Origin of the sequence: Methylomonas koyamae (assembly GCF_006483455.1) — a bacterium.
Classification (GTDB): domain Bacteria; phylum Pseudomonadota; class Gammaproteobacteria; order Methylococcales; family Methylomonadaceae; genus Methylomonas; species Methylomonas koyamae_B.
In genome coordinates this window covers 1-50,497 of record NZ_PPPU01000058.1, presented here as the reverse complement: position 1 = coordinate 50,497, position 50,497 = coordinate 1, and the positions used below count along the sequence as shown (strand labels likewise).

The 50,497-nt window shown below is 54.0% G+C and carries 35 protein-coding genes; 14 read left to right on the top strand and 21 right to left on the bottom strand.

What is annotated here, in order from left to right:
- Nucleotides 1-66: 66 nt before the first annotated feature.
- The 15 genes from cas2e to cas3 form a co-directional block, all read right to left on the bottom strand.
- Complete coding sequence (gene cas2e / locus C2U68_RS20195) at nt 67-366, bottom strand: type I-E CRISPR-associated endoribonuclease Cas2e (protein ID WP_140914273.1); 300 nt, start codon at nt 364-366, stop codon at nt 67-69.
- Nucleotides 347-1,258: a type I-E CRISPR-associated endonuclease Cas1e gene (gene cas1e / locus C2U68_RS20190; RefSeq protein ID WP_140914272.1), complete on the bottom strand. Its 912-nt coding sequence runs from the start codon at nt 1,256-1,258 to the stop codon at nt 347-349. The genes cas2e and cas1e overlap by 20 nt, the downstream gene beginning before the upstream one ends.
- Nucleotides 1,259-1,268: 10 nt before the next feature.
- On the bottom strand, nt 1,269-1,565 hold the full coding sequence (locus C2U68_RS20185; RefSeq protein WP_140914271.1) for a type II toxin-antitoxin system RelE/ParE family toxin: 297 nt from the start codon (nt 1,563-1,565) through the stop codon (nt 1,269-1,271).
- On the bottom strand, nt 1,566-1,835 hold the full coding sequence (locus C2U68_RS20180) for a type II toxin-antitoxin system Phd/YefM family antitoxin (protein WP_140914270.1): 270 nt from the start codon (nt 1,833-1,835) through the stop codon (nt 1,566-1,568).
- A 219-nt stretch (nt 1,836-2,054) separates the two neighbouring features.
- Entirely contained in the window at nt 2,055-2,330 is a 276-nt protein-coding gene (locus tag C2U68_RS20175; protein ID WP_140914269.1) for a type II toxin-antitoxin system Phd/YefM family antitoxin, read from the bottom strand.
- A 468-nt stretch (nt 2,331-2,798) separates the two neighbouring features.
- The gene (gene cas6e, locus C2U68_RS20170; protein ID WP_186289690.1) at nt 2,799-3,527 is read right to left on the bottom strand and encodes a type I-E CRISPR-associated protein Cas6/Cse3/CasE; all 729 of its coding nucleotides are present in this window, start codon (nt 3,525-3,527) and stop codon (nt 2,799-2,801) included.
- A gap of 1 nt (nt 3,528) precedes the next feature.
- Nucleotides 3,529-4,203 (bottom strand): type I-E CRISPR-associated protein Cas5/CasD, encoded by a 675-nt coding sequence (cas5e, locus tag C2U68_RS20165; protein ID WP_140914267.1) that lies wholly within the window; start codon nt 4,201-4,203, stop codon nt 3,529-3,531.
- A 2-nt stretch (nt 4,204-4,205) separates the two neighbouring features.
- A complete protein-coding gene (cas7e, locus tag C2U68_RS20160; RefSeq protein WP_140914266.1) occupies nt 4,206-5,468 on the bottom strand; it encodes a type I-E CRISPR-associated protein Cas7/Cse4/CasC in 1,263 nt (420 codons plus the stop codon).
- Between the two features lie 11 nt (nt 5,469-5,479).
- Complete coding sequence (locus C2U68_RS20155) at nt 5,480-5,722, bottom strand: DUF2442 domain-containing protein (protein ID WP_064020977.1); 243 nt, start codon at nt 5,720-5,722, stop codon at nt 5,480-5,482.
- A gap of 3 nt (nt 5,723-5,725) precedes the next feature.
- Nucleotides 5,726-5,983 carry a DUF4160 domain-containing protein gene (locus C2U68_RS20150; protein WP_064020976.1) on the bottom strand — a complete coding sequence of 86 codons (258 nt, stop codon included), beginning with the start codon at nt 5,981-5,983 and terminating at the stop codon, nt 5,726-5,728.
- Complete coding sequence (gene casB / locus C2U68_RS20145; RefSeq protein ID WP_140914265.1) at nt 5,970-6,512, bottom strand: type I-E CRISPR-associated protein Cse2/CasB; 543 nt, start codon at nt 6,510-6,512, stop codon at nt 5,970-5,972. The genes C2U68_RS20150 and casB overlap by 14 nt, the downstream gene beginning before the upstream one ends.
- A complete protein-coding gene (casA, locus tag C2U68_RS20140; protein WP_140914264.1) occupies nt 6,509-8,059 on the bottom strand; it encodes a type I-E CRISPR-associated protein Cse1/CasA in 1,551 nt (516 codons plus the stop codon). Before casA ends, casB begins: the two co-directional genes overlap by 4 nt.
- Before the next feature lie 10 nt (nt 8,060-8,069).
- Nucleotides 8,070-8,351, bottom strand: coding sequence for a type II toxin-antitoxin system RelE family toxin (locus C2U68_RS20135; RefSeq protein ID WP_140914263.1), 282 nt, complete (start codon nt 8,349-8,351; stop codon nt 8,070-8,072).
- Complete coding sequence (locus tag C2U68_RS20130; RefSeq protein WP_186289689.1) at nt 8,351-8,590, bottom strand: type II toxin-antitoxin system Phd/YefM family antitoxin; 240 nt, start codon at nt 8,588-8,590, stop codon at nt 8,351-8,353. Before C2U68_RS20130 ends, C2U68_RS20135 begins: the two co-directional genes overlap by 1 nt.
- Before the next feature lie 41 nt (nt 8,591-8,631).
- Nucleotides 8,632-11,196: a CRISPR-associated helicase/endonuclease Cas3 gene (gene cas3, locus C2U68_RS20125; RefSeq protein ID WP_140914261.1), complete on the bottom strand. Its 2,565-nt coding sequence runs from the start codon at nt 11,194-11,196 to the stop codon at nt 8,632-8,634.
- 138 nt (nt 11,197-11,334) lie between these two features.
- On the opposite strand from cas3, the gene C2U68_RS20120 reads away from it, so the two are divergent.
- Complete coding sequence (locus tag C2U68_RS20120; protein ID WP_140914260.1) at nt 11,335-12,207, top strand: WYL domain-containing protein; 873 nt, start codon at nt 11,335-11,337, stop codon at nt 12,205-12,207.
- Nucleotides 12,208-12,330: 123 nt separating this feature from the next.
- Here C2U68_RS20120 and C2U68_RS20115 read toward each other — a convergent pair whose 3' ends face one another.
- From C2U68_RS20115 to C2U68_RS20105, 3 genes are all read right to left on the bottom strand, one after another.
- Nucleotides 12,331-13,749: an esterase-like activity of phytase family protein gene (locus tag C2U68_RS20115; protein WP_140914259.1), complete on the bottom strand. Its 1,419-nt coding sequence runs from the start codon at nt 13,747-13,749 to the stop codon at nt 12,331-12,333.
- Nucleotides 13,750-14,207: 458 nt separating this feature from the next.
- Nucleotides 14,208-16,901, bottom strand: a complete 2,694-nt coding sequence (locus tag C2U68_RS20110) for a diguanylate cyclase (protein ID WP_186289688.1) — start codon at nt 16,899-16,901, stop codon at nt 14,208-14,210.
- A 339-nt stretch (nt 16,902-17,240) separates the two neighbouring features.
- Nucleotides 17,241-27,524: a cadherin-like domain-containing protein gene (locus tag C2U68_RS20105; protein WP_186289687.1), complete on the bottom strand. Its 10,284-nt coding sequence runs from the start codon at nt 27,522-27,524 to the stop codon at nt 17,241-17,243.
- A gap of 281 nt (nt 27,525-27,805) precedes the next feature.
- Here C2U68_RS20105 and C2U68_RS20100 point away from each other — a divergent pair, with 281 nt between their 5' ends.
- From C2U68_RS20100 to C2U68_RS20075, 6 genes are all read left to right on the top strand, one after another.
- A complete protein-coding gene (locus C2U68_RS20100) occupies nt 27,806-28,678 on the top strand; it encodes an HDOD domain-containing protein (protein ID WP_140914256.1) in 873 nt (290 codons plus the stop codon).
- Nucleotides 28,679-28,733: 55 nt separating this feature from the next.
- The gene (locus C2U68_RS20095; protein ID WP_186289686.1) at nt 28,734-29,558 is read left to right on the top strand and encodes an HDOD domain-containing protein; all 825 of its coding nucleotides are present in this window, start codon (nt 28,734-28,736) and stop codon (nt 29,556-29,558) included.
- Nucleotides 29,555-31,303, top strand: a complete 1,749-nt coding sequence (locus tag C2U68_RS20090) for an HlyD family efflux transporter periplasmic adaptor subunit (protein WP_140914254.1) — start codon at nt 29,555-29,557, stop codon at nt 31,301-31,303. Before C2U68_RS20095 ends, C2U68_RS20090 begins: the two co-directional genes overlap by 4 nt.
- 21 nt (nt 31,304-31,324) lie before the next feature.
- Nucleotides 31,325-33,469: a biotin/lipoyl-binding protein gene (locus tag C2U68_RS20085; protein ID WP_140914253.1), complete on the top strand. Its 2,145-nt coding sequence runs from the start codon at nt 31,325-31,327 to the stop codon at nt 33,467-33,469.
- Nucleotides 33,470-33,476: 7 nt separating this feature from the next.
- The gene (locus C2U68_RS20080; RefSeq protein WP_140914252.1) at nt 33,477-35,459 is read left to right on the top strand and encodes a DEAD/DEAH box helicase; all 1,983 of its coding nucleotides are present in this window, start codon (nt 33,477-33,479) and stop codon (nt 35,457-35,459) included.
- 173 nt (nt 35,460-35,632) lie between these two features.
- Complete coding sequence (locus C2U68_RS20075; protein ID WP_186289685.1) at nt 35,633-36,424, top strand: efflux RND transporter periplasmic adaptor subunit; 792 nt, start codon at nt 35,633-35,635, stop codon at nt 36,422-36,424.
- A gap of 196 nt (nt 36,425-36,620) precedes the next feature.
- On the opposite strand, the gene C2U68_RS20070 is transcribed toward C2U68_RS20075, so the two are convergent.
- Nucleotides 36,621-38,228, bottom strand: a complete 1,608-nt coding sequence (locus C2U68_RS20070; protein ID WP_140914250.1) for a methyl-accepting chemotaxis protein — start codon at nt 38,226-38,228, stop codon at nt 36,621-36,623.
- A 230-nt stretch (nt 38,229-38,458) separates the two neighbouring features.
- Here C2U68_RS20070 and C2U68_RS20065 point away from each other — a divergent pair, with 230 nt between their 5' ends.
- From C2U68_RS20065 to C2U68_RS20035, 7 genes are all read left to right on the top strand, one after another.
- Nucleotides 38,459-40,972 carry a DUF2339 domain-containing protein gene (locus C2U68_RS20065; protein WP_140914249.1) on the top strand — a complete coding sequence of 838 codons (2,514 nt, stop codon included), beginning with the start codon at nt 38,459-38,461 and terminating at the stop codon, nt 40,970-40,972.
- Complete coding sequence (locus C2U68_RS20060) at nt 40,969-42,327, top strand: DUF3999 domain-containing protein (protein WP_260839425.1); 1,359 nt, start codon at nt 40,969-40,971, stop codon at nt 42,325-42,327. Before C2U68_RS20065 ends, C2U68_RS20060 begins: the two co-directional genes overlap by 4 nt.
- Nucleotides 42,328-42,362: 35 nt before the next feature.
- A complete protein-coding gene (locus C2U68_RS20055; protein WP_140914248.1) occupies nt 42,363-43,706 on the top strand; it encodes a peptide MFS transporter in 1,344 nt (447 codons plus the stop codon).
- A gap of 500 nt (nt 43,707-44,206) precedes the next feature.
- On the top strand, nt 44,207-45,433 hold the full coding sequence (locus C2U68_RS20050; protein WP_140914247.1) for a PepSY-associated TM helix domain-containing protein: 1,227 nt from the start codon (nt 44,207-44,209) through the stop codon (nt 45,431-45,433).
- 138 nt (nt 45,434-45,571) lie between these two features.
- A complete protein-coding gene (locus C2U68_RS20045; protein ID WP_140914246.1) occupies nt 45,572-47,878 on the top strand; it encodes a TonB-dependent receptor plug domain-containing protein in 2,307 nt (768 codons plus the stop codon).
- A 605-nt stretch (nt 47,879-48,483) separates the two neighbouring features.
- Nucleotides 48,484-48,711 carry a DUF433 domain-containing protein gene (locus tag C2U68_RS20040; protein ID WP_140914245.1) on the top strand — a complete coding sequence of 76 codons (228 nt, stop codon included), beginning with the start codon at nt 48,484-48,486 and terminating at the stop codon, nt 48,709-48,711.
- Complete coding sequence (locus tag C2U68_RS20035; protein ID WP_140914244.1) at nt 48,708-49,052, top strand: DUF5615 family PIN-like protein; 345 nt, start codon at nt 48,708-48,710, stop codon at nt 49,050-49,052. Before C2U68_RS20040 ends, C2U68_RS20035 begins: the two co-directional genes overlap by 4 nt.
- Before the next feature lie 258 nt (nt 49,053-49,310).
- On the opposite strand, the gene C2U68_RS20030 is transcribed toward C2U68_RS20035, so the two are convergent.
- On the bottom strand, nt 49,311-49,985 hold the full coding sequence (locus C2U68_RS20030) for a hypothetical protein (protein ID WP_140914243.1): 675 nt from the start codon (nt 49,983-49,985) through the stop codon (nt 49,311-49,313).
- Nucleotides 49,986-50,115: 130 nt separating this feature from the next.
- Nucleotides 50,116-50,497, bottom strand: a 382-nt coding sequence (locus C2U68_RS20025) for an REP-associated tyrosine transposase (protein ID WP_222101948.1), incomplete at its 5' end; no start/stop codon positions are given.

The window sequence follows — 50,497 nt, the reverse complement described above, 5'->3', positions numbered from 1 at the left end:
TGGCCTGCTCCTACAGGATTTGAAACAGCCGGTCTCTTCCTTAACTTAACGACATTGCCCTGAGGGCTAGGGAGACAAATCGGCATCGTCTGGTGGATAAAACGACACCAGTTTCAGGCCATCCAGTTCCACCGGCAGGCGGCGGTTTTTGCCGAGCGTTAAAAAATCAAAACCCGATTCGGTGTTGGTACTCCACACCATGACCGCGTTGCCCTCCTCTACGCCTTGTTCGATTTGCGCCCAAATCATCTCCCGCACTTTGGCCGACAAGTCGCCGACATAAACCCCGGCGCGGATTTCGATCAACCACACCGCCAAGCGGCCGCGCAGCCTGGGCGGGACGTTTTCAACTACGATGACCAACATCGCCGATGCTCTCCGGGTTGGGGATGGCCGGGGCGATGTTTTCCTCGGCCGGTTTGGGCAGTTCCAATTCGCCGGCCGCCAGTACCTCTTCGATGGTGGGGATGATTTTGCGCAGGATTTTGGATTGGCGGAACACGTCGCGGCACATCAGTCGCACTTCGCGCTCCGGGTTGGGATAGTTCTTGGCGGCGATTTTGAAGGCGTGGGGGACGATATCGTCGAATTTGAACAGGTCAGCGATATCGTAGACAAACGACAGCGGTTTGCCGGTGTGGATAAAGCCGATGGCAGGCGCGTAACCGGCGGCCAGCACCGCCGCTTCGCAGATGCCGTACAGGCAGGCGGTGGCGGCGCTAAGACAACGGTTGGCGGTGTCGCTGTTGTCCCATTGGGTGTAGTCGTAATTGCGTCCGTTCCATTCCACCCCGGCCTGTTTGGCCAGCAATTGGTACAACTTCCTGACTCTGGCGCCTTCGATGCCGCGCAGTTGTTCGACGCTGCGGCGCTCGGGCGGTTTTTCGCCGAAACGGATTTCGTACATCTTGCGCACCACTTTCAAGCGGGCAACGTCGTCCAGCGCCAATTTGGCCTGATACAGCAAGCGATCGGAACGCGCTCCGCCCGGCTGACCGGCGGCGTAAAGCCTGACGCCGGCTTCGCCGACCCAGACCAGCAAGGTCCCTACTCTGGCCGCCAGCGCGGCGGCGTGATGGGAGACGCGGGTGCCGGGTTCCAGCATGATGCAGGCAATGGAGCCGACCGGGATATGGGTGCGGATGCCGGTTTCGTCGATGACGACGAAGGCGCCGTCTTTGACGTCGATCTGGCCTTTTTCGATGAAGACCATGGACACGCGTTCTTTCATGGCGATGGGTTTGAGGGGTGGGAGCATGCCGCAATTTTTAGTTTAAGTCAGGCAGTTGCAACAAGCGCTCGCTACGCCAGACCCTGATGACATGGATAATCTGATTGTCCAACCAATAGACAACACGAAAAGGTGGATGAATCAACTCGCGAATATGAGATTCGGAAAATTCAGGAACTGTGCGGCCAATCTCAGGATACTCCGTCAGGATTTCGAGATGGGAAATGATCTCGGTGACAAACTTATCGCCGATGTGTCCGACGCCTTGCTCCAAATAATAGGTTTTAATATCCGCGAGGTCATTGAAAGCCGAATCAGCAATCAGTAGCTTCATTTAGCCGATACCCAGCTTGGCTTTGACCTCCGCCAGCTCCATGACGCGACCGTTTTTGACATCCATCAAGCCTTGAGCAACCGCTTTCATGAAGGCGAGTTCTTCCTGATTCTTTTCATAGTCATCCAGATCCTGAACCACTGCTACGCCCCGGCCTCTGCTAGTCAACAACACGGGCCGGTGCGTTTCTTTTACCTGATTAACGACTTTGCCCGGATTGACTTTCAGATCGCTAAGGGGAATGACATCTTCGGAAAATTTGATGTTCATGGTGTTTACTCGGAGTGATTTTTATGAACTGATTTTAGCACCTGTTAACAGGTGCTGTTAGATTCTGTATATTGCCAAAAATCCATCGCCAATGGACTTAGATTGTCCCAAGTCTTGTATATCTCTGCGGCCATCCAATAGCGCGTGAACAACCATTTTGTTCTTATTGATCATCAATAAACCGGATTCGGCAGGTTTTCGGTCAGCAGTACCGGTATTTCATGCCAGGCCGCGCCGTTGCCGCAAACGGGCAAAAGCCTCTTTGCTGGAAACCGTTTTACCTTCCGCCAAACCCTGCTGGTTTTGTGCCAGCATTTTCAGCAATGCCAGGGTTTCCTGGGTCTGCTCGTAATCGGCAACCGACTGAACCACCATCGCCGCCTCCCCATTTTTAGTGATGACCAGCGGCTGGTGGTCGGTTTTTAACTTTTCGATCACCTCGGTCGCGTTGGCTTTTAAGTAGCTGATGGGTTTTATGTTTTCCGATGGTTTCATGTAGCCTTACTCGCAATAGAATAAATTCAGACTGAATTAATAGGCAACCCAATAAGTCAGACCAACAAGGCTTATTCGCCAGCCTTTGCCACTTACTCGCAAGGCTTCTAGGGTTAAACCCAAGCCAAAAAGGCTGGCCCGCAAGGTTCTCCGGCTTACGCGCGAACTAAAAAGGCTTGCGCACATGGACTTTAGGTTTAAACACAAGCCAAAAAGGCAGACTCGCAAGCTTCGGCGGTTTGCGTGCAATGCAAACCGCCTTGGCCGCAAGGCTTTTAGGTTTGAACGCAAACCCCAAAGGCTAGCTCGCCAGAATATAAGCCTTGCGCGCGAGGCAAAAAGCCTTGCACGCCAAGTTATCCGACTCAAACGACATCCCCAAAGGCTTGCCGCCAAGGCAACAATTCAAGAGAGTCCGGCAAGCCTCGTGAACGTGATTGCACAATGCTCGAGGGATTCCCTTTGCCGCTATTGCACATAACTCCGGCGCACCATCAGCAAACCGCAACCGAATGCCTTAGCCCGGCCCAGGCCGGTGAATAGGGTGTGACGGAATTTGTCGGCGTCGGTGATTTGCAATTCGCCCGTGAAATCCAAAGTGCTGATTTTGATTTGCCGCTTTTTGAAATGATGTTGCTGATAGCCTTGAGCCGTGACGGAAAGGATTCGAAAACCATTCGCTTCGCCACGTTCGTTCAGCCATTTTTGTCCCGCTTGCTGTTCCAGTTCCGCTTGCGAGTAACATTGCCGCTCTTCATAGCTCAGCGATTTTTTTAGCTGCATAACCACATCGTGATGAATCCGCTTTTTGGTTTGCTTTTCCGGCAATCCTTTAGCTTTGCGTTGCTCGGCATGTTCCAACTGTTCGGATTCGCTACGGTCCTGTTTGACCTGCTCTACCGGGTTGGCGCGCAGACTAAAGGACAGCAGATCGCCCGCTTTTAGTTTGGGCTGGAAAGGTTTGGTTTCGATCAGCCACATGTTTCCATCATGTTGCGGCTGATATTTGGACAACAAATAAAAAATCGGCAAACCATGGCTGTCAGAATCTTGCCGAAACAAAAAGTCCCGCCCTTGCTCGGGCTTGTCACGAAACAGCTGCCACAATACTTGATGTAACAGGTAATGGTTATATTGGGACAGCTTGGTAAATTGCGGTAGCTGGTTGGGGGCCACACGCAGACGACTGAAATACATCTTAGCCTCCCAACACATAAACAGGGCGGGTGACGAAGCGCCGCGTTTCAGCGAATAACGGCAGGTCGCGCACTTGCAAGGCATGGGCATTATTTAGCGGGGTTTCGCTGTAGAGCGTGCCACTGCTTTCGATTTGCTGTAATGCTTGCTGGGCATTGTCGGCACCGACAATCGCCTCGAATAAAGGTCGCTGTAAAGGACAAGATCGGCGTCCCAAATAGGGGGTGTACTTGGGCGCTTTTATTGCTACCAAGACTTTTGCCAAATCGTATTCCGCCGAATCTTTAAATGCCAAGGCTAAGGTAAATTCCGCGTCGCATAAATATTCACGCCGAGAAACAATCGCATCGTCACGCTTGCCGCCGTCGGCACGACGGGCGTTTAGTACCGTGTGGTAGTCGGTGATTTTGTGCAAAGCGACTGTCTTGGGTTTACGGTCGTCATTGAACTGGCGTTGTTCAACGTGTCGCGGATTAGCCAACACGGTTAAATCAAAACTGTCGTTCAGCTTTTTAAGCTGCTCCGGCTGTTGACGATTGATGCCTAAACATGCCCCCAACAAACCAACCACCGCGCTACGGGTTGGAAAAATCAGGCTGGGCCGATAATCTTCATAGGTATGCCCGCCCCAAGCCTGCATGGCTCCTTGGCATTTGAGAATTAAAAATTCCGGCATGATCAAGCCTCGCCGTCTTGTTTTAACCAGTTCTCAAGCTTGCTTAACGACGGGCAAGCCTTTCCATTCAATGCGCCGGTATCGTGCAAGCTGAAAAAAGCCACTTTGTCGTCTAGCTCATAGCCTTGATAAACGCGCTCCTTGTAGTTGATGAATTGCTCAATCGAGGGTTTAAGAAAACCCGATTTGCCTTTAACCGGCTCTTCAAAGGCGTTGGCTAACGAGATGGGTTGATCGCTTAATGCGACACAGACAAAATCCGCCGGATTGTCCGCGGCGGTACTGTTGCGTTTGGCTTCGGGAATCACGGTTGCCAGCATGTGCAAGGTATGGGCGGCAATTTCCAAGGCTTTTTCCCGGCTGGTTTCGCCTAGGTTTTCTTGAAGTTGCACCAAGTTTAATGAGGCATAGCGGTAAAACACCCCGGCGCTGAATTCCTGCGTGTCTAAATGCGCAGAACCGGTTTCTCCGGCTTCCTGGGTTAAATCGTCCACGGCGGTAAACCAATCCAAATCGCCGTCTACGGTGTGGGTAGTGATGACGTGGGCGACAGCAAGAGCGGCATCAATGGAAGTCATTAGCCCAGACGTAGCCATGCGACCTGACAAAGCAATGTCCGTAGCTCTGCTACAGGCTGTCATTAACGCAGTTTTGCTTGCTTCAAGTTCATTCTTGATTTTTTTCAGCATAAACTCGTCTTTAACTTCATCAGCCGATTTTCTTGGTTTTTTCTTACTTGGTTTACGAGCGTTTTCCTTATCCAAAGCTTTCTGTAAGGCTTCACTTTCCTTTTCGGTTAAATCGGTTTGATAGATTTGAATGATCTTGTCACAGATAAATTTAAATTCTGAAACTGACCAAGGCGCAACAGCCACTTTTTTGGTGTCAGATTTAGGCATTTCTTCCTGAGTGTCATCAGCAACAATTTCATCTTCGTTTTCCTCCTCACTGCTCACCGATTTGCTGCTAAATACTTGAATAGCTTTTTCTACCCACTTTTTTTCAATGCCATGGCCTTGGTTGTTTAATTCCTCATACATTTTTTCCGACAGTAATCCTAAATCTCTAGTTCTGATCGATTTTTCTGGAAAGTTTGCTTTGTAATAGCTAGATGATCGCATCGCTTGCTTCAGGCTTTGGCTAGAAATCCTTACTCGCCGCGTACCGCCAAATACCGCCGTTTTTTGCATCCCCATGTCATCGCGGTTCAAGCAGGAAGGGCTGTGGGACATCAAAATATGAAAATTGACAAAGTTTTTAGACATGGTTGCGGTTCCTATGCAGGTTGAATCAAGTTGCGTAAAAATTCCGGGGCTAAATCGGCGCCGTTAGCCCAAACGATGGTATCCAGCTCTTTATCCAACTTCACTTGGCTGAATAATTGGGTGTCTTTCAAGGGCTCGAACATTTCCCCCCAAAGCTCGTTACTTAAATCGACGACACCGGCAACACCATCGTTAAAGGTCAGTTTAAGTTGGTAGTTTTGTAGGTATTGAACATCGGTAACATGCAAAATCATGGCTTACTCCAAAGGTTGCACGGGTAATAAGGGTTGGCGGTTTTGGCAGCGTTGCCAGTTTTCCAATAGCTCATGCTGGTGTAATTCCAGCCATTCCAAGACATGTTGTAAGGCGCGTTTGGGAAATTTGCCTTCGATAACTCCGCCTTCGATAGTGACGATAATTTCGTACTCGCCATATTTGGCGTGAAAGTGCGGCGGTGCATGGTCCGACCAGTACATGGTGATAATAATGCCGAGAAAGCGGCTAATAATCGGCATCGACAGCCTCCTCGGCAGGTTGTTTGTTGGATAAATAAAAATCCCGCATCAACTGGCGTTTGCTGCCTTCACTGGCGGCTTTATCCTTGCCCCAATACAGCAATAGATTGGCTAAGTTAAGACCATCAATATCGGCGTCCTTGCATTGTTGGCACAAGCGCCGGAGCTGTACCAAGTCTTGCGGATATTCGGAACGCATGACTAAAAATAAACGGCGTTCGCTGATTTTCCGTTCGTTGAATACTTCTCCCAATGATTGACCGTTGAGTTTGGCAAACGGCAACAAATACACAATTCGCGCTATTTTGGGTAAATAGTCAAAAAATGCAGCGGCGTTGGCGCGTTCCGTGCCGTTAAATTGCCCCAGCGTTTCACCGATCAAGCGCAAAAAGGCCGGCGTAATCAACAAGTCATCCGGTTCCACACAGCGGCGAATGCTGGCTTTGTCGCCGTTGCTTAGAGCCTGATACTCGTCATACAGGGCTTGCAAGTAGCGTTGTTTGTCCTCTGGGGTTGGCGCTAGGCTCATGGGGTCGCTCCATCACTGGGTTTGTTTAAATTTTTTAGCTCATAGTCAAGCTTTCGGCGTGCCACCAACACAGGTTGAAGCATTTTGTCCTCGTGCTCATACGGACTTATCACTTGCTCGAAAACCTGTTCGGCCAGTTGTGAAAATCGCTTTTGATATCCCGCAAGATCATCAAACACGAGGTTGCGCAAAATGCTGTGCATGATGGTTTCCGAGTTGTCGAAATATTGCTGTTTGGCTTTGTTACGAAGGTTTTTGCGAAAATGGCCTTCTTTGCCTGTTTGCTGCCTGGGCTTGCCATCCCTGCGATCCTTAAACGTGGTTTCGGCTAAGTCGGCAAAATTACGAATGGCGGAATCGAGTTTTTGCTGGGTATTCAGGCCGATTTTGATCAAGCAATCGATTTCGGAAATTTTTGCGTCCCAATCCGTCGACAAGCTGTAAAGCTCATGTTTGCGCCCGGCCAGACTCTCGGTGGAACCACCTTTGATATAACCGCCTACTGCTAATTTGATACCGGCACCACGCCAGACTGCCTGATACTGCTGCACGACTAAGGCCCGGCTGTAGCCGCCGCGATTGATGTCGAGGGTTTTAATGTTCTCAGCACTGTAAAAATAACTGAGCATTTGTCCCCATAAGGGCTGATTGCCTTGCCCCGACAAATAGGGCTTTTCTTTGGGGTCGTTGGCTTGAAGCCGCAGAATGTCGATCGGTGTATGTGGATGTTGCCAGTAGCCTTTTACAGTGCAGGTTCCGGCTTCTTTATAAAAGCCGGTTACCAAGCCATTGCAGAGCGCTAATTTGACCTTGGCGGGCTGCCAAAATAGGCCTCTGGCTAAGCCGATGTGATGGGCTTGTTCCTCGGTAAACCGGCTATGCGGCGGAGTAATCCAGGTAGGTTCTGGTATCAGGACATCCAAAATCCCAAACGGCTCTAGGAATTCTCGACTAAGCACGTTGCACCAAATCGATTTTCTCAGCGATTCGCTAACGACCAAGGTAGTTAGCGGCATAGACCCCTTCAAACCCACTGAATAACCAACGCCACCCAAACTAAAACCATTAGTGGCCTGTTGAAATAAGGCAATAGCAGCATCACCAATTGGGATATTGGTTATTTCATCAGTTGTGTCGAAAAAAGCGCTAGATGTTGGGCTGGAACTGGTTTTTTCCGGCAAACCCATAAACAGTTTCTGTAAAGAAGCCCAATTTTTATCGCCTTTCTCCGGCGTAACGTTAGCCGTTTGCATAAACGGCGTTTTGGGATGCAGCAGATCAAACCAATCCAGAAAGCTTGCGATGCCGTCTTGATATTCGCTAACGGTCAATGGCTTCTGCCAGCGTTGTTTGAGGACTTTTTTATCGTCCGGCATGAAAACGACTTGTACCAGACAAACCAGCAATTGCAGGGTGGCCAAGTCCATATCGTCACGGAAGGTTTTGATGGTGCAATCCGGATCGTCGCAAAGCAGGGTTTGCAGCGAGATGCGTTGCTGCATGCCGGCAATTTCAACGGGTATCCAGTCGTCGGTCAGTAGGTTCATGGGTATAGCCTTATCGGTTCATGAGTCGGGCAAATTCTTCGTAAACAATTTCGCGTTTGGCGATTAGCACGATGTAGAGCATGGTTTCGTCGAAGCGGTAAATGATGCGGTACTTGCCGACGCGAACCCGCAAATACTCCGGATTACCCACCATTTTCAGGGACTCCTGCGGCTGCGGCTCTTGCAGCAAGGCCAGCAACTTGATTTTGACCTGCTTGGCAACACGCTGATCCGATTCGGCCAGTTTCCGCAAACTGCGTTCTGCGGATTTAGTGAAGTCCAGTTGGCGCATCAGATGCTATCCAATAATTTCTTGCTAGCCTCTACACCAATAAAGCCTTCTTGCTCTGCCAACACGGCCAAGCCATGTAAACATTGGTCTTCAAACGCCAACAGCTCTTGGTAACGCGCCGACGACAACAGAATGGCAAAGTCTTTTTGGTGTTTTTGAATCGCCACCGGTTCCTGTTGGGCGTTATTCAGCAATTCGCCAAAGGTTTGTTTGGCTTGGGTCGCGTTGATAATTTTCATAAAGTCCCCCTCATTAGAAATGGATGTTTTGTCCATTTTAATCATTTTTCCACCCATAAACCTAATACCTTGCTGTAAAAAATGGCCTGCCCGTTGATAGCGGTTTGCCATTGTTCCTTTTCTTGCCGCATGGCCAAAAAATACACGCCATCTTCCAGGCAACCGGCCAATAAACCGCTCCATGAACTGGGTACTGGAACACCATGCAGACTCAGTAATTCCCAGTAGTTTTTGCTGTCCTTATCCAGCAACTCACCTTCAAGAGTCAGGCGTTGACTGCCTTCCACAATTACCGGCAAAACGGTTAGCCCCATTTCGCCGTCGCGCGTCAACGTGGTGGCTTTATCGCTATCATCGGGCAAGGGATTGACTTTAGATTCAGTAACTAATTTGGCGATGCGCCGCTTGTTATCATCCACTTCGCGTTGGTATTTGTCGGCGGCTTCGGTAATGGCGGCAGGTTCGTTTTCCCATGGCTGTTCTTGATAAACCTTGCCTATCCAATCGCGATAGGCTTGAGGAAATACGACGCTTGGGCTGCTAATAAGCTGTTCGGTACGCCACAACACGCGGGTATTTTGATAAACATATTGGCCGGTATAGCCATAATCCAGCGGCTGTTCCGGCACGACGACAACACAGCTTGGCAACGATCTAAAGTTTCGCGGCCTTTCGTGGCCGGGTCGTGCATGACGATGTAAGCGCCCCATGCGTTGAAACAACAAATCGACCGGACATAATTGCGTGATGAGCCAATCGAAATCCAAGTCCAAACTCTGTTCGATGACTTGGGTAGCAACCAAGATGCGCCCACCTTGTGCACGTTTGCTATTGTCTTTGCCGTAAAGCGTTTTGACGGTTTTTTCCAAATGTTGCCGGTCTACAAAACGGTAGCGGGAATGAAATAAATCGACGGGAATCTGCGTGTCGATTGCGACATCGGCCAGGCGCTTTACAAGCAATTGCGCATCCGCCACCAGATTGCAGATCACGGCAACTTTGGCACCTTGCATTGCCGCATCAACGATCCGCTGCAAGCTGGATTCATCGAATTTCAGTTCGGGCAATTGCCATGTCTCCAGCAACACTTCGCGCGAGGTTGGCAGTTGTTGGCTATCGCTAATCGCAAACGTTTCTAACGGTTTTTCGCGGTAAATCTGCGTGATCAACGGATAAACATCCGTTTTCGGGACGGTGCTTTTATTCCAATTGGCGGCCAAATCCTCCCGTTGCTTTTGTGGCAAGGTGGCGGATAACAGCAAAACACTGCCACCGGCTTGATATTGTTGCTGTAGTACCTTGCCCAACAATCCATACATATAGCTATCGTAGGCATGAACTTCATCGACAATTAACAGGCTTTTTTGGATGCCAAAGCCGCGGACAAACTTGTGTTTAACCGGCAGCACCGAGAGCAATACCTGATCGATAGTAGAAACCCCAATTTGCCCGAGAAATGCGCGTTTTTTACTGGCGGTTAACCAACTTACCGCTTGCTGGCTGGCTTCCTCCTGACCTTGGACGGTTGTGCGATTAATGGTTTGCAATGATTGCTGCAAGCTGCTTTTACCATGCGCTAAAACCACGTTTGCGCCGTCTTTGAATAAATAATCGGCCATCTTTTCCAGCCTATCCAGCATGGCATTGGCTGTCGCTTGGGTAGGCAAGGCAAAAATAATACTTTCCGCCAAACCGGCATGTAGCATTTTGGCGGCATAAACCAAGGCGGTTTCGGTTTTACCGGAGCCGGTAGGAGCCTCAATGAGTGTCAAATTTTGTTGAAGCGGCAACTGCTCGACGAGGGTTTGCAAGCCTTGCGGGGCATAGCCGGGAAACAGTGCTTCCAAAGTCTTATTGGTTTTAAGCTGAGCAAAAATACCAAATGCCGTTAAGGCTTCCTCTGCCTGTGCACGTCGCGACTCCAGATAACTATTTAAAGGGATATTGGGCGTGCTTTCGTAAGGAAAATAGTCGCTGGAGCCTATCCAATCGCAAACACTACAAAAACCGGCCAGCATGGGCGGCACGGATTCGGGAATCGCGTTTAAATCGATTTGAAACAGTTCAGCTAAGTCGTTTATCCAATCGATTCGCGCTTGTTGATCGCGTTGGATGAAGGACTCAGCAAACGCTGGATAGATAAATTCAGCATATCCAGGAATTGCGCCGTGATGCCCCGCGACTTGTTGCAACCAATCAAACGCTGCATCTTTATTGCCAAATTGAATGCCGTAGTGCTGATATTCCTGGATAAAACACCAATAGCCCGCCGGGCCGTGAGAATAATCTTCATCTAAATTTTTAAAACTGGCATCGGCTTGCAAGTGTAATAGCGCATGTGGCGCTTTGGCTTGAAAGCGGATGTCGAGCTTGCCTAAATCGTGCAAGGCGACAAAAAACAGAATCAAGGCTTTTGCTTGCTCTTCGCTTTCCATCTGCATGGATTGGGTAAATTGTTGGCGCAAACTTTTACTTTGCTCCCACCAGCAACTGGCCACCGCCGCCACATCCAAACAATGGTAAGGCAGCAAGTGATACGCCGGGGCGTCGCCGGCCTCGGGTTTGGCTTTGCCCCAATAGCGGAAGTACGCCGCTGGTTCTGTCATTTTTCGCCTCGTTGAAACGTTAGTCTTTCGCCCAGGATCAGCCGACAGGGTTTTCGAATTAACGCTGCGGGTTTGACCGGTTCGGAGTAGACTTTAACCTGAAACAAAGTTTACATGCAATAATTTTTAGCACATTTTATGAGCGACGCCGAATCCGTTATAACCTCGTTAAAGTGGGACGTCCGCCAACGCTTGACCTTTTTGGAGGCGACCGTGTTCTGGACCGGGGAGCTGGCGACCGGTTTTTTGACCAATACTTTTGCCATCAGCCGGGTACAGGCCACCAAGGACATTGGCCTGTATTCGTCGTTACGCCCCGGCAATTTGCGCTACGACCTATCTTTGAAGCGCTATCTGATTACCGAGCAATTCGTGCCGTTGTTGATTAGCGGCCAGCCGCAGGAATGTTTGCAGGTATTGCAGGCCAGCCGAGACTCGCCACCGCCGCTGCTGGCTCTGGTCGGCAATTTACCGGCGGTCGAGACGGTCAATCCGCCGGCGCGGCTGGTCGATATCGCCGTTTTGAAACCGGTATTGCAGGCCGCGCGTTTCGGTTCTTTGCTGGAGATCGGTTACCAATCCATGTCCACCCCGGAACCGGCCCGGCGCCTGGTACAGCCGAAAACGCTGGTATTCGACGGTTTGCGCTGGCACATGCGGGCCTATAGTTTGAGCCACGGCGAATACCGCGATTTTGTGTTGGCGCGGATTCACTCCGCGGCGGCGGCCGGCAAACCGGATGCGCCGATTCCGCCGGATAGCCGCTGGGAACAACTGCTGACAGTGGAGATCGGCCCCCACCCCGGCTTGAGCGATTCGCAAAAGCGGGCGGTGGAACGCGATTACGGGATGGTTGACGGCCGGCATGCGGTTCAGGTCAGAGCGGCATTATTGCCGTACTTTTTGTTGGCGGCGAGAATCGGCGCCGACGATTTGCAGCGCGAGGCCATGGCGCAACAAATCGTCCTGTTGAACCGGGCCGAACTGGAGCCTTATACCGAATTCGGTTAATGCATTAATGCTGGGGAACAGTTCGAATTCCGGGACGTTTTCGATGGCCCTATCCTAACCAAACCGTTGATGCCTTGCGGCCGCGGGTTTGACCGGCGGCGCGCAAGGCTCGGGGTGCAGCCGTTACGCGGCGACTTTGCGCTTGGCGGTCAGACGCAACATGCCCAGAGCGCCGCTGCCGAACAACCACACCGCGGCCGGGACCGGCACCGGCGCCGCGTAATTGCCCAAGTCGGCCGCGGATACTTTATAGGCATGCAGGACGCCGGGCAGCAGTTGGTACTCGGCGCTCAGCGTCGCCGCGCTGCCGTTTGCGGTCCAGACGCAGGCCTCGGTCTGGCCCAACGGGCATTGAATCGAGCCGGCGTAAGGGTCGGCATCGCTGAAACGGAAATAGACGTCGAACTGGGTGCCGCCGGCATTTTGGGTGACGCTGTAATCGTTGTCGGTGCCTGCCAGCAACAGATAGCTGCCGTCGGCCAGTTTCGGCCCGATCGCCAGGCCTTCCCATTTTTCCGGCGATTTATTGCCCAGTTCGGCCAGGGTATTGGCGTCCAGGTCCAGGAATTGGCTGGATTTGGTGACCTTGGTGTAAACCGCGCCGACCGCATCCAGATCGATACCGGAGACATCGGTGGCTCCGGCCAGATCGATTTTATAAACTTCCTTGTCGGCGGTCGCCAGATCGGCGCCGACGCCGATGCCGCGGTTGTTACGTTCCAACACCAAAAACTCGTGGTCGTTCAGGGCCACCAGCGCCGACACGCCCTGGCCTTGGCCGGAGCGTTTCATTTGGTAGGCGTATTGCGCTACGGCCTCGCCGGTCGCGGTATCGAATTTGACGATACGGTTAACGGAACCGCTGCTGGCGCCTTCGTCCAACATCGCACTTTGCAACATTGCAAACGCATATTTGCCGTCCGGGCTGACGGCCAAGCCTTCGAAGCCGCGATTGGTGCGTTTGCCGGCGTTGTTGCCGGTATCGGCGGCGTAATTGGCGACGCCGCTGGCGGCATTGCGCGGCATCAGATTGGTCGGCGTGGCGTAGGTTTTGACGACGGCGCCGCTATTGCGGTCGATTTCGTACAGCGACGGGCCGTACTCGTCGGACACCAGTAAATTGCCGTTTTTGGGATTGACCACAATGCCTTCCGGATCGAAAGCATTACCCAGTGCGTTGGTCGGATTGGGCGCCAAGCCGTTCAGGGCAGCACCGTTTTTGCTGAATTTCAAAGTCTGCGCAATCTGGAAGTTCGAAATCGCACCGGATACCGGATTGATGTCCAGCGTGAAGCGCTGCACCCGAGTTTCGTAGTTCAAGCTGCCGCCGCCCGGACCGCGATCGGACAGGCCCCACCACTCGTTACGGTGAGTGTCGTAATAAATGTCGGAAAAGAAGCCGACCCGGCCGTCGTTGACGCTGCTGCCGAACTGGTCGGCGGTAGCGCCGGAAATTGCCAAACCGTTGACGAAGGTCGGCGCGGCGGAAACGGTATCGGCCAGCAGCAAACCGGCCATCAGTAAACTGGGTGTAACACGCATAACGGATTCCTGAATGGTTGAAAATCTTGTGATCGGATTCTCAACTTTATCCGGCGTTTGTTACATCGACGTGACGGGTTCCCCCACCCGCGACTGCGCTTGGCTCACTATTCACCCGGCCCGGAATACTGATTGCCTTTGCGCTTTTGCGGATGCTAAAACTGACGAAAGACGCCCCCTCAGGGCCAATGTCGTAAACTTTAGGATTAACCGTTCGGCCTGAGCCCGTCGAAGGGCGAATGGTTAAGCCATTCATGGTTCGACAATCTCACCACGAACGGCTTAACTTAACGACATTGGCCCCATGCTGCCCAGCGGATTCCAGTGTTGAAACAGGGTCGGGTAAGGAACTCATGGGCACCGAGATAAGCGCTCGTTCAATCCGGGTCAATCGCCTATTTTGAACCTCGTCTGTTGTCCAGAGCGGCCGAGCGATGTTAGCCGGTGAAATCAGGTGCCTAATTGGGCCGTCCTTTAGCCAACATGTGTATCACTTCCCCGGCAGGTACTGGTTGGCTGAGCAAATATCCCTGAATTTCGTCGCAACCGTAGTCGGCCAGAATATCGAACTGGCCCTGTGTTTCCACGCCTTCGGCAATCACGATCATACTCATTGAGTGGGCAATGTTGATCAACATCTTGACGATTTTTTGATCATTCTCGTCGTGGCATAGATCTTTGATAAAAGAGCGATCGATTTTGAGGTTATCGACCGGCAAATTTTTCAGATAGCTGAGAGAGGAATAACCCGTGCCAAAATCATCAATCGATATTGCAATTCCTCTACTGCTGAGCCGCTTTAGCGAGGTCAATGCCGCCTGAAAGTTACTCATCAGGGTGGTTTCGGTCACTTCTAATTCCAGTTGCCGCGGCGAAATCTGATACTCCGCAATGATGGCAAAAACCCTGTCAACAAAATCGTCTTGCTTTAGTTGCACCGGGGATAAATTCACCGCAATACAAAGGTCCGAATATCCCAGTTCGCTCCAATACTTCAACTTTTCGCACGCGGCTCGGATCACCCATTCTCCAATCGCGACAATCAAACCCCTCTGCTCGGCAAAATCAATAAACTCGAACGGCGCCAATAGCCCACGGCTAGGGTGCCGCCAACGAATCAAAGCTTCCACCCCGACAATGGTTTTGTTGGCGATGTCCATTTTCGGTTGATAGAACAACTCCCATTCCTGGTTTTGAATCGCGTTGCGTATCTCCTTATCCAGACGCAAATGCCGGATCGACAAATCCTGCATGTGGTTGTCGAAAAACTGGAAACCGGTTTCGGATGTTGTCTTTTTGCAAAAGGTTTTCGCGACAATCGCGTTGTTGATTAAGCTGTCTACCGTACTGGCATCGGCGGGATATACGCTGATGCCGACGTGACTGGTAAGGTAAATACTGGTTTGATCGACTTCGATCGCCGTCGCCAAGGCCGCCATCAAGCGCTCGACCATCCAAGTGATGACCTCTTTATTGGGCAACTCGGGGATCAAGACCGCAAACACGTCCCCACCGATCCGAGAGAGCGTTAGCCGCGAGATGTCATCGCTTTTTCTGAAGGTAGAATTCAGCCGATTGGCAACTTCTTGCAAAATATGGTCGCCGGCAACATTCCCCAAGGATGCGTTAATCATGCCGAACATACCGATATCGACCACGAATATCGCCGCCAAATGACTATAGCGTTGCCCCCGCTCGATGACTTGGCGCACCCGGTCGTAGAACAAAACCTGATTGGGCAAACCGGTCAGTTGGTCATAGTGCTTGGAATAATCGAGTTCGCTGGAAATCTGCGACGCGATCAGTTCCAGTTCGTCGACACGGGATTGCAACTCGGAAACGGTGCCGCTTGTTAAAGCGGTATCGTTGCCGGTAGCCGGCTGGCTCTCTGGGAGAGGCGTTTCCGGTTTGGCGTTTTCGGAAAACTGATTTTTTAACTGCCAGCGGACGACCCTATTTCTACCGGATTCCTTGGCAACATAGAGCGCCTCGTCGGCAAACTTGTTCAATTCCGCTGGATCGGCCGGTTTGTCGACAATGCCGGCCACCCCCAGGCTGGCGGTAACCCAGGGTCCATTTTCGAAGCGGGCGGCCGATTCAGCCTTAATCCGCAGACGAATCCGCTCTGCAACCGTAACGGCCTCCTGCACACTCAAACCGGGCAACACCAGGCAAAATTCCTCGCCGCCATAGCGCCCCACCAAGTCGACCTTGCGGGTATTGGTGGTCAGCACCTCGGCCAGCAGTTTGATGACCACATCTCCGGTCGCATGGCCGTAGTTGTCGTTTACCGCCTTGAAGTGATCGATGTCCACCATGACGCAGGACAGCTCAAGGTCGTTTTGTAAGGCTTCATTAAAGGCTTTATCGAAAAGTTCGAAAAAAGCCCGACGGTTCAAGCAGCCAGTCAGCGAATCGCGGGTCGCGAGAAAATGCAATTCCTTATTCTGCTGTTGGACTTGCGCCTGACTCTCTTCAAGCCTGTTGACCATGGTCTGTAGTCGACTGTTACGCTCCTCCAGCTCCGTAATATCGTCGAGTGTTATCAACACGCCTTGCGCGGTATCGTTCCCACCCCAAATCGGCGAGGCGTTGATCGCGAATTTAAAGCTTTCGCCGCTGGGATTAACCAACATCAAATGAGCGCCTTTGGAACTTTTCCCTGATTTCAGCACGGTTTGCCAAGGCAAATAAACCTCGGAGTCGGTTTCATCCGCACTTTTCCAATTCAGTTTGGAAGCATTTTTGCCGAGTAAGGCACCGATAGGACTGCCGATCTTCTGCAGTAGCGAGCGATTCGCCAGAACAATTTGCTGCCGCTCGTCGATGATAATGACCCCCTCTGCCAGCGTATCGAAAGCCGCGTTGACCCGATCCGGAATCACGGCACTCGGATCAAGCATTTTTAAAGTTCTGAGCATGAACGCCAGATAAATAAAGAAGCCGACGACCAGAAAAAATATCGCTATTTTAAAGCTGGGATGTTCAAGAAAATCCGATAACGACTCACCGGATATCGGTACAAATTTAAATTCGATTTCGCCCCATTTTTCAGAATTTCGATAAATTGGAACCACCAAATAAGTCGAGGTCGATTTTTGACTATCGTAATCGCGCCACTCCTGACTATGGTCCCCAGTTTGAAAAATCAATTCTCCATTCTGGAGCCGAATACCGGAAGATAAAATATCGGAATTACGCTTAATCAATAAATTGAGCATCCTCTCTATTTTTTGAGGATCTTGATCAGCAGCCAAAGTGGAAAACTGAATCGCCAGAGACTCGCTAACATGCTTGCGCGATTCTAATAGAAATTTAGACTTATCAGGCATAAACCCCAGCATTTCCGCCGCAAATAACAAGCAGATTGCCAGCATTACCAATGCAAAACTTATTCGCATTGCCGGCAACAAAACGCCAATGGTATTTTTTACTGAATCCATGATATTAAAAAAACTACGGCAAAATACTAAACCAAAATAAATCGATACTTATTTATCGCTATCTTCCGAGTCGGCCGGGTTTGATGATCGATCTTTTTTGCTTCCGGCTACAGAATCCGCATCTTTCCTGGCGGATCTTAGAACCGGCAAAGGATCAAACCGTTTCAACAACGGCACGGTAGACATAAAGCTCGCCATCAGCGATCCTGCGCGTAGTATCCAGCTCACAAAACCGGCAGTCAGGCTCGCGCTAGTACCCAGTATGATTTTAACGTTTACCGGGTTAGCATCCGCAACGGCGTCAGGATCGCTCATCTGCTGGCGAATGTGATCCAATCTATTCCAAAACTCTATTTCCTCTTGTTCGGACAGGACAGATTCGGTATCGATGCTGTATTGCTCCAAAGCGGCGTTTTTTAATTGAAAGTTCTGTTTTCTGACGCTATCACGACGCTGTTCCTGCAATAGATTATCCGGCACATAAGCTGATAACTTGACATTACTTTTGTCAACTTCCGATAAACCTTGATCCACCGAAACTAAAATATCAACGTTATTTATGCCATCAATCTCGTTATTGACTATTTGACTAACAGCAACACTTTCGCCAAAAACATTATTAACTTGATCGAAAATAGCGGCGGAACTTAGTACTTTATCGCCTACAGACTGCTCGGTTTGCTCTTTACGATCCGAAACATTTGTCTGATTGTATCTAATTATTTCACGAAAACCGTTTGTGTTATCGTCACTACTTGAGTAGGTAATTTCGGCATTCACCAGGTTAGAACTCGCGCAGCCATCGTTGACGGTGACGCTGAAATTCGGAACCACCTCATTGCCGTCGTCGACAAATTGCACTTGGCCGGCAGCCAACTGGACGCTACTGAAGCTGGTGACGCTGGCACCGGGGTTACCGGTCAATTGGAAGTAACCGCCGCTGACGCTGGAGACTGTGTAAGTGAAGCTGGCGCTATCAGGGTCGCTGACGCCGAAATTGGCGGCACTCAGCGTAACGGTCTGGCCTTGGCTCAAGCTCAGTGTCGCGCTACCGATGACTGGCGCATCGTTGACGCCGGTATAGTTGATCGTCGCGGCCACGGTATTGGATTCCAACGCGCCATCATTGACCGTAACACTGAAGCTCGGCGCCGCTTCATCGCCGTCGTCGACAAACTGAATTTGATCGGCGACTAGCTGGGCGGTTGTGAAGCTGGTGATGGCGACACCTGGATTACTGGCTATTTGGAAATAACCGCCGCTAACATTGCTCACAATATAGCTAAAACTGGTGTTATCCGGATCACTGACGCCAAAGTTGGATACAGCAAGAGTCACAGTCTGACCTTCGCTTAACGTCATATCGGCACTGCTTAGAACCGGGGCATTGTCGTTGACATTGGTCACGGCAATGCTGAAGGTCTGACTGTTGGTCGAGCCATCCGAACTGGTCGCCAGCACCGTGATGCTATGGCTGGTGGCGCTCTCGTAGTCCAGCAGACTGCCGTCGGCGACGGTGACGACACCGGTGCTGCTGTCGATGGCGAAGCGGCCGCCGGCATTGTCGCTGAGGCTGTAACTGATGGTCGCGCCACTGTCGGCGTCGGTGGCTAGAGCCGTGATGCCGACCACTGTGCCGTTGGCGGCGTTCTCGGCGACACTGTTCGCCGTGGCGTTGCTGTCCGTAAGGGTGCTGACCGGATTGTCGTTGACATTGGTCACGGCAATGCTGAAGGTCTGACTGTTGGTGGAACCGTCCGAACTGGTTGCCAGTATCGTAATGCTGTGGCTGGTGGCGGTCTCGTAGTCCAGCAAGCTGCCGTCGGCGACGGTAACCACTCCGGTATTGCTGTCAATGGCGAAACGGCCGCCGGCATCGTCGCTGAGGCTGTAGCTGATCGTGGCACCGGTGTCGGCGTCGGTGGCTAGAGCCGTGATGCCTACCACGGTGCCATTGGCGGCATTCTCGGCCACACTGTTGGCGGAAGCGTTGCTGTCGCTTATCGCCGAGACAGGATTGTCATTCAGGTTGCTGACAGCGATCGTAAAGCTTTGGCTGTTCGTTGAACCATCCGAACTGGTCGCCCGCACCGTGATGCTGTGGCTGGTGGCGGTCTCGTAGTCCAGCAGACTGCCGTCGGCAAGGGTGACCACGCCGGTATTGCTGTCGATGGCGAAGCGGCCGCCGGCATCGTCGGTCAGGCTATAGCTGATTGTGGCACCGGCATCGGCATCGGTCGCCAGGGCGGTGATACCGACCACGGTGCCGTTAACAGCATTCTCATTGACGGTGTTCGAGCCAGAGTTGCTATCGGTGATGGTGCTGACAGTGTTGTCGTTTAGGTTGATGACCGTCAAAGTCACGGCCTGACTGCTGCTGAACGTGCCGTCGCTGGCCACGACGTTGAAACTGTAGCTGGTTTTGCTTTCGTAATCCGCCGCGGCGTTGAGGGTCACTTCGCCGGTGGTGGCGTCGATGCTCAGCAAGGCCGCGTCAGTTCCACTCAGACTCCAGCTCAGGCTATCCCCGTCGGTATCGCTGCCGCTGGCGGTGTAGACCACCGTGCTGGCGGCGCTGTTCTCATTCACGCTGGCGCTGCTGCCGGAGCTGATCACCGGGGCATTGTCGTTGACGGCCGTATAATTGATCGTAGCGGCCAGAGTATTGGAGTCGAGGGCGCCATCATTGACCGTGACACTGAAACTCGGCGCGACCTCGTTGCCGTCGTCGACGAACTGCACCAGACCGCCGGTCAGATCCGCGCTGCTGAAGCTGGTGACACCGACACCGGCATTGCCGCTCAACTGGAAGTAACCGCCTGTAACATTACTCACCGTGTAGGTGAAACTGGTGTTGTCAGGGTCGCTGATGCTGAAGTTGGCACCTGTCAGCGTGACGGTCTGGCCTTCGTTCAGCGTGAGCGATGCAGCGGTCATAACGGGTGCGTCGTTGACTGGGGTGACGTTGATCAGCACCGAATCGGTGTTACTGGTGCCGCCATCACCATCGGTCACCACCATCTCCACCGTGCGTTGTAAGCCGCTGGGGTTCTCGCTGACATTACGGAAACTCACACGATTGGCGACCGCTTGCACAGCGGACGCATCGGCATTCGCGGTAAAAGATACAACCAACGGGCTTCCTGCCCCTGCTCCGCCCACCGTGGTAGCAACCAAATTTCCATCAATGAAGACATTGGCGTTCACGACTTGAACCTGGCCGGGGCCGCTTCCTTGAGTGACCAAGTAGAGTCGATCTTCCGCTGTGCCATTGCCGGTTATTATTGCGGTCAAGGTCCCGCCGGCGAAATTGGGTGAGTCAACATCAACCAGCGTGGCGCTGCTGCCAATCCTGACATGGGAGGCGTTCTCCACAAAAGTAAAGGCATTGTCAGTCAAGTTCAAAACCGGCGCATCGTTGACATTGGTCACGGTCAGGGCGAAATCGTCGTAAACCGTGGCACCGTTGTTGTCGGCACCAGTGACGCGGACGCTGATCGAGCCCACGTCGGCATTGGCGGGCGTACCGGAGAAAGTCTGCGTGGCGGCATTGAACGTCAGCCAGTTCGGCAGTGCCGAGCCATCGGCCAAGGTCGCGGTATAGCTCAGTGCATCGCCCACATCGACATCGGCGAAGGTGTTGGCCGGAACCTGGAACGAGAAGGCACTGTCTTCGGTGGCGTTCTGATCGGCGATGGGGTTCGCCACGGTTGGTGTGTCGTTGGTGTTGGCGACGGTAATCGTGAAGTCATCGAACACGCTGGCGTTGCTGCTGTCGGTGACGGTGACGCGGACGCTGATGCTGCCGACGTCAGCGTTCAACGGTGTGCCGCTGAAGGTTCGGTTAACCGGGTTGAAGGCCAGCCAACTCGGCAGCGCGGAGCCATCCGCCAGCGTGGCGCTGTAGCTCAAGCTATCTCCCGCATCGATATCGGCAAAGCTATTGGCCGGAATCTGGAACGAGAAGGCGCTGTCTTCGGTGGCGTTCTGATCGGCGATGGCGTTCGCCAGGGTCGGTGCGTCGTTGATGCTTGAAACCGTGCATGTCACCGTTGCAATTTCATAAGAATAGGCATGATCGTAATCGTTGATCGATGCATTGCCATAGGATGCGGCAAGATTTGAGGATGCCGTATCCGTCGTTTGATCCCAGCCGCGAATTTGCAGTTGGGCTACCTCTGCACCGGAACCGTTCGGGACATAACGAACTTGCGTATTACTCTCCAAGAGCAAGGCATGGGTGTTGGATACCGTACCAAAGTCGTTCCAGCTTACGCCGTCAGTCGAATACTCCCAGCTGCCACTACCCGTCTTCGCAATGACCGCCATACCCTTCAAAGAACTGCCATCCGCATCACTATATCCGACTGAACCGACAGGTCCGTTCATGATTAAGGTATTGACGCTAATCCCTGCGGAAGCGGTGTCTTCATCGGTGCCGAACGGATAATTACCTGCCCAGGTGACATGAGGCGCGTCGTTGACAGAGGTGTAGTTCACCGTGGCTGCCAGGGTATTGGAATTCAAAACACCATCACTCACGGTCACGCTGAAACTCGGCGCAACCTCGTTGCCGTCATCGACAAACTGCACCTGACCAGCGCCGAGTTGGGCAGTGGAGAAACTGGTGACGGCGACGCCGGGGTTGGTCGTCAGCTGGAAATAACCACCCGAGATGCTGCCGAGCGTGTAGGTAAGACTGCTGCTATCCGGATCGGTCACGCCGAAGTTGGCCGCCGTCAGGGTGACTGTTTGGCCCTCGTTCAAGGTGAGGCTGGCGCTGGTCAGTACCGGGGTGTCGTTGACCGGATTGACCGTCAGCGCAACGGTTGCGGTCTCGGTGGTTACTCCGGATGTCACGGTATAGCTGAAGCTGGTCGCGCCGTTGCTGTTGGCGGTGGGCGTGAAGGTCAAGCTGCCGTTGGCATTAAGTGTGACGCTGCCGCCGGTGATGGCGACCGTTTGGCCGCTACTGACGCTGGTGCCGTCGATAGCCGAAATATAGCGGCCGGAATTTTCAAAGGTATCGTTAGCCAGTGGGTCGAAGGTGACCGGGGTATCTTCATTGGTGGTAACGCTGTCGTTAACGATATCGGCAACGGCCGAGATTGAACCGCTGATGGTATCGCTATCCGACAAGGCGCCGCCGCTGCCGGAATTGCCGTTGTCCGTGGTCACCACGGTAAAAGAAACCGCGCCGTTATAGTCAGCGGTGGCGGTAAACACCGGTGCGGTGGCCGCCGAGCCAAAATAGGCGTTGATCGACGCCACATCGCCGGACAGTACTAAAGTATTGGTGCCGCTACCGCTGATCGTCACACCGGCGGCGGAGGTTGCGGAAAGCACCCCGGCGCCGGCGCTGACCGATAGTGTGGTGGTCAGCGTACCCGAACCGCTGTCGGCATCGGCGATCACCACCGAGCCCAGCAATTGAATTACCGAGTCTTCCGGCACAATGGTGCCATCACCGTAAATGGTATTGACCGGTGCATCGTTGACCGCCGTGATGTTGATCGTCGCCACATCAAAACCGGTCAGTGCGCCACCCGAGCCGGTATTGCCCTGGTCGTTGACGCTCAGGGTCAAGGTATCGGTGGCCGGCGGGGTATCGGAATTGATGATATAGCTCAACGATCCGCTGGCATTACCGGCCAGCAGAGCGTTGATTTGGCTGAGGCTACCGGTCAAAGTGATTGAACTGGTGCCGGAGCCGGATACGGTCACCCCCGTCGTGCCGGCGCTGGCTGTCAAGGTGCCGGATACCACCGATAGGGTTGCCTGCACGCTGGAACTACCGGCATCGACATCGGCGATACTCAGCCCGGTACCGTGTAGAGTTAGGCTGGTTTGTTCGGTGGCGCTATAGCTGGCCGGGGTGATCGTTGCCGTCGGAGCGTCGTTGACTGGATTGACGGTGATGACCTGAGTCGCAGTTACTACCAGCCCGCCACCGGTTCCGGTATTGCCTAAATCATTGAGTGTAAATTGCATACCGCCCGGCCCACTGTAATTGGGGTCTGGCATGTAATCGATGTTATCCAAAGCCGTGTTGATGGCTGCTAGAGTGCCACGGAACGTCATTGTGGTATCTGCCGTGCCATCGCCAACAGAAAATGTCAATCCGACCAACCCGCCTAAAGTAACTGTGCCGTTAGTAGCGGAAATCGTCATCTCCAGATTAGAGGAACCGGCATCAGCATCAGAGATCGTAATGGCATTACCAATCCAAGCCGAAAAACGCTTAACTACGTCTTCATTTGTGGTTCTCGCGCTAACGACATTGATAACCGGCGCATCGTTCACCGCTATACCCGTCATCGCTTTAGTACCGGTCACAGCCGCCAGCACGCCGTCGCTGATGCTGGTAGCAATGGTGAAATTGCTATTGAAGTTGGTTGCTGGCGTAAAGGTCAGGCCGGCCAATAAGGTGTTGACGTCGGCCACTGCGCCACTGGCGGTCCAAACGCCGGTAGCGGCATTGTACGTTGAGGTCACCGCGCCTGAAGTGCCGGTGTTCAAACTGCCGGCTGCGGCATTGGATAAGGTCAAGGTGGCGGTAACGGTGGCGCTGTCGCCGCGCGTTATGACGATATCGGTCAGATTAAGCGGAGTATCTTCGGTATAGGTTTCGGACGCGCTAAGGTTGGTTGCTGAAGGTGCCTCGACCACGTTCGACAGGTTGACCGTATAAGTTTCAGAATAGCTTGCACCCAGGGAGTCGGTGACCTGCACGGTGATGGAATGACTGGTAGCCGCCTCGTAATTCAACAAGGAACCATCCGCTACCGTCAGGGTGCCATTGGTTGCGTTGATAGCAAAGCGCCCACCGGCGCTGTCGGTTAAGCTGTAAGTGGGATTGGCACTGGCGTCGACATCGAAGCCCACCACCGTACCGATCACAGTGCCGTTGGCGGCGTTTTCGGCGACGGTAAAGCCGCTGGTTTGTTGATACAGTGCCGCCACTTGCGACGCGCTCATCACGCCATTGGCGACGACGAAATTGTCGATGGCGCCATCAAACGCCGCGTCGCCGCCCCAATGCGATTTGCCGATGAAATTATTGCTGCGAACGCCTGTCTCCAATGCCACGCCGGCGGTGGACGCCGCCAAGTTGCCATTGACGTAGAGGTTCATATTGCCTGTCGCATCTACCGTCGCGGCGAAATGCAGCCATGAGCCATTGCTGATGGCATTGCTAGCGGTGGCGCGATAGGTATATACGCCGTTTTTTTCAATGGTAAAGGTCAGATTGTTGGTGTTCCATTCCCGACCGACGTAGACGTTGCCGATTCCGCCGCTAGTGGTTTGGCCGAAATCGAACACCCGCTGCCAATCGCCGGTGCTATCGAACCTTACTGAAGCGGCAAAGGTCATGGCACCACCGGTGGTGATGCCGACAATATCGCCATATTGCCCGGATGATCCGCCCGCTAGATCAAGTGCGCCGGAGCCGCTGGGACCTATGGTCTGGCCCGGATTGCCGTAGAAGGTTATCGGCGCATTGTTGCCGGCATCGTCGCGGCCCAGGCTGGATGGGTTATTGAAGCCATAGACACCAACTAGGCTGGATTCGGCCATGCCATTTATGGCGTAAAGATCGTTGGGGGCGTCGTTGACTGCCGCCACGGTAACCGCGACCGTATCGGTGTCGGTTTTGGTCAAATCGGAAGCCAGCGTGGCGATTTCATCTGCCGTGAGAGCACGGCTGTAGATCCGAGCATCGTCAATCTTGCCGGAAAAATCAACTGTAGTCAGGTTGTTGCCATGTTTGCCTATAAAGCTATTTGCGCCCAAGGTGTAAGAGATAGAGGCAGTCGTGCCTAATGTGCCTACCTGTACTCCGTCAACATAGAGTGTGGCCGCATTGCCGGCATCATTGAACGAGTAAGCCAAATGGTGCCAGCCGGTTCCTACTATAGATGTTGAATAAACGGTTTCTGTCCAGGTGCCGCCGCTGTAGAAAAAGCCGCGTACCTGACCGCTACCGTTTAAACCAACCGCGACACTATCGCCGAGCGAAATGACTTCGCCTCCGTTGGTATCGACGCTACTGGCATTCACCCAAGCGGCCAACGTAACATTCGCCGAGTCACCGTAACGGCCGGTGGTTTGGATATAACCGTCGCCAGCCAAACTGAGTACATTGCCGCGTGTAGCGTCGTTAACCGATGTGCCGTTGACCACAGTACCGTTATAGGCGGCGGCCGGACTAGTGTCGGTGCCCAACGCACCGGTGTTATCGAAGGTATAGCGGCCCTTCAGGCTGGTGTCGATATCCAGACTCAATAACACTGAATCCTTGGTCGACACGGTCAAGGTGGCGCTGCCGTTGTAGTTCGCGGTCGGCGTATAGGTTAGGCCGTTTAAAGCGGTGTTGATAGCGTTGGCCGTGCCCCGGAAAGTCACGGTGGCATCGGCCGTGCCGTCGCCGGCTACAAAGGTCAGGCCGGTGGTGCCGGCTAAAGTCAGCGTGCCGTTGGTTACCGTCAAGGTAATTTCGTTGTTGGCACCGCCGGCATCGACATCGGCAATGGTAATCGCATTGCCATTAGCCGATGAGAACACCTTGTTCGTGTCTTCATTGGTGGTTTGGGCACTGGGCACGGTATTGACCGGTGCGTCATTGACTGCCGTGATTGTGATATTACGGGTTGCGGTGGCACTGGAGGAGGAGCCGTCGTTAACCGTGAACGAGACTGTGCGTGTCGCGGTACTCGGCGCATCCGATGAATTCACGTAAGTAATACTGCGCAATGCCGTTTGGTAAGTGGCAGCGCTGGCGTTGCCGGTCAGGGTCAGGACGCCGGTACTGGCGTTCCAACTGCCGGTGATGCCGTTTTGGTTGGTAAACGCCAACGTATCTTGGCCACTGACAAAACCGGAGGAAATACTGACGGTGGCATTGGCTAGATAAGAACCGTCAGCATCGGAGACAGTTAAAGCACTATCGATAATGGTCGCTGCAGCATTCTCGGTATAGGCCAACGAACCGCCGCTGGTGGTGATAGTTGGCGCCCAAGTTGATGCAGCCTTGATCGACACCGCCGCGATTTCCCATTGGGCGGAAGACGAAAAGCTGCCGCTCATAACCACAGAGGCCGCTCCGGCTTCGGAGGTTGAGCCGCCAGTCAACACGGCATTTTGCCTCTGCCACAGAAGTGTTTGACCGCTTCCCACGGCGCCGCCGCTAGGTATGCCTTGCCAATATTGAGAGTCGATAACCAGATCGCCACTGGCGCTGGCTACCGTTACGGAAGCCGTGGTGCCCGTGCCGCTAGCACCGACAAACCCGTAATAGGCTGTAGATTGAGCTACACCGTTGTAGTTTGTTGCACCTGCCGCTACGCCGGTCGTGCCTGACAAGCTAACCACTATATTAGCCGAACCTACAGTGGGATTTACCAAAGTCCAAATTTCCACAGCATGGTTGTTCGCGCTTCTGCCGACTTGAGTTAACGCGACTCCACCGTACGTCACGCTGTTAACATTGACAGTTGGATCGTCTAAAGCGATCTCCACAAACAATGCGCTATTGGTCCCGGTCGCGACACCATGTGACCAAGTGAGACTAGATGCACTGGTCGAATTGGTCGATGAAATAGAGCCATTGGCGGTAACCGCCATCAAACCTTCCCAGTTGCTCTGCTCTGCTTCGCTAAGCGCAATTTGCGTGTCGATTTCTCCGGTTTGATATTCCAGCTGCCAATCGCCACCCAAATCCGCGCTGCCGGTAGCATCCGCCGATGCGGCGATTTCGGTATTGGTAATCCCGGCCAAATAGTCGACAAAGCTCTGCCCGAACTGGGTTTCGGCGACGTTACAGCCGTACAGCAGGATGTCGCCGTTTTGATTGAACGAATCGCCCCAGGCGCTGATGTCGGTTTGGTTCCGAATTAAGGTGTCGAAATTGAGTTGGCTGTTACCCAAATCCAGGCTGCCGTCGCTGCCGTGGGAGATGATATGCACCGCATCCAGGTTGTCCCGCTCGGCCAGAACTTGGCTGATTTGTTGGATCCCGTCACTGTTGCTATCCAGCGCAATGATTTCCAGGTTGCGGTCGGAGACGTCGCTGCTTTTGATATCGTTGAGCAGCGTCTGGTAGCCGTCCACGCGAGTGTCGACAAATACGATTTCATTGCGGGGAGCTTGATTGCCGGAATTCTGTGCCGGCGGCTGTTGGGTTTCCGCGACCGGCGCCGGATTGGCATTGGCATAGACCGCGTTCGGGTCCAGCATCGGCTCGGTGAGCAGACCTTCGACGCCGGCAGAAAACAATTGCCGGGATTCCAACTCCTCCAGAATCGGTTTGGAGTGATAATGTGTTTGACGCAATTTCGAATGCATAGTCCCAAACTCACGCCGGTAGACTGAAAATAGCCGGCACCATCAATGTCCGGCTGTCGAGATATAGGCAGAGTTTAGCCGTTCCGGCAGATTCAGTCTGTGATTGAGACGAGTAATCGGTAACGTAACCGCATCGCCCGCCACTTTGCCGACCCGGCCTTGACTCTTGCCCGGCAATGGCCCTCCCCGTCTTGGCAACCGCATCGGCACAGTTTCCCGTTTACCCTCTATACTCTGGATCGACTGTTTAATGCCCGTGTTGGAGAATTATGTTGCTTAAACCCGTCGCCCCCGCCTCTGAAGCCAGCGCGATTGAGAAAATATTAGAGGAAATCAAAGGCTTGATTTCCCTGCCGGAGATTTACCAAAGACTCAGAACCTTGATCGACGATCCGAAGTCCGATATCGACCAATTTGTCGAGGTGGTAAGTTCCGACCCCAATTTGACGGTCGCCGTACTTAAAGTCGCCAACAGCGCTTTTTTTGGCTTTCCCGGAAAAATCGGCAGCCTCAATCAAGCCGTCAGTATGCTGGGTATCGGCCAATTGCACGATTTGGTCTTGGCAACCTCCGCGATCGGCTCCTTGCAACTGCCTAACGAAATCGTGCCATTGAAAGCATTCTGGCGTTTCAGCTTGTTCTCGGCGGTATTGACCCGATTATTGGCACGTCATTTAAAAATCCCCCAAGGCGAGCGTTTGTTTGTGATCGGTTTGCTTCACGAAATCGGTCATTTGGTGATCTATGCCAAGTTACCGGAACTGGCCAAACGCGCGTTGGAAAGCGCCCGGTCCGGCCAACGGCAACTGCACTTGGTCGAGGAACAGTTGTTAGGAATGCATTACGGCGAAATTGGCGCCAAGCTAATGGCTCAATGGCAATTGCCGGGACATTTTCAGGATATCGTTCATTACCAACCCACTCCGGATCACGCGGAAACCTACCATAAGGAAACCGCGTTGCTGCATCTGGTACACCGCTGTGCCGAAAGAGCTGTTTTCGCTCGCGCCGGGCTAACGCAAACGGGCGATGAAACCGCCACCGCCCTGCAGGATTTAGGGCTCACTGCGGAACAACTGGAAGAAGCCATCGAACGGACTCGGGAGGTCTGCAGGGAGATGGAAAAGGTTATGTTGAACTAAATCCGACATGAGAGCCGAGCAGCGTTTTCTATGCGATCTGGCCGAAAGGATTTCCATGCCCGAGGTCTATCTGAAAATCCGGGTTTTACTGGAAAAACCCGGCGCAAGAATCGACGATTACGTTAAAGCCTTGCAAACCGACCCGATGTTAGCCATCCGGATGATCCGCATCGCCAACAGCGAGTTCTTCGGCTTCAAGCGCCAGGCCGCAGATCTTGACGAGGCGATCAGCCTGATCGGTACCATTCAACTCCATGATTTGTTGTTGAGCAGCTTATGCATGCGCACCTTTTGCAATATGCCCAGCCCGGTACTGGATTTACGCCAGTTCTGGCGACAGGCCATCGAATCGGGGATTGCCTGCCAAACTATCGCCAGACTCAGTCACGTCCCGGCTGGAAACCGTTTTTTTACGCTGGGCCTGTTACTTGAAATCGGTCATGCCGCCATGTTCGTCAAAGCACCGGAGCAAGCTCTCGAAGCATTGCTAACCAGCCGCGACCAGGGACTGCCGATTGACGCCCAAGAGCGCAAAATATTCGGTTTTGATTATTGCCAGCTCGGAGCGGAGCTGACGCGGCTTTGGCATTTGCCGGAAGTCTATTCGCACATTATCGGCCACTACCTGCACCCTGAACTCAGCGCACCGCCCTACCGGAACGAGACTTATCTGATCTACTTCGCCCAACAACTTTTCAACGCACCGGAGCATTTTTCGAAACCCCTTGCAGCCGAGCCATTCAAAGATGACCAATTTGGCCCGATTCCGGAAAACGCCAAAGACGTGGTGGCGCAAGAAATAGCCCAGCACCTCGATGAGGTTTATCAAATGCTCTGCCCACTGAATTTCATTGCGAATCAGGGAGCTTCAGCGCCATGAGTAACCGCTTCGCTCAGCAATGGTTGAACATCCTGTGCCAACAGGTACCGGACACGCAGGCCGCCGCCCTGATGGCGCTGGAGCCCGGCACCAAAAAAATGCGACCCGTGGCGAAATGGCTTGCGGATGGCGCGACGCCGGGCGATCTGTCGCCGATTTGCCAGCGCGCACTCGCGACGAATCAACCCGCTAGCATGATTGATGCGTTGCAGCCGGACGAAACGCGTTGCGACTTTTTCGCCATGCCGGTCGTGGTAGGTTCTGCGTTATTGGGCGTAATCGCCCTCAAGTTGCAACACTCAGCCGTTGAGCGTCAGCAAGCTGTTTTCGACACGTTGCAGCAAAGCGTGCAATGGTGGCAATTGGCTCAGGGCCAATCACAGTTGAGCGACGATTTTTACGCCGCGGTCGTCAACCTGCTGGCCGGCTGCATGGAGCAGAACAGCTACCCTGAAGTTCTGATTCGGCTGGCGACGGAACTGGCGCAGACCTTGGATTGCGAGCGGGTGGCCATTGGCGAATTTCACGACAATTACACCAAGGTCGTCGCTATTTCGCACAACGCACAGCTCGACCCGCAGACGAATCTGCTGCAAAAGATCGCTGATGCGATGGATGAAGCGATCGAGCAGGATAGCATCGTGGTAGTGCCCAACACCGTTTCGGCCATCATTCAACGGGCTCACCTGGAAGTGGCGAGAAAGTACGGTTACGGTTCGTTATTGACCCTACCTATGCTGCATTGCGGCGAATTCATCGGCGCGGTCACACTCTTGCGTAGCGAACAGCGCCCCTTCGACAGCCGCAGCGTCCGCCTGTGCGAACAGGCACTGGCTTTGATCGCGCCCTACATGGCACTCAAAAAAATCGACGAGCAGGCCTTGACGACCAAGATGGGCGCTAGTCTGAAGCAAGGCCTGAAAGAATTTTTCGGATTAAAAGGATTGGCGCTCAAGCTCACCGGCGTTGGTCTGCTGGTGTTTCTGCTGCTTGCCTCGATACTGCGCGGCGATTTTCGGGTGACGGCCGACGCCGTGCTGGAGGGCAAAATTCAACGTGTGGTCGCGGCGCCAATTTCCGGATTTTTGCAATCGGCCGCGGTACGCGCCGGCGATACGGTACGCCAGGGCGAAGTGATGGCAAGCCTGGACGATGCCGAACTGCAGTTGGAATTGAATAAGCTGGACGGCCAATTACAGAAGTTCCGCCGCGAATATCGCGAAGCATTGTCCAGCGGCGATCTGGTCAAGGTACGGGTGATTAGCGCTCAAATCGATCAGGCCGACGCGGAAATGGAACTTACCCGTCAGCAATTGCAAAAGATCGTCTTGACCGCCCCTTTCGATGGGGTGGTGATCGAGGGCGATTTGAGCCAAAAACTGGGATCGCCGGTGGATCGCGGCAGCACCTTGTTCAAAATCGCGCCGCTGGAAGGTTACCGCATCATCCTCAAAGTCGATGAAAGCGCAATTTCGTATGTGCGCGAAGGTCAAAAGGGTTCGTTGGTGCTGGCAAGCATGCCGAGTCAAACGTTCAGCCTGGTGGTCCAAAAAATCACCGCCGTGGCGAAGACCGATAGCGGGAGAAACATATTCCGCGTCGAAGCCAGTCTGGAAAACGCCCCCGAGCTGTTAAGGCCCGGCATGGAAGGCGTCGGCAAAATCGAGACCGGCCGCGCCAGCTGGTTGTGGATTTGGAGTCACGAAATGCTGGCTTGGTTACGTCTGTGGATTTGGTCCTGGTGATAGCGCCGAAGAGGTTCAGCCGTGTCAGATAATATGTTCAGCCCGCATTGGTACCGCGTCGCCAAGCTCAGGCCCAGGCTGCACAGCCATATCGAGATTCATCGCCATGAGTATCGGGGACTGATCTGGTACATCCTGGAAGACACCAACACCGGCCGCCATCAACGCTTCAATAGCCTGGCCTATCAATTCATCGGCCTGTTGGACGGCAAACTCAGCGTGCAGGAAATTGCTGATGCGCTGAACCACCAATTAGGCGACTATGCTCCGAGCCAGCAGGACATCGTGCAGTTGCTCGGCCAGTTGCATCAGGCCGATTTGATGCAAACCGAAGCCCTGGTTAACACCGAAGAACTGTTCGAGCGCCAAGCCCGGCTGAATCAAACCAAGCTCAATCAACGGCTGCTGAACCCGCTGTCATTGAAATTGGCGCTGTGGGATCCCGACGAGTTTCTCGCCAGACACGCAGCCAAGGCCGCCATTTTGTTCAATGCAAAATTCGGTCTGGTCTGGTTGCTGGTTGTGTTCGCCGCGCTGTTGCAAGCCGCCGCCAATTCGGCGGCAATCGCTCACCACCTGGAACTGAATGCGTTAGCTCCGTATAACGTTTTGATTCTGTTCTTGCTTTACCCACTGATCAAAATTGCGCATGAATTCGGCCACGGTTTTGCGCTGAAACTGAAGGGTGGCGAAGTCCATGAGATGGGCATCAATTTCTTACTGTTCATGCCGGTACCCTATGTCAACGTCTCCGCGGCGAACCATTTGCGAAACAAATTCGATCGGATTCTGATCAGTGCTGCCGGTATTTTGGTGGAATCGTTTCTGGCGGCACTGGGTTTGTTTTTATTTCTGGGCAGCGAAATCGGGGTAGTCCAGGATATCGGCTTCAACGTGATGCTGACCGGGGGTGTTTCATCGTTATTCTTTAATGGCAATCCGCTCCTAAAGTACGATGGCTATTACGTCCTGGCAGACGCGCTCGGCATTCCGAATCTCTACCAGCGTTCGAGCCGAATTTGGCCGTATTTTTTCCAGCGCTATCTATTCGATTTGCGCCAGGTGGCTTCGCCGGCTTCGGCACCGGGAGAAACCGCCTGGTTCGTCGTCTATAGCTTGGCTTCGTTGAGTTACCGGCTTTCGATGCTATGGTTTGTCGGCATTTATTTGACCGAAAAATTCTTTGCCCTGGGAATAGTCGTCGCCTCCGCTATGGCACTATTCCAAATCGGCTGGCCTTTGTTCAGGGCGGTAAAATTCGTTTTGACCAGCCCATCCCTCGGCCGAAAGAAACAAAAAACACTGCTGACCGCCGCCGGCTTGGCCACGGGCTTGATATTACTTATCGGCGTTGTGCCGATTCCGCATTACACGCTGGCGGAAGGCGTCGTATGGCTGCCGGATGAAGCCCAAATCAAAGTCGAACAAGATGGTTTTGTCGGCGAACTACTGGTCAAACCCAATCAATTGGTCAATCAAGGCGACGCGCTGCTCTACCTGCATGACGATGCGTTAGAAGCAAAGACCAAAATCGCCCGTGCCAGGGTCGCCGAATTGCAAAGTCAATATCGGGCCGAGAGAGAAGCGGATTTAGTCAAAGCCGAAATTCTGAAAGAATCGCTGCGGGTTGCCGAATCGGAACTGGATCATTTGAACGCAAAGTCCAATGCCATGATCGTCACTGCCGCAAAATCCGGATACATCCTGTTGCCGGATGGCGATGATCTGCCGGGCAGTTTTTTAAAACACGGCGAACCGATCGGCTACATTCTGGATTCGCAGGCCCCGACGATCCGGATGGCGGTCCCCCAGGACGATATCGGCCTGATTCGCCAACGCGTCCCGCAAATCAGCGTCCGCTTGGCCAGCGAACCGTTTCGGGAATACCCTGCCACCATCATCCGTTTGGCGCCGGAGGCGACGAATACCCTGCCCAGCCCGGCATTGGCAACCACCGGCGGCGGCAGAATTCGGGTCAACTCGCAAGACGAGCAAGCAATGCAAACCCTGCAGAAAATCTTTTTGGTCGACTTGGATTTTTCGGCGCCGACGAATCTGCCGATAGGCACTCGCGCCTACGTGCGGATCAATCATGGTGGCGAAGCGATTGCGGCCCAGATTTACCGGCGCATCCGCCAAGTCTTTTTGAGACAATTCAGTGTCTGAGTCAGTCATGCGCCCCGGAGTGCGCTACGGCAGTTACCCGCAAAAGCCGGAAAGCCGCTTGACAGACTTCGAGCAGGGCGCGGCGGTTCTGATCGACAAAATACGTAAACGGCTGGGGCGCGAGCGTTACAGCCAAGCGTACATTGTCAGCCGGGTAAAGCAGCACGAAACCCACTTGAGCCACTTCAACGAGCAACAACTCACGCTGGCGATTCTGGAGTTACGCGAGGAATTGCATAAGCACGGCCTGACCGAACGGCTGATCGTGCGAGCGTTTGCCGTGATTCGGGAGACCGCTGCACGTACCTTGAATAAAAGACACTTCGATGTGCAGCTATTTGGCGGCTGGTTGATGATCAACGGCATGTTGGCGGAAATGGAAACCGGCGAGGGTAAAACCCTGACCGCGACCCTACCGGCCTGCACCGCTGCATTAGCGGGCATCCCGGTACATGTGATCACGGCAAACGATTATTTGGCCGCTCGCGACGCCGAGATTTTGCAGCCGCTCTACCTGCGTCTTGGACTGAAATCCGGCGCGGTGGTCGACGGCATGGAGCTGGAACAGCGCCGAAAAACTTATGGCTTGCCGATCGTACACACCACTAACAAGCAGATTGCCTTCGACTACCTGCGCGATCGGATCGAAATGGGGGAAGACACCGGACCGTTGAAATTTCAGTTTCGGCAAATCCAGCGGGAATTAAAGCAAGCGCAATCCGGCCCGCTCATCTTGCGCGGTTTATGCTTTGCCATCATCGATGAAGCGGACAGCGTATTGATCGACGAAGCCAAAACTCCGCTGATCATCACCCAAACCAAGCCGAACGCAGAATCGCCCGAGACTTACGGCGACGCCTTGTATGTCGCCTCATCGCTGTTCATCAACGAAGACTTTGTCATGATTCCCAAAACCCGGGACATCGAACTGACACCGCACGGCGAAAACACCATCGCAGACTTAGTGGTCGGCTTAGGCCCCGTCTGGAAAAACAAACGCTGGCGGGAAGCGATGATCAAGCAGGCCTTGCTTGCCGAATATTGCTTCAAACGCAACAAACACTACATTGTGAAAGACAACAAGATCCAAATCATCGATGAGTTTACCGGCCGAGTCATGCCCGACCGAGCCTGGGAACAGGGCTTGCAACAAATGATAGAAGCCAAGGAGGGCTATCTGATCTCCGAACAACGCGAGCCATTGGCACGGATCAGTTATCAACGCTTTTTCAGCCGTTATCTGAAACTGGCGGGGACGTCGGGTACGGTGCGGGAAGTCGCTGCGGAAATGCACCGCGTTTACGGTATCCATACCGTGAAAGTGCCAACCCACCGCCCATCGACCAGATTGCTCCTCGCCGAACGGGTTTATGCCACAACGACGGCCAAACAACAGGCATTCTTGCAACGGGTCAGCAGCTTGCACCAGCAGGGCCGGCCGATCTTGGTTGGAACCGGCTCGGTGGCCGAATCGTTGGAAGTCAGCGCCTGGCTGAACCGGCTAGATCTGCCGCACCGGGTACTGAATGCCGAGCAAGATAAACACGAAGCGGAGATCGTCGCCCATGCCGGCCAGCTAAATGCCATCACCGTGGCAACCAATATGGCGGGGCGCGGCACCGACATTGGGCTGGGCCTGGGCGTGGCGGAACTGGGCGGGTTGCACGTGATCTCGCTTCACTGCAACGAATCCCGCCGGATCGACCGCCAACTTTACGGCCGTTGCGCGCGCCAGGGCGATCCAGGCAGCTGCGAAGCCATTCTGTCCCTTGAGGACCCCACCCTGCAGGAGTTTTATTCCTCTGCTATGCTCAGGGTCTTAGCGGGCTGGACCGCTACAGCCGAACCTTTGCCGCCTTTTTTGGGAAAAATGGTGTTACGCATACCCCAATTGGTCAAGGAACGGCAACAGCGCCTGGTCCGAAAACGATTAATGCATCAGGACAAACATTTGGCGCGCATCCTGGCATTCTCCGGCAAATTCGAATAACGGCCGTAGCCTGCTGCCGGCGTTTTTGCTAAAAAACGGCATCTGCAACCCAATCAGGCCAATCGCCACACTTTTTAAACGACATGAGTAGAATCAACCGGCTATTCTTAATCTGCGCAGTACCAGGGCTCCTTCTCAATCGTGCTGACGTCTCCGCCGCCAACCTGGATTGCATGGTCAAACCGGAAATGTATGTAGAGTTGAGCAGCCCGGTAGCCGGAATCGTAGAGACCTTGCTAGTCGATAAAGGCGACCGCGTCAGCCGAGGTCAGGCGGTCGTGCAATTGGAGGCCTCGGTGGAACGAGCAAAATTCAATCAGGCCAAGGCCGATGCCGAAACCAACAGCGATTTGCGCAACCAGAAAGTGAAATTGGATTACGCCACGCGGAATCGCACCCGTTATCGCAGCCTGTTCACCACCAATGTTATTTCACAAATCGAAAAAGATAAGGTCGAAACCGAAGTCGCGTTGGCGGAAATCGAACTGAAAAAAGCCACCGAGCGTAAAAATTCGGCGGCGCTGGCCTTGGAACTGGCCAAAGCTCAGCTTGAAGTGAAAACCATCAAAAGCCCAATCGACGGCGTGGTTATCGAACGCTATGCCATGCCGGGCGAATCGGTAAGCGATCGCGCCATCATGAAACTAGCCCAAGTGAATCCGTTGCGCGTCGAATTGATTGCCCCTACCGAATACTTCGGTTTGATTCAGCCTGGCCTGGAAGTGGAAGTGCGGCCTGAATTGCCGGCCAAGAAAGTCGTCAAAGCAACCGTTACCAAAGTCGACCCATTAATCGATCCGGCCAGCGGCAGTTTCACCGTGCGCATGACGCTACCCAATCCCGACGACGAACTGGTTGGCGGCGTCAACTGCATCGCCAGTTTCGGGTTCGAAGCCCCTAAGGTCGCAGCCAACCCGCCGCCGGCAACCACCGGCATGGCAGGGCATTTGCCGACCAAGCGCTGATTGTCGCTCTCCGCCAGATGCTGACACCGCGCGAGTCGGCTGTTCCTGGCGACAGCCGACACTCTCACTGAGCAACATCCAACACCGTTTGAGCTTCAGCGGCGGCCCGGAGGAGACTCCCGCAACTCAGCGAGAGCCCCAACCGCCGATTCCCAAGCCTGCAACCGAATCCGAAGCCATATCCGCAAGCGGAGCGCTAGCGTTTAAATTGCCCGACCAACTGGTTCAATTGTCCGGCCAGTTTCACCAGTTCGCCGATGGCGGCGTTGGTTTGCTCGGCATCGCGCGAGGTGCGCTCGGTCAGTTGGCCGATGTTGCCGACGCTCTGGCCGACATGCTGCGCCATCCGGCTTTGAATGTCGGCCGCTTCCGACATTTTCGAGTTCAGGTGGCGGATTTGGGTGACGCGCTCGGCGATGGTACTCAAACCCTGATCGGCGCTTTGTACCTGCTCGCGACGCTGCTCGGCACTGATTTTGGCCTTGCTCATCACGTTCACCGCATCTTTGGCCTCGTGCTGCAGTTGCTCGATGATTTTATGGATTTCCTCGGTAGCCTGATGCGAACGGGTGGCGAGGGTCCGCACTTCGTCGGCGACCACGGCAAAGCCCCTGCCCTGCTCGCCGGCGCGCGCCGCTTCGATCGCCGCATTCAAGGCCAGCAGATTGGTCTGCTCGGCCAAGCCTTTGATCACATCCAGCACCGCGCCGACGCCGTTGCTGCGTTGATCCAGCCGCTTGATGACCTCGCTGGCCCGTTCGATTTCGTTGACCAAACCGTAGATGCCGTCGATCGCGTTTTTGGTGGTTGCCGCCCCCTGCGCTGCGTGCTGGTCGGCTTCGACTGAAGCTTGCGCCGCACCATTGGCGCCGCTGCGGACTTCGCGCACCGAAGATTCCAACTCGTGGATCGCGCGCACCACCGATTCGGTCTCGCTCCGCTGCTGGCTGGCGGCCTGCGCGGTTTGACGGGCGACGTCGGCAATGCGATCGCTGGCCGTGGCCAATTGCTGGCTGACGGTCGAGACTTGTTCCAAGCTGTCGGCAAAATGCGCCAACATGGAATTGAACGATTCGCTGACCTGACCGATCTCGTCGCCCGATTCGACGACCAGGCGTTTACGCAAATCGGACTGACCGGCAATGGCATTCACGGCGTTGCGCATCGCCACCAACGGATTGACGACGATCTTGCGCATCAACACGTTCACCAGCAACAGGCCGGCGGCAAACATCGCCAGCGAAATCGCCGACGCAGTAACCAGATGGCTGTTGATTTGCGCATCCAGATTGGCGAGCGAATACGACACCCGGACCGCACCCAACACGGTACCTTCCGGCACCGCATGGCAGTTCAGACAATTGGTACCGCGAAAATCCGCGCTAGCCTTGATCGGTTCCAGCACCGTGATCAGCCGACCGGCATCGTTATTGCCGTAATCGGTAATGGCTTCTCCGGCCAATGCGCGCTGGTCCAGGCTATCGTTCGGGCGTTGCTCGGCTTTGCCGGGCCCGTAAGCATCGGTGATGGCCTTGCCTCGCAGCAGGCGGACTTCGGCGATGTCGGCACGGGCACGGGCCTTGTCGCGCAATACATCGCTCTGTGCCATGGCACCGGTCAACATCAAGGTATTCAGGCCGTCGAAATAACTGTTGGCGGTATCCTGCGCTCTGCCGGTCGCCAGACTGGCCACCATGTCTTTCTGCCGGTCGGCCATAAACAAGGTACTGACGAACATCAGCAACAGAAACACGCTGGCGATGCTGAGCAGGATTTTGGATTGGATCGTGGAATGGTTAGTCATGAAATATCGGCCGGCTGTTCTGAATTGAAGGGGACATCCAATTCCATTATCGGCGGCGGCTGGCAAAACTCAATACATTGTCCGAACCGGCAGCCTGTAATCTTGCACTGACAAGCATAGCCCAAGCCGCCGCCAAAAAGCGTGTCGCGCATGACATCTTTATTCGCATTCCGTTCGGCAAGCGGCTATGCTGCCGGCTGTCGAGATTTTGGATTTCCAGGAGCGTTACCGTGGACGATTTTTGGGGGTTTATCGCCGTCTTACTGCTGGCACTGCCTATTGCCCTGTTTGTGCTACTGGGCATGCTGCTGTCGCAGCAGCGGCAGGCGCGGGAGGAATTGAGTGTCGCGCTGGACAGCATCGAACGACGTTTGCGCGAGCAGCAACACTTGCTGGAACGGCTGAGCGCGCATCAGCCGCAACCGGTGTTAGCAGCCGTGCAAGCGCCCGCTGCAGTAGCCGAAACCGCGTCCGAATCGGCCGAGACCATTGCGCCGCCGCTGATTGCAATGGCCGATATGCCGGAACCGATTCCCGCCGCCACACCCACAGTCCAACCTGAGCCAGCCGCGGCCGATCCCTGGCAAACCGCAGACTGGCAAGCGGCCGAACCCAGCCGGTTCGAACTGGCCGCACAGAAAATCCTGAAACAAATCTGGAACTGGATCATCGTTGGCGAAGGCCACCGCCCGCAAGGCGCAGCGATGGAATACGCCGTGGCCAGCAACTGGCTGCTGCGGATCGGCGTGTTGATCCTGGTCACCGGTATCGGTTTCTTCTTGAAATATTCGATAGACAACGGCCTGATCGGCGAACAGGCGCGGGTCGCTTTGACCCTGTTGGCCGGGGTCGGCATGGTGGCCGGCGGCGTCAGACTGGTCGGCGGCCAATACCATTTGTTCGGCCAGGGCTTGCTGGGCGGCGGTATCGCCGTACTGTATTTCGGCGTGTTCGCCGCCTTCGCCTTCTACCACCTGCTGGGCGTGTATCCGACTTTCGCGTTGATGGTCCTGGTCACCGCCAGCGCGGCCTTTCTGGCGGTACGTTTGGATTCGATGCTGGTGGCAATCTTCGCCATCATCGGCGGCTATTGCACGCCGCTGCTGCTCTCGACCGGCCAGGTCAATTTCCCCGGCCTGTTCGGTTACATGCTGCTGCTTGGCGGCGGCATGCTGGCGATCAACTGGTACAAGCAATGGCACCTCCTGAATTTCCTGAGTTTCGCTTGCAACTACCTGCTGTTTTTCGGCGCGATGCAGAAATACCAAATCGAGCATTTCTGGCAGGTGTTACCGTTTCTGACCGGTTTTTTCGTGCTGTATTCGACCATGGTGTTCCTGTTTTGCCTGGTCAATCGCAGCAAATCGACCTTGCTGGATTTGATTGCGTTGCTAGTCAACGCCGCGATTTTCTTCGCCACCGCCTACCAACTGATAGACGAGGCTTACGGCCAAATCTGGACCGCGCTGCTCGCCGTCGCGTTGGCGGCGTTTTATGTCGGCCACGCTTATTACTGCCTGGCGCGAAAAATTGCCGACCGCGAATTGCTGGTCAGCTTCATCGGCCTGGCGGCGTTTTTCCTGAGCGTGACGCTGCCGCTGTTATTGTCGGCGCCGTGGCTGACCGCGAGTTGGTCGTTGCAAGCGCTGGCCATGGTATGGATGGCCGGCAAGGTCAACAGCGCCTTTCTGCGCCAAGCCGCGTATCTGCTGTATCTAATAGTGATCGGCCGCTTCTGTTTGGTCGACTTGCCGGGCCAGTACGCCGCAGCCAGCGACTACGGCGCCAGCCTGGGCGGGTTTTTGTTCGGCTTGTTGCAACGCCTGGCCAGTTTCGGCATTCCGATCGCGTCCCTGGCGGCCGCCTACCGCTTGATCGAGCAGCCGGCCGCCGCCTCGCCGTTGGCCTGCACCCCGGAAACCGACACGCCGCTGTGGATCAAGGATAACTGGCTGCTGCAGGCCATTGCCATCGCCGGCGCCGGTTTGCTGTTCGTGGCCTTGCAACTGGAGCTTTACCGCAGCTTCGCCTATCTGTACCCGCCGCTGCAACTGCCGATGCTGAGCCTGGTCTGGCTGGCGATGTGCTGGTTGCTGCTGCAGCGTTTTCTGGCCGGCTCCGGCGCCTGGTTGCTACCGGCGTTAAAGTGGTTTTTGGTTGGCGTTGCCGTCAAGTTGTTGTTGTTCGATTTGCCGTCCTGGGATCTGGCCTTGGGCGCCATCGGCGGCGGCGACGATTTATTCACGCTGCGTTATGCCGGCGACTACCGCTTCGAATCGGCATTGATGCGCCTGTTCGACTTCGCCGCGATCATCGCCTTCTTGCTGTTTGCGCTCAGCCGCTTGGCCGGCGCGGAGCGGGATGCCGGCAATTTCCGGCTCTGGCTGGGCGGCTCGGCGCTGGCCTTGCTGTTTACCTTCCTGAGTCTGGAGATCAACTCGATTTTGTATCAATATGTGCCGGGTTTGCGCTCCGGCGGCGTCACCATCTTATGGTCGATATTCGCGCTGGCGCTGGTGTTCAATGGCATCAAGCGGCGGATACCGGCTCTGCGTCTGGTCGGCCTGGGCCTGTTCGCGCTGGTGGCCTGGAAGGTGTTTTTCGTCGATTTGGCCCGGCTGGAGCAAATCTACCGGATCGTCGCCTTTATCGTACTGGGCATGCTGGCCCTGGGCGGCGCGTTTTTTTACATGCGTTACCAACAAACTTTTATCGGCAACGATACTGCAGAGAAATCGCCATGATCGCCAAACTCGTTATCTTGTTCTGTCTGACCCTGTCGGCCACCGCGGCCGAGCGGTCGCTACCGCAACGTTTCAGCCGCGCAGTGATCCATACAGAGCAAGCAGACCAGACCTTGTTGGCTGTAACGCTGGATAGTGCGGTTTACGCCGCCAGCGCCGCCGACTTCCGCGACCTGCGCCTGACCGACCAAAACGGTGTCGAAACGCCCTATTTATTGCAAAAAATTGCCGAACAAAAGGCTGTGGCCCGGCGCCTCCCCAGCACCGGCAAAATTGTCAGCCTGAACCGGACCGGCGAGAACGGCATCGAACTGATCGTGGCGCTGGACAAAACCGCCGCCGGTGCCGACGGCCTGAGCATCGTCACCGCGCAACGCGATTACGAATACGGCTTACACGTCTTCGGTTCCGCGGACGGCAAAACCTGGCAGCCGCTAGTCGATAACGGCCGGATTTTCGATTACTCGCGCTACGCCCAGATCGGCAACAACGACATCGAGCTGCCGGCCAACAACTACCGCCAATTCAAGCTGGTCGTGGCCCAGGCCAGCCAAACCCGCAGCAGCGGTTTGACCGAACTGACCCGAACCATGCAAAACGGCTCCGAGCAAGAACGTAGCGAAAGCATAGAACTTCGCAACGAGCCCTTACACATCGATCGCATCGAATTCTGGCAAAAACTTACGGAAACCTTGGCCGACGCAGCGCAACGCTTCGACTATCCCGTCGCCTTCAAAATCAGCCAGGACGTCGAGCTCAAGGCCAGTGTGATCGATATCGACAGCAAACGCCTACCCCTGATCGGATTCAGCGTGCAAAGCTTCAGCCCCAATTTCAACCGCCGCACCGAGGTACAGATCGACGAAAGCCATGGCCTGGAAGCCCGGACCCGAACCCTAGGTCTGGGGTATTTGCAAGCCCTGCACTTCCAAGGCTTCAATCGCGACCAAAACACGATCGAATTCGCCGAAACCCGCCGCGAGCATTACCGGATCCTGGTCTACAACGAGGATAACCCGCCGTTGCACATCAACTCGGTGGCCGGCATCGGCCACGGCTACCGCTTGTTGTTTCTGGCCCAGGCCGGCCACAACTACCAGCTCGGCTACGGCGTCGACAAAGCCGAAGCGCCGAATTACGACATCGCACCGATCCAGGAACTGTTGCGCCGCGGCTACCAAAGCAGCAGCGCAGAATTGGGCGAAGCAATCGCGCTAGCTCAGCCCGAACCGGAATTCGACTGGGCGGGATGGGTCAACAGCCGCTGGTTTCTGGGTCTGGCAATCGCATCGGTCGCGCTGGTACTGGCCTGGAGCTTGTTCAAAATCGGCAAACGCATCGGCGATTTCGAGTGAGGGTAGCCGGCCACCAGGCGGCAACACTTAGCCCGATGCCGCAAAAACGCTTTTTCGGCCATCCGGCCGGCCTGTTCGTGCTGTTTTTCACTGAAATGTGGGAGCGCTTTTCCTACTACGGCATGCGCGCGCTGTTGGTACTGTACATGACCGAACACCTGCTAAAGGCGGCGCAAAACGGCCGGCCGGTGTTTGGCTTGCCGCAATTGAAACGGGTTTTGCAAGCCGCTTTCGGTCCGCTCGGCGACCAAGCTTTGGCGTCGCAGATTTACGGTCTTTACACCGGCTTGGTCTACCTGACACCGTTGTTCGGCGGCATGCTTGCAGACCGGGTGCTGGGCCGGCGCCGCGCCGTGCTGTTGGGCGGCAGCCTGATGGCGGTCGGCCATTTTCTGATGGCCGGGGAAAGCTGGTTTCTGTTGGCCTTACTGTTTTTGATTGCCGGTAACGGCTGTTTCAAACCCAATATTTCCGCTCAGGTCGGCGACTTGTATCCGCCGGGCGATCCCCGCCGCGACAGCGCCTTCACGATTTTTTACATGGGCGTCAATCTGGGCGCGTTTTTCTCGCCGCTGATCTGCGGCACCCTGGGCCAACGCTACGGCTGGCATTACGGCTTCGCCGCCGCCGGCGTCGGCATGTTGCTGGGTTTGCTGGTTTACGGATTCGGCCGACGCTATTTGCCGGCGACAGAGCAGAGCCCGCCATCAACGCCCAGGACTACCGGCACGTTATCCGGCAAAGATTACCGGGCCATCGCAGCTCTCGGCGCCATCGCGCTACTGAACGTGATGTTCTGGGCGGTCTACGAACAGCAAGGCAATACCCTGCAACTATTCGCCGAACACGAGACCGATTGGCATTTGTTCGGCTGGGAAATGCCTTCCACCTGGTTTCAGTCCCTGAATCCGGCCTTCATTTTCATACTGGCGCCTTTGCTCGACAAGCTATCCCGTTGGCAGACCGCGCGCGGCCGCCAGCCGTCCAGCATCGGCAAAATGGCACTGGGCGCCGGCTTGTTGGGTGCATCGTTTTTCGTGCTGATTTATGCCACCAACGCTAGCGATCCGTCAGTCAAAATCAGTTTCTTGTGGCTGGCGTTATGTACCTTGATTTATACCTTGGGCGAGTTATACCTGTCGCCGGTCGGTTTATCGCTGGTCAGCAAAATCTCGCCGCCCGGACTGGTCGGTTTGTTGATGGGGATTTGGTTCCTGTCGTCCTTCTTCGGCAATTTACTTTCGGGTTATATCGGCAGCTTTTATCAGACCATGCCCAGACAAGCATTTTTTCTGCTGTTGGCCGGCCTGGGCATCGGCACCGGCTTGGCGATTTTGGCAATGAAACCGCTATTGCGTAAAGGCTTGGGATCGGTCTGATGCTTCGCTACTGCGGCCAGGGGACAGCCGGCGCAGGTTGGCCTGCCCCGACCGCAATCCCGGTTCCAGTCGCGGCAACGTGCCGTTATATTTCTACCCTACGCACTTTGAAGTACCGCGTTTTGCCTCTGTCGTAACAGGCATGCTCGGCGGGATGCCGATCAGGTCACTTTCCAGCACGGTTTTCTGCAAGCCAATAAGGCTTGAGGCTTCGCTTTGATGGGGCTAGGGATTTTATAGCGGTAGCGCACTTCGGCGCCTCACTGGCCGGGCGGCGGTTTTTTTAATACCACTGGGTAACGGTCGTCACCCCGTTTAAATCCACAAATAGGGTATTTCACACACCGCAAACCGAATGGTGTGTGAAATAACCCACTCTACTTAAGTCCTAGCCGATTTAGCGCACAGCAAATCACTGAGATTGTTTGTTTTTTTAGTTATGGCACAGACCTCGCTCAATTGGCACACCCAAGTTGTGCTGATTCCTAAGGGAGCTTGTTATGTCTGTCATCGATCCGTTTACCGCGAAGGAAATCCCAATCGTTCGTCGTCCTGTTGCCTCTGTAAAACGTTTAGACTGGCTGCAGAAAATCACCTTACGCAAGGTCTTGCTCAAACTGCATTTATACATCTCGCTATGGCTGGGTTTGTTTCTGGCCATTGCCGGCTTGACCGGCAGCATACTGGTTTACGGCGAAGAGATTGATCATTGGCTGAACAGCGACATCCTGGCCGTAGCAGCCGGATCATCCCGACAACCCTTGCAAAACATCCTGGCCACCGCCGATCAAGTCTCCCCCATCAAGCACCCAGCCCACCATATTCAACTTCCCAAACATCCCGATGAAGCCCTGATTGTGCGTTACCAAGTGCCCCACGCGGGCCCCGGACACAATCATCACTTCCACGAAGTCATGGTGAATCCCTACACCGGCCAAGCGCTGGGCCATCGCGACCGCAACGACTCACTGATTAACTTTATTTTGCGCCTGCACTACAAGTTATTGGTGGACCCGTTCGGCAAATGGCTGATGGGCATCACCGCCCTGCTGACCTTGGTTTTGACCATTACCGGCATTTACCTTTGGTGGCCCAAAACCGGCAAATGGCTGCAAGCACTGGTCATTAAACGCAATGCCAGCTTTACCCGCTTCAATTTTGATCTGCACAAAACCGTCGGGCTTTATACCGCCGTCGTCTTATTTGCCGTATCGCTTTCCGGCTTTTACTTCAATTTCCCGGACGTCTTCAAGCCGGCGGTCAATGTGTTTTCCAGTGTGCACGAAGTACCGCGTGCCGTTAAATCCAAAACCATCGGCAGCGAGGTGCTGGCCTACGAAACCATTTTGAGCAATGCACTACTGCGCTTTCCCAATCTGCAACTACAGCGCTTGTACCTGCCTGCCGACGCCAATGGCAGTTTCATGGTCAGCGGCAAACAAGCCAACGAAACCCGCAGTAAAGGCGCAACCATGCTTTGGCTGGATCAATACAGCGGCGAAGTACTGATGGTCCGCGACCCCAATCAATTTGCCGCTGGCGATGCGTTTATCAATATCCAGTTACCTCTTCATAACGGCGAAATCCTCGGTACGCCCGGCCAAGTGGCTGTGCTGATTGTTGGCTTTGCGCCACTGGCCTTATTGATTACCGGCATCATCCATTGGCTGAAAAAACGCGCATCCCGACGCGTGCATAACCAGCGACTCACCGCAAAAGCACCGTAAAAGCAGCTTACTGAAATGTCCAACAAATACTGGTTGCTTATCACCATACGTTTGTCGCTGCGGCACACGCTCGGGTATTCGCGAAGTCAGCCATCAACACCTAGGTCAAATTCCAAATAAACCCCACCCTTTACTGTTATGAACAACCCTATGCAATACCATCCACTGGCGGCTGCCATTAGTCTGGCATTATGCTGCCAGGTCAGTTTGGCCGAGTCGGAAACAAACGCTTCCAAAGATCAGCCCGTTGCAACATCGGAAGCGCCCAAAAAAGACCAAGCCACCGAGCTGAGTACCATGGTGGTTTCAGCAACCTTATCGGAAAAATCAATCGACGAAGTGCCAGGCACCTTGCACTTGATTGACGATAAACAAATCGCACTCCGCGATGTACGTCGTATCGGTGACATTGTGCGAGAAATGCCCGGCGTATACATGGCGATTGGCGCCACCAGTGCGTTACCGCCTGCCGCCAACCGCGCGGTACGCCAGTCCATCCGCGGCATTAGCGGCACGGCGCGCACCGTTGTCCTGCTCGACGACCAAAAAATGAACGATCCGAGTTTTGGCACCGTTAACTACGGCGCGATCTTTTCAGAGGATGTCGAACAAGTCGAATTGGTGCCCGGAGCCGGCTCAGCACTGTATGGCGGAAATGCGTTTGCAGGCACCATGCGCATCGTCACCAAAAAACCCACCAAACGCGAAGTATTGGTGAAAGGCACCTATCAGTTTGATGCCGCCGAGGGCATGACTGCCAGCGGCATCTACCGGGATGTGTTCGACAACGGCTTGTCCATCAGCTTGGGCCACCACCACGAGCTCAATGACGGCATTCGTGACATCTGGGGTTTTGCCAATCCGGGCGGAGGCGGCCCAATTACCAATGTCACAGGCGCCATCCCGACCACCACCGCGCAAGGACAAACCGCTTATTTAGTGGGCGATCATGGCCGCGCACCATGGGAATCGCACAACAGTCATATCAAAGCCTATTATGATTTTAATGACTACACGCGTCTTTCGGCGGGTCTCCATTACTTCTACTCCGACATTGGTTACAGCCAAGACCCGTTTAACAGCTATCTACGCGACGCCAACGGCAATCCGGTAATCAGCGGCAGAATTCGGCAGAATGGCACCTTATTGGGACAGGTAACGCCAAACGTCTTTCTGAACTCGCCATCGCATGAAGACGATTTGCGCAGCTTTTGGAAGTTTGAACACAATTTCAGTGCCGATACGGCATTAACGGTCAACTTCAACCACACCTCCCGGGACACCTGGTTTACTAACGTCCTCACCAGCTCCGGTTTAGGGGGTGGTCCGGGTACGTCAAACCACACCAGAAGCACGATGGTCAACGGTCGGGCGCAGTTGGTATTTCCATTGACCAAAAGTCAAATGATCACCACGGGGTTTGAAGTGGATCATGGTGAAATGGATCGTAAAGATTACGATCTGAGTCAATGGAACGACCGCTACAGCCGGACAGGTACTCGCCTGGTGGCCGACGCCTCAACCGACACCACTTCATTTTTTGCGCAAGACGAAATCCGTTTTACGGATCAATTTACCGCCTATTTGGGCACGCGAGTCGATTGGTGGCAAGCCACAGGGATCAGCAAAGATTACGCATTTAATACTTTCAAGCCCGAATCCACGCAGGAAAGTGTCGAAGTCAATCCCAAGCTGTCACTGATCTACAAAGATGCCTGGGAAGGGGCCACCTTACGCGCATCAGCAGGTAAATCGTTCCGCCCACCGACCTTGCAGGACCTGTATGTTGATTCACGCCGCGGCGTGGTCGCGACAGTCTTGTCCAATCCCAATCTGACGCCCGAAAGCAACTTATCGTGGGAAGTGGGTGTTGAGCAGAAAATCGCGGCAACCGACACCCAAATTAAAGCCACGTTTTTTGAAAACCATTTATCGGACTTAATTTCAAACAAATTAATCGAACGCCGCGCCAACTTTACCGGCTCGCAACGCATCAATGCCGCTGAAGCTATTACCCGAGGCGTGGAATTATCGCTCGACCAGAACCTGACCGATTGGCTGTCGCTGTTCAGCAATTACACCTGGACCCCTACCGCAACCACGCTGTCCAGTCCTGGCACCCCCGCCTCAGAAGGCAAACGCTTGCCCAATTCACCGGAACATTTATTGACCGTTGGCCTGGAAGCCAATTGGCATGAATGGTCCGGCAGCTTGATTGGCCGACATGTTTCCGAATCATTTGATACGGCTGAAAACATTGACGTGGTGCACGACGTGTACGGCGGTTTTCAGGCCTTCTGGTTAATGGATGCCAAAATCAAATATAGCCCCACTAAAAACGTCAGCGTCGGCTTCATGGCCAACAACTTAAGCAACGAGCAATATTTCCAATTTGCCCCCAATCCGGGGCGTAACTTTCTGGTGGAGCTCAGTTTTAATTATTGAAGACAAAAGCAGGCTGTTGACTTTTGTTCTCAACAGCTCCGGGGAGTCGCTATTTTTGCCGAAAGATTTTTTCGAGCTTCCCAGCAGGAAAAAATCGGCAAAAATTACGCGACCGCTTATGCCTTCGGCGCCCCGATTCGTCCGCGTCACCTCGTTCCGACCCAGCAAGGGGTCGAAACATCGGCTCTCGCATGACTTGACGCCGTGTCGCGATGCCTTGCAGGTTTTCTCCGCTTCGCTGCGAAAACCCGCCCGACGCTACGGCTATCGGGGACTAAAAATCTTCACTTCGCTGACGCTCCGTTTCCAAGATTTTCAGCGAAGGCCAAAAGCTGAACTGCAACGTCGCCATCCGATTTCAACAGATTGAGCTACCTGTGATCCATTTGACTGTCAGGTAGTTGGCGAGCAAAATGAAATCATTACTAGGTTAGTACTGGCTATGTGCTGTCAAGAATTGGTTTGGCACCAAATCCAGTTAAAGGGTTTGCACAGCGTACCTTTACGTAAATACTGAGGAAATAAAAGTTAGAGACTACGCGGCGAGTATCCTTTAGCCTTATGAAGTTAAAATAACGTCAAATGAGTAATGGAACAGTCACATTATGAACGAGCAAGTTGAAAGCCGAATCACCCATAATCCGCTGCAATGTGGTGGCAAACCTTGTATTCGCGGCATGCGGATACGGGTCAGTGACATCTTGCAGATGCTGGCAGAAGGCGTAAGTACCGAGAGCATTCTACTCGACTACCCGGACCTGGAACTCGCTGACATCCAAGCCTGCCTGCTGTACGCAGCCCGACGAGCCAACCTTGAACGACTGGTCGCATGATTTTTTGGGTTGACGCCCAACTACCGCCAAATCTGGCCGATTGGCTGCGCTGGACATTCAAAGTTGAAGCCTATGCCCTCCGAGATCTGGGATTGCGTGATGCCAACGATCTGGAGATTTTCGAACGCTCTCAGCAAGAGGGTATCGTTTTAATCAGTAAAGACAGTGATTTTGTCGAACTATTGCTGCGTCAGCAGCAACCACCACCGCAATTACTTTGGGTCACCTGCGGTAATACGACCAACCAACGGTTACAAGCATTGTTCAACGAAGTTTTTCCACAAGCCCTGCAATTATTGGCTGAAGGTCATGCAGTAGTGGAATTGGCCGATAAGTCGTGATGTTAAGTTTGTTTTATCAATACCCGTTATCGGCCAAAAACCGCCGGACGAAACAAACTTGCCAATGGCAACCGTCCAACCGATAGCAGGCGCAGGGTGTGGTGAGTTTACGAACCGCACCAATCGCGACTGATTTCTGAATGGCCGGTTTGTGTCATAAATTGCTCGTAAAACGCGGAGCTAAGCGGGCTCGGCCACGAAAGCCGAAAAAACAAAATTACATGAAAACCGCGCTCCGGTTGAGCGACAAGCGGGACTCTATTTACAACTTGATATAGCAGCTTTGATCAGCTCGTCTTTTGGGCCTGACAAATTAATGGGTTCAGAGGCGCATACTGCTACGGGATAGCACCCGCACATATGCCCTTTACCTAAATGCGAAACCCGATCGACAGTGATAAACGAAACGATCGCATCTACAATCGGAGCATCACTATCCTCCTTTGCTGCGTGGCGGCACTCGCATTTGCAACCGTTGCCGGATGGCGTAGGGCCACTTGCGACGTCATTTGGGCCGTTGCCTTGTGCGTTTTTCCAATACTCGCAGGCGATGAGTTGAGTGTTCGGAGCACAGCTTACAGTTACTGAATCTTTCCAATTACTAGTTTCGCGGTCGCTGGATTTATGAAAAAGCGATCCACAGTAGGCCTGTACTTGCGATGAAGGGGTAGGTGCGGGACCAGGCAATGGCACAGGTGCAGGCGATGGTTGCGGTGTTGGCTTAGGACTGATGTCGGGAACAGAGGTAAGAAACATTGCGCAGCCGAATGCCACAACGCCAAAGAACAACAGAACGAAAATGCACACTTTTACTCGCACAGATTCATAGCCAAAGAATCTGTAGGCCAGAACAGATAGGGCGACCGACAGAAGAGCCAAAATGCCAAGCGGACTTTGAGCAGCAGCAGAGATTGTTTGAGGCAGGAATTCCATGTTATCTATGTCACTCGCTCTTAAGGTCAATGTGTAATTCAGCGGGCAGTATAAAGCTCAGCTTTTTGACAATCTGCTGGAGTGAAGGGTTAGCGCCGTAGGCTGGGTTGAACAACGTGAAACCCAGCGATCATTCCCAGTTTTGTTCGATTAAGTCCGGCAGAGCAGCCCAATTTTCGGTGTAAACCCCTAATTTAATCCAGCGGTGGATGGAAGAATAACGCCAATCCACTGCTTTATCGACATAACCATGTTTCACCGGATTGTAATGAATATAATCCAAATGTCGCTGATAATCCGTTTCATCCCGGATTTGGTGCTCCCAATATCGCCGTTGCCATACCCCACGTTCGTTTTTCCGTAATCGACTGTCGGAAACGAATTCGTTCTTTTGAATCTGTCTGGAAAAGTGTGATTTAAGCAAGCGCCAACGCATCGGATAATCGTCGTCACCTTCGGGTAAGCGCCAAATGCAATGTAAATGTTCCGGCAGTACAGAAGTGGCTCCATTC

What these genes read in the sequence shown, in the direction of transcription:
- cas2e (WP_140914273.1), bottom strand. Translation starts at nt 366, where the DNA reads ATGTTGGTCATCGTAGTTGAAAACGTCCCGCCCAGGCTGCGCGGCCGC.
- cas1e (WP_140914272.1), bottom strand. Translation starts at nt 1,258, where the DNA reads ATGCTCCCACCCCTCAAACCCATCGCCATGAAAGAACGCGTGTCCATG.
- C2U68_RS20185 (WP_140914271.1), bottom strand. Translation starts at nt 1,565, where the DNA reads ATGAAGCTACTGATTGCTGATTCGGCTTTCAATGACCTCGCGGATATT.
- C2U68_RS20180 (WP_140914270.1), bottom strand. Translation starts at nt 1,835, where the DNA reads ATGAACATCAAATTTTCCGAAGATGTCATTCCCCTTAGCGATCTGAAA.
- C2U68_RS20175 (WP_140914269.1), bottom strand. Translation starts at nt 2,330, where the DNA reads ATGAAACCATCGGAAAACATAAAACCCATCAGCTACTTAAAAGCCAAC.
- cas6e (WP_186289690.1), bottom strand. Translation starts at nt 3,527, where the DNA reads ATGTATTTCAGTCGTCTGCGTGTGGCCCCCAACCAGCTACCGCAATTT.
- cas5e (WP_140914267.1), bottom strand. Translation starts at nt 4,203, where the DNA reads ATGCCGGAATTTTTAATTCTCAAATGCCAAGGAGCCATGCAGGCTTGG.
- cas7e (WP_140914266.1), bottom strand. Translation starts at nt 5,468, where the DNA reads ATGTCTAAAAACTTTGTCAATTTTCATATTTTGATGTCCCACAGCCCT.
- C2U68_RS20155 (WP_064020977.1), bottom strand. Translation starts at nt 5,722, where the DNA reads ATGATTTTGCATGTTACCGATGTTCAATACCTACAAAACTACCAACTT.
- C2U68_RS20150 (WP_064020976.1), bottom strand. Translation starts at nt 5,983, where the DNA reads ATGCCGATTATTAGCCGCTTTCTCGGCATTATTATCACCATGTACTGG.
- casB (WP_140914265.1), bottom strand. Translation starts at nt 6,512, where the DNA reads ATGAGCCTAGCGCCAACCCCAGAGGACAAACAACGCTACTTGCAAGCC.
- casA (WP_140914264.1), bottom strand. Translation starts at nt 8,059, where the DNA reads ATGAACCTACTGACCGACGACTGGATACCCGTTGAAATTGCCGGCATG.
- C2U68_RS20135 (WP_140914263.1), bottom strand. Translation starts at nt 8,351, where the DNA reads ATGCGCCAACTGGACTTCACTAAATCCGCAGAACGCAGTTTGCGGAAA.
- C2U68_RS20130 (WP_186289689.1), bottom strand. Translation starts at nt 8,590, where the DNA reads ATGAAAATTATCAACGCGACCCAAGCCAAACAAACCTTTGGCGAATTG.
- cas3 (WP_140914261.1), bottom strand. Translation starts at nt 11,196, where the DNA reads ATGACAGAACCAGCGGCGTACTTCCGCTATTGGGGCAAAGCCAAACCC.
- C2U68_RS20120 (WP_140914260.1), top strand. Translation starts at nt 11,335, where the DNA reads ATGAGCGACGCCGAATCCGTTATAACCTCGTTAAAGTGGGACGTCCGC.
- C2U68_RS20115 (WP_140914259.1), bottom strand. Translation starts at nt 13,749, where the DNA reads ATGCGTGTTACACCCAGTTTACTGATGGCCGGTTTGCTGCTGGCCGAT.
- C2U68_RS20100 (WP_140914256.1), top strand. Translation starts at nt 27,806, where the DNA reads ATGTTGCTTAAACCCGTCGCCCCCGCCTCTGAAGCCAGCGCGATTGAG.
- C2U68_RS20095 (WP_186289686.1), top strand. Translation starts at nt 28,734, where the DNA reads ATGCCCGAGGTCTATCTGAAAATCCGGGTTTTACTGGAAAAACCCGGC.
- C2U68_RS20090 (WP_140914254.1), top strand. Translation starts at nt 29,555, where the DNA reads ATGAGTAACCGCTTCGCTCAGCAATGGTTGAACATCCTGTGCCAACAG.
- C2U68_RS20080 (WP_140914252.1), top strand. Translation starts at nt 33,477, where the DNA reads ATGCGCCCCGGAGTGCGCTACGGCAGTTACCCGCAAAAGCCGGAAAGC.
- C2U68_RS20075 (WP_186289685.1), top strand. Translation starts at nt 35,633, where the DNA reads ATGGTCAAACCGGAAATGTATGTAGAGTTGAGCAGCCCGGTAGCCGGA.
- C2U68_RS20070 (WP_140914250.1), bottom strand. Translation starts at nt 38,228, where the DNA reads ATGACTAACCATTCCACGATCCAATCCAAAATCCTGCTCAGCATCGCC.
- C2U68_RS20060 (WP_260839425.1), top strand. Translation starts at nt 40,969, where the DNA reads ATGATCGCCAAACTCGTTATCTTGTTCTGTCTGACCCTGTCGGCCACC.
- C2U68_RS20055 (WP_140914248.1), top strand. Translation starts at nt 42,363, where the DNA reads ATGCCGCAAAAACGCTTTTTCGGCCATCCGGCCGGCCTGTTCGTGCTG.
- C2U68_RS20050 (WP_140914247.1), top strand. Translation starts at nt 44,207, where the DNA reads ATGTCTGTCATCGATCCGTTTACCGCGAAGGAAATCCCAATCGTTCGT.
- C2U68_RS20045 (WP_140914246.1), top strand. Translation starts at nt 45,572, where the DNA reads ATGAACAACCCTATGCAATACCATCCACTGGCGGCTGCCATTAGTCTG.
- C2U68_RS20040 (WP_140914245.1), top strand. Translation starts at nt 48,484, where the DNA reads ATGAACGAGCAAGTTGAAAGCCGAATCACCCATAATCCGCTGCAATGT.
- C2U68_RS20035 (WP_140914244.1), top strand. Translation starts at nt 48,708, where the DNA reads ATGATTTTTTGGGTTGACGCCCAACTACCGCCAAATCTGGCCGATTGG.
- C2U68_RS20030 (WP_140914243.1), bottom strand. Translation starts at nt 49,985, where the DNA reads ATGGAATTCCTGCCTCAAACAATCTCTGCTGCTGCTCAAAGTCCGCTT.